This window comes from Mycobacterium sp. 852014-52144_SCH5372336, assembly GCF_001665615.1.
Taxonomy (GTDB): domain Bacteria; phylum Actinomycetota; class Actinomycetes; order Mycobacteriales; family Mycobacteriaceae; genus Mycobacterium; species Mycobacterium neumannii_A.
On the sequence record NZ_LZSW01000047.1, the window covers coordinates 223,204 to 279,312 of the forward strand.

Consider the following 56,109-nt stretch of genomic DNA (forward strand, 5'->3'; position numbering starts at 1 on the left):
GCGTCCCTGGTCGACGCGGGCACGACGCAGCACGTCGCCGATCACCTCGCGCAGCAATGCCGTCATCGTGCTCTCCCTTCGGAGTCAGTGTCTGGGGATCCAATAGGGCAACGCTGAGCGTGGGCCTGTTGGTTCCCGGATGGCGCAGATCACTGTCGAGTGAGGGCCGACCGCAGGTGCACGACGGCCTCCCGGACCGCGGCGCGGCGGATGTCCCAGCGCGATCCGTCCAGCCGCAACTCGACGACGTCGGCCTCGACCGGCCCGGCGATGCCGAGGAACACCGTCCCGACGGGGTGGCCGCCATGGGGCTCGGGTCCGGCGACACCGGTGAGACCCACCCCCCAGGTCGCCTCGCAGCGCTGTCGGGCGCCCGCGGCGAGTGCGCGAGCGGTCGGCGCTGCGACGGGTCCTACCTCGTCGAGCATCTGGCGTGTCACCCCGGCCAGCGAGATCTTGGTGTCCTCTACATAGGTGACCAGGCCGCCGCGTAGCACCGCGCTCGCCCCCGGCACGCCGGCCAGTGTGGCCGCCAGCAGGCCTGCGGTCAGCGATTCGGCGGTCGCGACCGTCTGCCCGCGCACGGTGAGGTCGGCGACAAGCGCGCGGGCGTCGTCACTGACCAGCGGGTCGTCCACGGGAGTCCTTGATGGCCGTCACGACGTAATCGACCCCTGTGACGACCGTCAGGATGACCGCCGCGCACATGACCACCCACGCCGCGGCCAGCCACGCACCCGACAACGGCAGCACGAACAGCCCGATCGCCACCCCTTGGACGAGGGTCTTGAGCTTGCCGCCGCGGCTGGCCGGGATCACGCCGTGACGCAACACCGCGAACCGCAATACCGTGATGCCGATCTCCCGGGTCAGGATCACCACCGTGATCCACCACGGCAGGTCGCCCAATAGCGAAAGCCCGATCAGTGCAGCGCCGATGAGGGCTTTGTCCGCGATGGGGTCGGCCAGTGTCCCGAACTCGGTCACCATGCCGTAGTTGCGCGCCAGTGCCCCGTCGAACCGGTCGGTGATCACCGCGACGGTGAACACGACGAATGCGGCTATCCGCCAGAATGTTTCATGCCCGTCGCCGACGAACAGCACCACCAGGAAAACCGGAACCAACGCCATCCGCACGCCGGTGAGCACATTCGCGATGTTCGCTACACGGGCGCGCGGGACCAGCGGATCAGTATGGGGTTGGCCCGACACCGCAACAGAATATCGGTTGCTCGAACCGATACTCTCCACCTGTGAGCGCAGAATCCGGCGAGGTCGTCGTACGGCGTGCGCGAACCTCGGATGTCCCCGCCATCAAAACCTTGGTCGACATCTACTCCGGCAAGATCCTGCTGGAGAAGAATCTGGTGACGCTCTATGAGGCCGTTCAGGAATTCTGGGTCGCCGAACTGGGCGGCGAGCTGCTCGGCTGCGGCGCGCTACACGTGTTGTGGTCCGACCTCGGAGAGGTGCGCACCGTCGCCGTGCATCCCAAGGTCAGGGGCCAAGGTGTCGGGCACGCGATCGTCGACAGACTGCTCGACGTTGCGCGTGAGTTGCGCCTCGAGCGGATCTTCGTGCTCACCTTCGAAGTCGAGTTCTTCAGCAGGCACGGGTTTCGCGAGATCGACGGCACACCCGTCACCGCCGAGGTCTTCGAAGAGATGTGCCGCTCGTACGACACCGGTGTCGCCGAGTTCCTCGACCTGTCCTACGTCAAGCCGAACATCCTCGGCAACACGCGAATGCTGTTGACCCTTTAGCGATTTGTGCACACTTTGTTGCGCTGAGCGCTCCTAACGGTGCACAAATCACTCGTCGTCTTCTGGGGTGTCGGCGCCGCGGATCGACGCGAGCGTCGCCGCCAATTCGTCGGGTTTGACGAGAACCTCACGGGCCTTGGAACCCTCGCTCGGCCCGACGATGTTGCGGGTCTCCATCAGATCCATCAACCGGCCCGCCTTGGCGAAGCCGACGCGCAGTTTGCGCTGCAACATCGACGTCGACCCGAACTGGCTCGACACCACCAACTCGACCGCCTGCAGGAAGACGTCCATGTCGTCGCCGATGTCGGGGTCGACGTCGGTGCGCTCGCTGTTGGTCTTGGCGTTGGTGACGCCCTCGGTGTACTCCGGTTCGGCCTGCGACTTGGTCGCTTCCACGACGGCGTGGATCTCGTCGTCGGTGATGAACGCGCCCTGCAGACGGATCGGCTTGTTGGCCCCCATCGGCAGGAACAACCCGTCACCCATGCCAATCAGCTTCTCGGCGCCCTGCTGGTCGAGGATGACGCGGCTGTCGGTCAACGACGACGTGGCGAACGCCAACCGTGACGGCACGTTGGTCTTGATCAGGCCGGTGACGACGTCCACCGACGGCCGCTGCGTGGCCAGCACCAGGTGAATGCCTGCCGCGCGAGCCTTCTGGGTGATGCGCACGATCGCATCCTCGACATCGCGCGGGGCGGTCATCATGAGGTCGGCCAACTCGTCGACGATCGCGACGATATACGGGTAGGGCTTGTACTCACGCTGACTGCCGAGCGGCGTGGTGATCTCGCCGGAGCGCACCTTCTTGTTGAAGTCGTCGATATGGCGCACGCGTGAGGCCTGCATGTCCTGATAGCGCTGCTCCATCTCCTCCACCAGCCACGCCAACGCGGCGGCGGCCTTCTTCGGCTGGGTGATGATTGGCGTAACGAGGTGCGGAATGCCCTCGTAGGGAGTCAGTTCCACCATCTTCGGGTCGATCAGGATCATCCTGACCTCTTCCGGCGTGGCCCGCACCAGCAGCGACACCAGCATCGAGTTCACGAAGCTCGACTTACCGGAACCGGTCGAGCCGGCGACCAGCAGATGCGGCATCTTGGCGAGGTTCGCCGAGATGTACTCGCCCTCAATGTCTTTGCCCAAACCGATGACGAGCGGGTGGTGATCACCACGGGTACTCGGATCGGTGAGCACGTCGGCCAGGCGGACCATCTCGCGGTCCACGTTGGGAACCTCGATACCGACCGCACTCTTGCCCGGGATCGGCGCCAGCATCCGGACACTCTCGGTCGCGACCGCATAGGCGATATTGCGTTGCAGCGCAGTGATCTTCTCGACCTTGACGCCCGGACCGAGCTCGACCTCGTACCGGGTGACGGTCGGGCCGCGAGTGCATCCGGTGACCGATGCGTTGACCTTGAACTGGTCGAGCACCTCAGTGATCGCCTCGATCATCCGATCATTGCCCGCGCTCCGCCGTTTCGGAGGATCGCCGGCGATCAGAAGTTCGAGCGACGGTAGCGCGTACGGTCCGTCGACCACGCGGTCCAGCGTCATCGTCGACTGCTTTTGCTTCTTCTTACGCGTCTTGGCGGTCGGTTCGGGAATCGTCGGCGCTTCGTCGGAGAGCGGGTAGTTCTCCATCGGCGTGCCGGTCGGCCAAGCCTGTTCGGCGTCGTAGGCGTTCGGGTCGCCGGGTGGGAATGAATCGTCGTAGTAGCCGTCGGAGAAATCGTCGGACTCGGATATGACGGCGGTGTCCTCGTCGTCGTACTCGTCGTAGTCGTATTCGTCGTAGCCGCGGGCGGAGAACATGGAGCGCACGGTCGAGGGCACTTCGCGAATCGTCGTGCCGGTCACCAGCAATACGCCGAACAACACACCGATGAACAACAGCGGGGCGGCGATCCAGGCGGTCAGCCCATCGGAGAGAGGACCGCCGATCGCGAACCCGAAGAAGCCCGAGGCATGTCGACGTGCCGCCGGATCCTGCGGCGAACCGGCCCACAGATGCCACAACCCGAGCGCGGGCAGCGCGATCATCACCGAACCCAGGATCAGCCTCGGCCTGGCGTCCGGATCCGGTTCAGTGCGCATCAGCGTCACACCGACTGCGGCCAGGGCGATGGGAACGAGTACGACGGCCGCGCCGATCAGCGTCCGCCAGAACGTGTCGAGCCAGTCCCCCACCGGACCGGCGGCGCCGAACCACGAACTCGCCGCGATGATCACCGCCAGGCCCAGCAGCGCCAGGGCGATGCCGTCACGCCGATGACCGGCTTCCAGGTCGCGGGCCCGACCCACCGAACGCGCGGTGGTGCCCGCGCCTTTGGCCACCATCAGCCAACCCGCCCGCACACCGCGGCCCACCGCGGCACCGGCCGACGAAATGGGTGACGACGTCCGACGCGGTGACGTGGTCTTTCGCGGCGCCGGCTTGCGGCGCGGCGCGGCCCGGCCACCGGAGCGCGCACTCTGTTTCGACCTGGTGGAACGGGTTCCAGAGCGCGCGGCGGTCTTACTAGGCATGCCTGTAAGCCTAGTCGCTTCAGCCCCAGAATCACCATCTGCCACACGGGTAACAGGTTCGTATCGATTGACACGCTTTTGCGACTTACCGTGCGGAAATGACCGAAACCAACACGTCGGCGGGCCTGCCGACCACCACCAAAGTGCTGTGCGCTGCGTACGGCAGCATCGCGGTCGTCGCGCTGATCGCCACCTGGAGCCAGAACCTGGCCTACCTCGACCGTGGGGCAGACTTCCTCCGCGTGTTCTGGGAAGAAACCAAGGTCAACCCGGCGTCGCGATCCATCACCGCCGACATCACCCTGTTTCTGCTCGCTGCGGTGATCTTCATGGTGTTCGAGGCACGCAAGCACGGCATCCGCTTCGTCTGGATCTACGTCATCGCCTCGTTCCTCATCGCGATCAGCGTGACGTTCCCGTTGTTCCTCCTGGCGCGGGAGTTGCGCATCCACCGCACCGAGGCCCCGCGGATCGGTATCGGGGACACCGTCGGGCTCGTTCTCGTCGCGGTGCTTGCCGTGGCGTTCACGATCTGGATCGACGTGGTCTGAACGTCGCAGGTGTCGCTGGGTAGGCTGTGCACTCGTCCAGCAGCACTCACCGAGGAGTCACGCCGCAAATGCCTGTCGTAGTCGTCGCCACCATGACCGCCAAACCCGAATCCGTTGACACGGTGCGGGCTGCCTGTAAGAAGGCCATCGAGGCGGTCCACCAGGAGCCCGGCTGCGAGCTCTACGCGCTGCACGAGGCCAACGGCACCTTCGTGTTCGTCGAGCAGTGGGCCGACGAGGATGCCCTCAAGACGCACAGCACCGCTCCGGCCATCGGTGAGCTGTTCGGCGCGGTGGGCGAGCACCTCGACGGGGCGCCGGACATCAAGATGCTGCAGCCGGTTGTCGCCGGCGACCCGAGCAAGGGCGCGCTGCGGTCCTGATGCCCGGGCTCGCAGGCAAAGTCGCGTTCATCACGGGTGCGGCGCGCGGGCAGGGCCGCGCGGAGGCGGTGAAGTTGGCCTCCGAGGGCGCCGACATCATCGCCGTCGACCTCTGCGACCAGATCGCCTCGGTGCCCTACCCATTGGCGACGGCCGACGATCTGGCCGAGACCGTGAAGCTCGTCGAGGACACGGGCGCGCGAATAGTGACGCGGCAGGCCGACGTTCGCGACCAGGATGCTCTGGCGTCGGCGTTGCAGGCCGGTGTCGACGAGTTCGGCCGTCTCGACATCGTCGTCGCCAACGCCGGTATCGCGCCGATGCAATCGGGCGCCGACGGGTGGCGCGATGTGATCGACGTGAACCTCACCGGCGTCCATCACACGGTCGAGGTCTCCAAGGCTGCGCTGATCGCCACCGGCGAGGGCGGCTCGATCGTGCTCACCAGTTCGGTCGTGGGCCTGGTCGGAATGGGCAGCGACGATCCTGGCGCCATTGGCTACGTCGCCGCCAAACACGGCATCGTCGGGTTGATGCGGCTGTATGCCAATCTGCTTGCACCGCACAGTATCCGGGTCAACTCGGTGCATCCTGCCGGCGTGGACACCCCGATGATCAATAACGAAGCGACGCGGCAGTGGCTGGGCAGCATCGCGGAGAAGAGCCCGCAGGACATGGGCAACGCACTTCCGGTGCAGGTGTTGCAACCCGAAGACATCGCCAACGCGGTGGCGTGGCTGGTCTCCGACGCGGCGCGTTACGTCACCGGTGTCGCGCTTCCCGTCGACGCGGGGTCGGTCAACAAGCGTTAGCCTCGCGCCGGTACTTACCCGGCGGATAGGAAATTCTTCCTCACTCGGCGATGGATTCTGGCGGCAGAGCCATTACGGGTCTGCGGTGCATTCGGCAGCCTTTCTTTCAGCAGCACCGCAACTCAGCACCCCCAGCAATCGACCGAAGGAACGAACATGAGATCACTCATCACCACCGCGGCCACGGCCGTCGCGGCCCTTGCCGCGCTCGCTACTGCCACCAATGCGAGCGCGGTGCCCGAATGGGATATCGGCGCATACGACCAGTGCTGGAATTCCGGAATCGGGCAAGGTTTCACTCAAGAGGAGTTCGACGAGCACGTCCACCACTGCTGCGTCAATTCCGGCGGCGTGTGGAACGCCGCCCTGGAGAAGTGCCAGTCTCCGCCCGCGGAGGAGGCCACTATCCGTCCCCAACTTCCGTCGACCGTCTTCACGGCCACATTCGCCCCCGCTCCGCCACCGGTAGTCCGCAATCCCGGGTTGGTCCAAAGCGCTACGCCTGCAATCGTCGGACGGGTGCGCTGAGACGAGTCAGATCTCGATGACCGTCGGCACGATCATCGGCTGGCGCCGGTAGACCTCCCCTACCCATTTACCGACGGCGCGCCGCGACGCTTGGGCGATGCGGTTGATATCGGTGACCCGTTCGGCCACAAGCGCTTCGAGTGCCTCTTCGACTTGGCGGGTGGCCGGCTCGAGAGCCTTCGGGTCCTCGGAGAAGCCGCGGGAGTGCAGGTGCGGCGCCGCCGCGGGCTTACCGGTGCCGCGCTGGACGACGACGGTGATGCCGATGAACCCTGAAGAGAGCGTGAGCCGTTGACCGACCACGGCGTCCCCCACATCGCCGGTGACCAGCCCGTCCACGAACATCTTGCCTGTGGGCACCGCGCCCGCGATCGACGCCCGTCCGGCCACCAGGTCGACGCTCACGCCGTTCTCGGCCAGCACGATGTTGTCCTCGGGAACCCCTGTGCGGGCGGCCAAACCGGCGTTGGCACGCAACATCCGCCAGGTGCCGTGCACGGGCATCACGTTGCGCGGGCGCACGCCGTTGTAGAGAAACAGCAGTTCACCGGCGTAGGCGTGCCCGGTAACATGCACCCGCACTTGCGCATTCGTGACGACACGCGCGCCGATCTTCGCCAGCGCGTCCAGCACCCCGAAGATCGCTTCCTCGTTGCCCGGTATCTGCGACGACGACATGATGATGAGGTCGCCCGCGGTCAAGGTGATGCTGCGGTGTTCACCGCGCGACATCCGCGACAGCGCCGCCATCGGCTCCCCCTGTGTGCCGGTGGTGACGAGTACGACGCGTTCAGGCGCCATCATCTCCGCGGCGCCGATGTCGATGATGTCGTCATCGTTTTCCAGCGTGAGGTATCCGAGTTCCTTGGCGATGCCCATATTGCGGACCATCGACCGGCCGACGAACGCCACCTTGCGGCCAAGCGCCACCGAGGCGTCGATGATCTGCTGTACGCGACCGACATTGGAGGCGAAGCAGGCCACGATGACCCGGCCCTGGGCGCTGCGGATCAGCCGGTGCATGTTCGGGCCGATCTCGCTCTCTGACGGCCCCACCCCGGGAATCTCGGCATTGGTTGAATCGCACAGGAACAGGTCCACCCCGGCATCGCCGAGCCGCGACATACCGGGCAGGTCGGTGGGCTTCCCGTCGGGCGGAGACTGATCGAGCTTGATGTCGCCGGTGTGCAGCACCGTGCCGGCGCCGGTGTGGATCGCGATGGCCAGGCAGCCGGGTATCGAGTGGTTGACCCCGAAGTATTCGCACTCGAACACGCCGTGTCTGGAACTCTGGCCCTCGTCGACTTCGACGAAGACGGGTTTGATCCGGTGTTCGCGGCACTTCTCGGCCACCAGGGCGAGCGTGAACTTCGAACCGACCACCGGGATGTCGCGGCGAAGCTTGAGCAGGAAGGGGATCGCGCCGATGTGGTCCTCGTGCGCGTGGGTCAGTACCAGCGCCTCCACCTCGTCGAGGCGGTTCTCGATAAGGCGCAGGTCGGGCAGGATCAGGTCGACGCCGGGCTCGTCGTGGGTGGGGAACAAGACCCCGCAGTCGACGATCAGCAACCGGCCCAGATGCTCGAATATGGTCATGTTGCGGCCGATTTCGCTGATCCCGCCCAGCGCAGTGACCCGAAGTCCGCCTGGGGCCAGTGGCCCCGGTGGGTTGAGTTCTTCGTTCACTACCGCAGCACCGCGGCCGCCCGCATATCTGCGGCCAGCGCGTCGAGTTGTGCGGGGGTGGCCGGTACTTGCGGCAGCCGGGGGTCACCGGCGTCGAAGCCCTGAAGTCGCAGCCCCGCCTTCGACAGCGTCACGCCACCGAGCCGGGCCTGCGCGTCGACCAGCGGGCCCAGCGTGACGTTGATCTTGCGGGCCGTCGCGATATCGCCGGATTGGAAGGCCGAGAGCATATCTCGCAGCTGGCTGGCGGCCAGGTGGCCCCAGACGCTGACGAATCCGACGGCGCCCATGGCCAACCAGGGCAGGTTGAGCGCGTCGTCCCCGGAGTAGTACGCCAGCCCGGTCTCGGCGATGATCTGCCCGCCGCCGTGCAGATCGCCCTTGGCGTCCTTGACGGCCACGATGTTGGGGTGCTCGGCGAGCATGCGCAGCGTCTCCCACTGGATGGGCACCACCGACCGCGGCGGGATGTCGTAGAGCACCACCGGGAGCGGCGTCGCATCGGCCACCGCGGTGAAGTGGGCCAGCAACCCAGCCTGCGGCGGGCGCGAGTAGTACGGCGTCACCACCAGGAGCCCGTGTGCGCCCTCGGCCGCACACGCTTTGGCCAGATGCACGCTGTGCGCGGTGTCATAAGTGCCCGCACCGGCGATGATGCGCGCCCGGTCACCCACGGCGTCGAGCACCGCCCGCAGCAGTGCGATCTTCTCGGCATCGGTCGTGGTAGGCGACTCGCCGGTGGTGCCGGACAGCACCAGGCCGTCACAGCCGGCGTCGACGAGTCGTGTCGCCAGCTGGGCCGCGGCTTGGGTGTCGAGCATGCCGTCGGGCTTGAATGGAGTCACCATCGCGGTCAGCACGGTGCCCAACCGGGCCCTCACATCGATTCCGCTGGTGCTCACGGGGCTCAGATTACTCGTTGATGGTCACGCTTCCGTGGCCAGAGGGGATGTGGCGACCTCCGTGCCGTCGGACAGCGTGGAGATCTCGAAGTCGCTGAACACCTGGGGTGCGACGTCGACCAGGTGGCGCAGGCACTCGATAGCCAGCCGACGAATCTCGACATCGGCGTGCTCGCTGGCCCGCATCGCGATGAAATGCCGCCACGCGCGGTAGTTGCCGGTCACGACGATGCGGGTCTCGGTGGCGTTGGGCAGCACCGCACGGGCGGCCTGTCGCGCCTGCTTGCGGCGCAGCACCCCGAGCTTCTCGCCGGGCTCGTCGCCCCTGAACTTGGCTTCGAGGCGTTCGAGCAGCTCGGTGTAGGCGGCGCGGCTGGCGTCGGCGGCGGCGGCGAACATCTCGGTCAACTCGGGGTCGTCCTCGATGCCCGGCGGCACCACCACCTGCGCGTCGTGCTCGGGAACGTACCGCTGCGAGAGCTGCGAATACGAGAAGTGGCGGTGACGGATCAGCTCGTGTGTGCACGACCGCGAAATGCCGGTGATGTAGAACGACACGGAGGCGTGCTCGAGCACCGAGAAATGCCCGACGTCGATGATGTGCCGAATGTAGGCCGCGTTGGTGGCGGTGCGCGGATTGGGCTTCGACCAGCTCTGATAGCACGCGCGGCCGGCGAACTCGACGAGCGCGGGTCCGCCGTCGGCGTCGGTTTCCCATGGCACTTCCGGCGGCGCGGTGAACTCCGTCTTGGCGATCAGCTGGACGCGCAGCGGCGAGGTCTCGGCCACGGCTCACCCTAACGCGGGCCGTCGGTGATGCCCGTGAGCGCCGAGATTGCGCCGAGCCGACCACCGAGTGTGCGGTTTCATCCGCGACTCGCCGGTCGCAGCGGATCAGATCGCACATTCGGCGGCGAACCAAGCGAAGAATCCAGGTTTCGACCGCGCGCGGGCCGGGAACAAATCCGTTCTCAATCGGTGTTACCCAAACGCCGATCTAGAGAGGGAGGGTGACCAATGGCCACCGATTACGACGCACCCCGTGTGAAGGAAACCGACGAAGCTGTCGATGAGTCACTCGAGGCGATCGCCGCCCGGCGCGGTCAGGCTGACATCGCAGTTCTCGACGTCGATGACGGCGACGCGGTCGACCCGATCATCCTGCCCGATATGGACCTGTCCGGTGAGGAGCTCACGGTCCGGGTGATCCCGAAGCAGGCCGACGAGTTCACCTGCTCGAGTTGCTTCCTGGTGCAGCACCACAGCCGGCTCGCACTGCAGTCAGGCGACCGCACGATCTGCGCGGACTGCGTCTGAGCGTCGTTTCCGGCCGGGTGTCGGGTTGTGTCAACCCGACTCTCGGCGCAAGTCGTCGACCAGGTCCCCGTTCGCGCCGACCATGATGTCTGACAACCCGAGCCACGACGCCATGGTCCGCAGTTCGTCCGCCAACACCGGAGCTACCCGCGACCGCTCTGCGCCCTCCTCCGCGAACGCACCCACAACGTGCAGGACGCCCGCGGCCCGATCGGCCTTCAAGTCCACCCTTCCGACCAGTTCACCGTCGACCAGAAACGGCCACACGTAGTAGCCGTACTGCCGCTTCGGCGCCGGGGTGTAGATCTCGATGCGGTACCTGAAGCCGCCGAACAAGCGCTCCACCCGCGGCCGGAAGAAGATCAGCGGGTCGAAGGGGCACAGCAGCGCCGTTCCGCGGTCGCGTCGCGGAATGATCTGTCCCGCCCGCAGATACGCCGGTCCCTTCCAACCGTCGACCTCCACCGGTTCCAGCTCGCCGTCGGCGACCAGTTTCGCGATCGCAGGCTTCACCTGCGTCGGCGACAACCGGAAATAGTCGCGGATGTCCTGCTCGGTGCCCACCCCGAGAGCGCCCGACGCCCTCAGCACCAACTCCCTGACGGCGTCCGCCTCATCGACCTCACGGGTGAACACCTCCGGCGGCAGCACCCGCTCCGACAGGTCGTAGTGCCGGGCGAATCCGACCCGAGTGGCCGTCGTCAGCACCCCCGAGGCGAACAACGCCTCGGTCACCCACTTCGTGTCGCTGCGGTCCCACCACGGACCCTTCCGGCCGCGTTGTTCGGCGCCCAGATACGCCTCGATCTCGCCTGCGGTCGACGGGCCCAACTCCGTCACGGCGCTGACCACGTCGTCAACCAGCTTGGCGTTCTTCTTGACGATCTCCTTGCCCCACCGGCCGTGCGTGTACTCGCGCATCCGCCACCGCATCAGCGGCCAGTCGTCGACGGCCATCAGCGCTGCCTCGTGCGCCCAGTACTCGACCAGTATCCGAGGAGCGCGCACCGAATGACTCCACGCCGCCCGATCGAGCACATCGCGGTCGTACGGGCCGAGCCGGCTGAACACCGGCGCGTAGTGGGCGCGCACCGACACCGACACCGAGTCCAGCTGCAGGACCTGGATCCGAGAGATCAGCCTGCGCAGGTGTGCACGCGTGACCGGGCCCCGCGGACGCGGCTCGGCGAAGCCCTGCGCGGCGACGGCGACACGGCGGGCCTGATCGGCCGTGAGTCTGGTCGGCACGACTTCATCGTGCCGGACGCCACCGACAGTGCGTCAGCGCCGCCGGTAGCTGTAGAAGCGGTAGCGCAATCCCGAGGTGCTGGTCAGCCAATCCCCCGCCGCACCGATCCACGACTCGTCGAGCACCGGGGCCATCACGTCGGAGTCCTGACGCGGCAGGTCGATCTCGACCTCGGTCACCTCGCAGCGGGTGGCGACCTGCAGGGCTGCCAGGTAGATCTGCGCGCCGCCGATCACCCAGACCGGGTCATCGGTCAACGCCTCGTCCAGCGACGCCACCACCTCTGCCCCCTCGGCCGCATAGTCGCGCCGGTGGGTGAGCACCACGTTACGACGCCCGGGCAACGGACGGACCCTGGCGGGCAGCGACTCCCACGTCAACCTGCCCATCACGACGGTGTGGCCCATCGTCAGTTCCTTGAATCGGGCCTGGTCCTCGGGCAGGCGCCACGGGATACCACCGCCGCGGCCGATGACACCAGAGCTCGACTGCGCCCAGATGAGCCCGACGTTAGACCGCAACCGGGGCCTTGATCGCCGGATGCGGGTCGTAATTGAGGATGGCCACGTCGTCGTAGGTGTAGTCGAAGATCGAATCGCGCGGCGCGAGAACGAGTTCAGGGTACGGCCGGGGATCGCGGCTGAGCTGCAACTGCACCTGCTCGACGTGATTGTCGTAGATGTGGCAGTCGCCGCCCGTCCAAATGAACTCGCCGACCTCCAACCCGGTCTGCGCCGCCATCATGTGGGTCAGCAGCGCGTAGCTGGCGATGTTGAACGGCACCCCGAGGAACAGATCGGCGCTGCGCTGATACAGCTGGCACGACAGTTTGCCGTCGGCGACGTAGAACTGGAAGAACGCGTGGCACGGCGGCAACGCCATCTGCGGAATCTCCCCGACGTTCCAGGCCGAGACGATGTTGCGGCGCGAGTCGGGATCGGACTTCAGCAGCTCCAGCGCGGCGCTGATCTGGTCGATGTGCTCGCCCGACGGCGTCGGCCACGATCGCCACTGCACCCCGTACACGGGGCCCAGATCCCCTGTCGGAGAGGCCCATTCGTCCCAGATGGTGACGCCGCGCTCCTGCAGCCAGCGTACGTTCGAGTCGCCGCGCAGGAACCACAGCAGCTCGTAGACGATCGACTTGGTGTGCACCTTCTTGGTGGTGATCAGGGGAAAGCCGGCCGCGAGGTCGTAGCGCATCTGGTGGCCGAACACGCTGCGGGTTCCGGTACCGGTGCGGTCCGACTTGGGGGTCCCGCGCTCCATCACCAGCCGCAGAAGATCCTCGTACGGGGTGGCGATCGGCACGTCGGTCAGCTTACTTCCAGACCCGGCGAGTAGAACGGAGGCCATGCCGAGCATCTCCGCGACCGTCACGACTCCTGACGGCACCTGCCCCGTGACCCTGCACACCCCGAACGGCCCCGGACCGTGGACCGGTGTCGTGATGTACGTCGACGCCGGCGGGGTCCGCGACACCTTTCAGGAGATGGCCGCGCGGCTGGCGGGCTTCGGCCACGCCGTGCTGCTCCCCGACGTGTACTACCGCCACGGCGACTGGGAGCCGTTCGACATGCAAACCGCGTTCACCGACCCGAAGCAGCGCAAACGCCTGTTCGGAATGATCTCCTCGATCACCCCGGACATGATGGCCTCCGACGCCGCGGCGTTCTTCGACTTCCTGCAGTCGCGGCCGGAGGTCAAGGGCGACGCATTCGGCGTCTGCGGCTACTGCATGGGCGGGCGGACCTCGGTCATCGTGGCCGGTCGTGTACCCGACCGGGTCGCGGCGGCGGGATCGTTCCACGCCAGTGGCCTGGTCACCGACGAACCCACCAGCCCGCACCTGCTCGCCGACCGGATGAAGGCCACCGTCTATGTCGCAGGCGCAAAGAAGGACCAGGGCTTCACGAACGCGCACGCCGAGACCCTCGACAAGGCTCTGACCGCAGCGAACGTCACCCATACGGTGGAGTTCTATCCAGCCGGCCACGGCTTCGCGGTGCCCGACAACGCCCCGTATGACGAAGAGGCCGCCCAACGGCACTGGATCGCTCTGCAGGAGCTGTTCGAATCCGCTCTGCCCAATTGAGGCGCATTCCACCGGGTCCGATCACAACCTTCCGGGGCGATACGCGACGATAATCCGATGGACGTTCAGGATCACGGCGCTCACGCGGACCACGAGGACGTCGGCTCGCGTATCGACCCGGTGCTGGCCCGCAGTTGGCTGCTGGTGAACGGCGCACAGTACGACCGGTTCGCCCCTGCCGTGCGGTCCCGAGCCGACATCGTCGTGCTGGACATCGAGGACGCGGTCGCGCCGAAGGACAAGACCGTCGCCCGCGACAACGTCATCCGCTGGCTGACCGAGGGCAACACCGACTGGGTGCGCGTCAACGGCTTCGGAACGCCGTGGTGGGCCGACGACCTCGACGCGCTCGCGAGAACGTCGGTCGGTGGGGTGATGCTGGCGATGGTCGAATCCGTCGACCACGTCACCGAAACGGCCACTCGGCTACCGGGGGTGCCGATCGTCGCGCTGGTCGAGACGGCCCGGGGGCTCGAACGCATCACCGCGATCGCCGCGGCCAAGGGCACGTTCCGGCTGGCCTTCGGCATCGGCGACTTCCGGCGCGACACCGGCTTCGGCGAGAGTCCGACCACCCTTGCTTACGCGCGGTCGCGGTTCACGATCGCTGCCAAGGCCGCCCACCTCCCGAGCGCGATCGACGGCCCGACGGTCGGTTCGAGTGCGCTCAAGCTCAGCGAGGCCACGGCGGTGTCGGTCGAATTCGGTATGACGGGCAAGATCTGCCTGACACCCGAGCAGTGCACCACGGTCAACGAGGGGCTTTCCCCGTCGCCCGAGGAAATCGCCTGGGCCAAAGAGTTTTTCGTCGAGTTCGAACGCGACGGCGGTGAGATCCGCAACGGGTCCGATCTGCCCCGTATCGCCAGGGCGAACAAGATCCTCGATCTGGCCCGCGCGTACGGCATCGAGGTCTCGGAGTTCGACGACGTCGACGATCCGGCGCACATCCCGGCTCCGTCGGACACCTACCACTACTGAGGTCTACGACGTCCGCGCAGCACCATCTGCAGCGACCGCAGCAGACCGCGTGCGGCGTAGATCCCGGCGACAATCGTCGCGAGGATCATCACGATGAACATCAGCAGCCAGTTCGTCCGGTCGTGGTCGACGTTCCACTAGACGATGGTGAATAGAATCGCGCAGAGAAACACCACGATGTCGCGCCAGCTGCCGCGATAGGACATCGCCGCCAGCCGCAGGTCGCGGCTGCGCTCAGCGGCGCTGATCATGTCTTCGATGCGATGGTCGATGCTGGCTTTCAGCCGCGCCTTGAGTTCGGGTTGGTCGTCGGGTATGCGCTCGAGCAGGTCCATGTCTTTGGCGATCATTCCGCGGAAGTCAGGTCCGCGCAGGTTGCCCGCGGCGATCCCGAGCAGGGCCCCGCCGGCGAGTGGCGCTGCGCCCAAGGCGAGTTCGGCGATTCCCGGCATGGCTAGTCCTCCATCAACGTCGCGGCCAGTGTGCCACCGAGTTCGTAGGCGCGTTCGCGTACACCGGCGTCGACGCCACCGATGACCTCGAGCGCATCGGCGGCCTTGGTCAGGGCGAGCCCGGCCGCGAGCTTGTCCACCGCGTTGACCGCGCCGACGGTGTCGTTGTTGCCGTGCACCCACACGCCGTACGGCCGGCCGCCGACGTGATCGAGGCTCGGGTAGTAGACGGTGTCGAAGAAGTGCTTGAGCGCCCCGCTCATGTACCCGAAGTTGGCCGTGGTCCCGAACAGGTAGCCGTCCGCGTCGAGCATGTCGGGCAGGGTGGCGGCCAGCGCCGGACGAACCACGGTCTCGACGCCCTCGATGTCGGGATCCCCGGCGCCGGCGAGGACGGCCTCGAGCAGTTCGCGGGTTCCCGGCGACGGGGTGTGGTGCACGACCAACAGAGTCCTACTCATCGGTCCCGCTCCTCCATCTCGACAGCCCTCTTCATCGCTTCGCGCGCCCGGCTGCGGTCACCGGCGTAGTCGTAGGCACGCGCCAGGCGATACCACCGTCGCCAGTTCTGCGGGTCGTTGTCCAGTTCCGCACGCACGGTGACGAACAACGCGTCGGCGGCGTCGCGCTGGATTCGCCCGGACGGCATCCGCGGCAGCGCGCTGACGTCGAGTTCCATCCCCTCGTCATGGCAGATCCGCGCGAGCCGCTGATGGGCCAGGCCGGCGCGCAGCGTGCTGAGCATGGCCCACAGCCCGATCAGCGGAAGCACCATCAGCGCCAGCCCCAACCCGACTGCGGCGGGCTCCCCGGTCGTGACGAATGCCATCGCCAGGCGGCCGAGCAGCACGAAGTACACGACCAGCGCCACACACATGAAGCCGATCAGCAGTTGGATGCGCAGGACGCGCCCGCCTTCGGCCATCAGAGGTCGAGGAGCGGCTCGATACCCACGGTGAGCCCCGGCCGTTCGGCCACCCGCCGCACCGCGAGCAGGACTCCGGGCACAAAGGAGGTCCGGTCCAGACTGTCGTGCCGGATCGTCAGCGTCTCCCCCTGCGTGCCGAACAGCACCTCCTGATGAGCGACCAGCCCCGCCAGGCGCACCGAATGCACCGGAACCCCGTCGACGTCAGCACCCCGCGCACCGTCAAGACCGGTGCTGGTGGCGTCGGGGTTGGGCGGCATGTCTTTTCGCGCCTCGGCGATGAGCCGCGCGGTGCGCGCCGCGGTGCCGGACGGGGCGTCGGCCTTGTACGGATGATGCAGCTCGATGACTTCGACCGATTCGAAGTGCCGCGCGGCCTGCTGCGCGAAATGCATGGACAGCACCGCGCCGATCGCGAAGTTCGGCGCGATCAGGACCGCTGCCTCCGGTTTGGCGCCCAGCCAATCCCGGACGGTGGCCAACCGCTCGTCGGTGAACCCGGTGGTGCCGACGACGGCGTGTATCCCATTGCCGATGAGGAACTCGAGGTTGTCCATCACGACATCGGGGTGGGTGAAGTCGATGACGACCTCGGTCTGGCTGTCGGTCAGCAGGCTCAATGGGTCGCCCGCGTCGACTCCCGCGGTGAAAGTCAGGTCTTCGGCGGCTTGCACGGCCTCCACCATCGTCGCGCCGACCTTGCCCTTTGCCCCCAGCACTCCGACTCGCATGGCGTCACCTTATCCACCCGGGGCCCTGCTTGATCGACGCGACCGGATCGGCGCATTCGGTGGCGGCACCCCCTGAAAGCGGGTAACCATGCATGACGACACCGGAACGACAGCAGATGGAGTTCGAAGTGACGGATATCAGTGGACGGCCCGAGCAGCAGGTGGGCGATCAGCGGCCCGCACGCCAGGTCATCGCGACGTTCGACAACTACCCCGACGCGCAACGGCTGGTGGACCGCATGTCCGACGGCGGCTTCCCCGTCGAGCACGTGCGCATCATCGGCGACGATCTGCGCACGGTCGAACGCGTCACCGGACGTATGACCAAGGGGCGGGCGGCGTTCGCCGGCGCAGCGAGCGGCGCCTGGTTCGGGTTGTTCATCGGGCTGCTGTTCGCGATTTTCACGGTGGGTCCGGTGTGGATCGTGACCATGCTGATCGCGCTGGCGATCGGCGCGTTCTGGGGCGCGGTGTTCGGGTTCGTCGCGCATGTGGCGACCAGAGGCGAGCGGGACTTCTCCAGCGTCGAGACACTCGAAGCCCGGCGCTACGAGGTGTGCGTGCCGCCGCAGTACGCCGCCGACGCGGCGCGTTACATCCAAATGCCCTGAGCGACAATGCCTCCCGCCGCTAGAGCGGCGACGCCCCTCGCAGGTGTTCGAAGATCAGCGACGTCTGCGTACCGGCCACGTCGGCGTCGGCGTTGAGGTTCTCCACCACGAACGACCGTAGGTCGTCGGTGTCACGCGCGGCGACGTGGAGGATGAAGTCGTCGGCACCCGCGAGGAAGTACACGTCCATCACCTGCGGCCTGCGCCGGATCTGCTGGATGAAGCTGTGGATCCGCCCGCGAGCGCTGGACTGCAGGCTCACCGAGATCATCGCCTGTAGCGGCAGACCGATCGCGGCCGGATCGATGTCGGTGTAGAAACCGCGTATCACCCCCGACTCCTGCAGTCGGCGGACCCGGCCGTGGCACGTCGACGGCGCAATCCCGACCGCCTCGGCCAGTGCGTTGTTCGACATTCGCGCGTCACGGTGCAGCGCGGTGAGAATCCGGCGGTCGACGTCGTCGAGGGGAACCGGGCGAACATCCTTCGGGCCGACGCCCCCCGAGACCCGTGAGAATAAAGATATTTCGCTCATACCGCGACCTTACAGAATTTCAAGCGCAGGAATCGCTGATCAAATGAAGCTTCTTCACACTGGAGGCAGAAACCAGCAGAGGAGCGATCATGCGTGTCGGCGTCCCGACCGAGATCACGAACAACGAATACCGGGTTGCGATCACCCCGGCCGGAGTCGCCGAGTTGGTGCACCGCGGCCACGAGGTGATCATCGAAGCCGGTGCCGGCGACGGTTCGGCAATCTCGGACGCCGATTTCAAACGCGCAGGCGCGCAGCTCATCACCAGCGCCGACCAGGTGTGGGCCGAGGCCGAACTCCTGCTCAAGGTCAAGGAGCCGATCGAAGCCGAATACCACCGGATGCGTCGGGGCCAGACGCTGTTCACCTACCTGCACCTCGCCGCGTCGCGGACGTGCACCGAAGCGCTGCTGGCTTCGGGGACGACGTCGATCGCCTACGAAACCGTCCAGACCGCCGACGGCGCCCTTCCGCTGCTGGCCCCGATGAGCGAGGTTGCCGGACGGTTGGCGGCCCAGGTCGGGGCCTACCACTTGATGCGCAGCCACGGTGGCCGCGGCGTCCTGATGGGCGGCGTGCCGGGCGTGGCTCCCGCCGACGTCGTCGTGATCGGCGGCGGCGCCGCCGGCCGCAATGCCGCGCGGGTGGCCGCGGGCATGGGCGCGCACGTCACCGTGTTCGACGTCAGCCTCGACAAGCTGCGCGACGTGGATGCGGAGTTCGGCGGGCGCGTCGGAACCCGGTACTCGTCGGTCCTGGAGCTCGAGGACGCGGTGAAGGACGCCGACCTCGTCGTCGGCGCGGTCCTGGTGCCGGGCGCCAAAGCGCCGAAATTGGTGACGAATTCGACTGTCGCCCACATGAGGCCGGGCGCGGTGCTGGTCGACATCGCCATCGACCAGGGCGGGTGCTTCGGGGATTCGCATCCGACCACGCACGACGACCCGACGTATGCCGTGCACGACACGCTCTTCTACTGCGTCGCCAATATGCCCGGCGCGGTGCCCCGCAGCTCGACCTTCGCCCTGACCAACGCGACCATGCCGTACGTGCTCAAGCTGGCCGAGGCGGGCTGGCGGGCGGCGTGCCGGGCCGATGCCTCGCTCGCGAGGGGTCTGTCCTCCCACGACGGCGCCCTGCTGTCCGCACGGGTCGCCGCCGACCTCGACCTGCCGTACACGGATCCGTCGATGCTGCTCTGAGCCCACGCTCACCGTGTTTGCCGGGCACCCTTAAACGTGCCGGTGCAAAAAGATAGGGATTCGCCCGATTCCTCCGTCGCGCTCCATGCCATACCGTTTAGTCCAGCGGCTGGCGCTCGGTGCAGGGGGGCGAAGAGCGTGGGGGGACAGCCGCTGACAAGCCAGCTTGACCCGGTCCCGAGGGGTGACCGGGCAAAGCTGGCGCCTTCGTCCGATATCAGGTCAGAAGGCCGGCGACCAGCACAGACGCCACTTCACCGACCAGCTGCCGGTCGTTCGGGACGTCGGGGTCGTTTGCCGCGGTCCTGGTCATGATCGCCAGCAGCAATCGCTCACCGGCCGGGCCGAACGCGATACCGACGTCGTTGGTGCTCGCGAAGTCACCGCTGCCGGTCTTGTCGGCCGTCGCCCAGCCCGGCGGCAGCACCGGTCGCACGCTCGATGTCTGATTGGCCCGCATCCAGTCCTCGAGGTGCCGGCGTTGCGGCTCGGCGAGCGCGTTGCCGGTGAGTATCGCCCGGTAACCGTTTCCGATGGCCTCGGGTGTGGTGGTGTCGCGCGGATCTCCGGGGACCGCCGCGTTCAGCTCGATCTCCCAGCGGTCGAGTCGGGACCGTTCGTCGCCGATGCTGCGGGCGAAGTCGGTCACGCCGGACGGACCACCGATCACCCGTAGCAGCCAGTTGCCCGCGGCGTTGTCGCTTCGCTGCAGGGCGGCCTGACACAGCTGCGCCAGCGTCATCGTCTGCCCGACGTGCGCCTCGGTCACCGGCGAGTTGGGCACGATATCGCCCGGCTCGATGGTGATGCGATCGGTGAGCGCGAGCTCACCGCGCTCGGCCTTCTGCAGCACCCGCGCGGCGGCGTAGGTCTTGAACGTCGAGCACATCGCGAACGGGTCCTGCGCGCGATGCGCGATGGTGCGCCCGGTGCCGAGATTGGTTGCGAACACCCCGATCAACGCGTTCTGCCGACGCTCCATCTCGCCGAGCCGGTCCTCGATCGGCTGTAAGGGACGGCTGGGGTCGGCCATGACGGCCTTGTGCGGTGATGCGGCGAGCGCCGCGAGTGTCAATCCACCGATCAGAACGTGACGACGCGGTAACCCAGTCATGGGGCTCCAGCGTAGGTGATCAGCCGGCGATGGCCCGAAGCGGCTGAGGCAGTGACCGTTTCGATTGAAGCGGACCCAACACGGCGCCACCGTAGGGCCGCCGCAGAAGCCGGCGCGCGACGGCGTTGACCTCGTCGAGCGTGACCGCGTCGATCTTCGCCAACGTCTCGTCGATGGTGCGGTGTTCACCGAAATGCAGTTCGCTGCGGCCGATGCGGTTCATTCGCGAGCCCGAATCCTCCAGGCCGAGCACCAGTCCGCCGCGCAGTGAACCCTTCGCGATCCGGCACTCGTCTTCGGTGATCCCGTCGCTTGCGACAGCCTCGAGCACATCGGTGGTCACACGGGCAACCTCGTCGAAGCGGTCCGGCAGGCAACCCGCGTACACCGACAGCGCGCCGCTGTCGGAGAAGGTGTCGATCGTCGAGTACACCGAGTACGCCAACCCGCGGGCCTCCCGAATCTCCTGGAACAGCCGCGAACTCAGGCCCCCGCCGAGCGCGGTGTTCAGCACCGACAGCGCCCAGCGGTGCTCCCAGTGCCGTCCCGGGGTGCGCACACCGAGCGAAAGGTGCGTCTGTTCGGAGTCCCGGTTGACCAGTTCCAGGCTCGGGCGTCCACCCACCCGGCCGGCGCCCTTGCGGGGCGGCACCGGTGTGCGGCCACGCATCAGACGCGCGCCGAAGTACTCGCGCGCCAGCGACACCACGTCGTCGTGATCGACGTTGCCCGCCACCGCGAGCACCATCCGCTCGGGGGTGTAGCGGCGGACGTGGAAGGAGTGCAGTTGGGCGCGTGTCATCGAGGAGATCGAGTCCACGCTGCCGATCACCGGGCGTCCAACCGGATGCGAGCCGAACATCGCGGCGAGGAACTCGTCGCCGAGGGTGTCCTCGGGATCGTCGTCGCGCATCGCGATCTCCTCGAGCACCACGTCGCGTTCGACCTCGACGTCCTCGGCCGCGCACTGTCCGCGCAAGACGACGTCGGCGACGAGGTCGACGGCCAACTCCAGATCGGAGTCGAGCACGTGCGCGTAGTAGCAGGTGTGCTCGCGGGCGGTGAAGGCGTTCAGCTCACCGCCGACCGCGTCGACGGCCTGCGCGATGCTCACCGCCGACCGGGTCGGCGTCGACTTGAACAGCAAGTGCTCGAGGAAGTGGGCCGCGCCCGCGACACTCGGGCCCTCGTCGCGCGAACCGACGTTGACCCATAGCCCGACCGACGCCGAATGCACCGACGGGAGGTACTCGGTGACCACACGCAGGCCACCGGGTAACACCGTGCGACGCACTGCCTCCGCTGATCTGTCGCCACGTTCGGTGTGGCGCAACGCCCTAACTGCTGGCCGCTGCGGCATCTGCCGGCGCGGCGTCGGAATTGGACGCGGCTCCATCTTCCTGTTCGTCGACCAGGATCAGCGAGATCTTCCCGCGGTTGTCGATGTCGGCGATCTCCACACGCAACTTGTCGCCGACCTTGACAACGTCCTCGACCTTGGCGATCCGCTTGCCACGTCCCAGCTTCGAGATGTGGACAAGCCCGTCGCGACCCGGAAGCAGCGACACGAAGGCGCCGAAATCCGTTGTCTTGACGACGGTTCCGAGGAACCGCTCGCCGACCTTGGGCAGCTGCGGATTGGCGATCGCGTTGATCTTGTCGATCGCCGCCTGCGCCGAGGGTCCGTCGGTCGCGCCGACGAACACCGTGCCGTCGTCCTCGATGGAGATCGACGCGCCGGTCTCTTCGGTGATCTGGTTGATGATCTTGCCTTTGGGCCCGATCACCTCGCCGATCTTGTCGACGGGCACCTTGATGGTGGTGATCCGCGGGGCGTACGGGCTCATCTCGTCGGGCCCGTCGATGGCCTCGGCCATCACCTCGAGGATCGTCAGCCGGGCGTCCTTGGCCTGCGACAGCGCACCGGCCAGCACCTGCGACGGAATGCCGTCGAGCTTCGTGTCCAACTGCAGCGCGGTGACGAACTCCTTGGTGCCCGCGACCTTGAAGTCCATGTCGCCGAACGCATCCTCGGCACCGAGGATGTCGGTGAGCGCGACGAACCGGCGCTCGGTCTTGCCATCAACCTCGATGTCGTCGGACACCAGGCCCATCGCGATGCCCGCGACCGGAGCCTTGAGCGGCACACCGGCGTTGAGCAGCGCGAGCGTCGATGCGCACACCGAGCCCATCGACGTCGAACCGTTGGAGCTCAACGCCTCCGACACCTGGCGGATCGCGTACGGGAACTCCTCGACGCTGGGCAGCACGGGCACCAGCGCCCGCTCCGCCAGCGCACCGTGGCCAATCTCGCGGCGCTTCGGCGAACCGACACGGCCGGTCTCACCGGTCGAGTAGGGCGGGAAGTTGTAGTGGTGCATGTAGCGCTTGGAGGTTTCGGGCCCCAGCGAGTCGATCTGTTGGGCCAGCTTCATCATGTCCAGCGTGGTGACGCCCAGGATCTGGGTCTCGCCGCGCTCGAACAGCGCGCTGCCGTGCGCCCGCGGGACGACGGCGACCTCGGCGCTCAGCGCGCGGATGTCGGTGATGCCGCGCCCGTCGATGCGGAAGTGGTCAGTCAGGATGCGTTGGCGCACAAGCTTTTTGGTCAGCGAGCGGAACGCGGCGCCGACCTCCTTCTCGCGGCCCGCGTACTGCTCGGCCAGCCGTTCGAGCACCTCGGCCTTGATCTCGTCGGTGCGGCCGTTGCGCTCGGCCTTACCGGCGATGGTCAACGCCTCCGACAACGCGTCGGTGGCCACCGAGGCGACAGCGTAGTAGACGTCTTCGCCGTACTCGGGGAACACCGGGTAGTCGGCGGTCGGCTTGGCGGCGCGCTGCGCCAGCTCCTGCTGGGCTGCGCACAGGCTCGCGATGAACGGTTTGGCGGCCTCCAGGCCCTCGGCCACGACGCTCTCGGTGGGCGCCTGCGCACCGCCGGCGATCAACTCGACGACGTTGTCGGTGGCCTCGGCCTCGACCATCATGATCGCCACGTCGCCGCCCTCGATGGCACGACCGGCGACGACCATGTCGAACACCGCCCGCTCGAGCTGCTCGACGGTCGGGAAGGCGACCCAGGTCCCGTCGATCAGCGCGACACGCACGCCGCCGACCGGCCCGGAGAACGGCAGGCCCGCGATCTGCGTGGACGCTGACGCGGCGTTGATCGCGACCACGTCGTACAAATCCTTGGGATCCAGACTCATCACGGTGACCACGACCTGGATCTCGTTGCGCAGGCCGGCGACGAACGTCGGCCGCAGCGGGCGGTCGATCAGCCGGCAGGTCAGGATCGCGTCGGTCGATGGGCGGCCCTCGCGGCGGAAGAACGAACCGGGGATGCGACCCGCGGCATACATGCGCTCTTCGACGTCGATGGTCAACGGGAAGAAGTCGAAATGGTCTTTAGGGGTCTTGCTGGCCGACGTCGCCGAGAGCAACATCGTCTCGTCGTCGAGGTAGGCGACGACGGCGCCGGCGGCCTGCTGGGCCAGCCGGCCGGTCTCGAAACGGATGGTGCGGGTGCCGAAGCTCCCGTTGTCGATCACGGCGGTCGCTTCGTACACGCCGTCTTCAATTTCAACTACAGACATAGGTGTCCGTATGGCCTCTCTGGTTCAGTGTCTCCACTGTTTAGCTGTTTTCGCGTCGTCACAGCGCTTGAACCACCGGCCTCGATGCGGCTACGGCCATCGATCGAAGCTGCCGGCAGTTCTTCCGGCAGCCACTACCGAAGACCGCGCGATCGAGCAGGTCCTGGTTATGACACGCGGGAACGGTGCTCGCGGAGCTGCGAAAACCGCACCCAGGTCGTTCGCGCCTCAATGGCAGTCGAACGAGGCCATCGTACTCTGCGAGGAGTACCCGGCCGAATCCCGTCGCGCGTTCGGGCGCCGGTACAAGGTCAGCGACGCAGGCCGAGTCGTTCGATCAGCGTGCGGTACCGCTGGACGTCGACCTGGGCCACGTACTTGAGTAGCCGGCGCCTGCGGCCGACGAGCAGCAGCAGACCACGCCGAGAGTGGTGATCGTGCTTGTGCACCTTCAGGTGCTCGGTGAGGTCGATGATTCGCTTGGTCAGCAGCGCGACCTGAGCCTCCGGCGAGCCGGTATCGGTGTCATGCAGGCCGTAGTCGCTCAGGATCGACTTTTTCTCTTCGGCGGTAAGCGCCACGAAACAACTCCATCTTTTTCAGTCCGCGGGAAGGGAGGGGTGGGCCCCGGGAAGGCGCGGCCGCCGCGAACTGCAGCGCACGCCCGGTCGGCAGGCAGTCTAGCAGCGGCCGAGGTGAGCGGCGAAATCGCAGCTCACCGGTGCCGGTGTCACCGAGCCAGGACTGTGCGGGCGTGTTCGGTGTCGCGGCCCATCTGCTCGACCAGGTCGTCGACGTTGGCGAACTTCTCCTGGCCGCGCAACCGGGCCACGAAATCGACGGCGACGTGCTGACCGTACAGGTCGGCGGTGGTGTCGAGCACGAATGCCTCGACGGTGCGGGTGCGTCCGGAGAACGTCGGATTGGTCCCCACCGAGACCGCGGCCTGGTACCGCTCGCCGGGGATGACGCTGCCCGCGACCGGACCGTGGCCGAGCACGGTGAACCACGCCGCGTAGACGCCGTCGGCGGGAATCGCCGAGTACATGGGCGGCGCCACGTTGGCGGTCGGAAAGCCCAGCACCTTGCCCCGTCCGTCGCCGCGCACCACGACCCCCTCGACGCGGTGCGGGCGCCCCAACGCCTCGGCCGCGGCGACGACGTCGCCCGCGTCGACGCAGGACCGGATGTAGGTCGAGGAGAACGTGACGGCCCGGTCGGTGTCGGCCACCTCGGAGACCAGGGTCATACTCTCCACGGCGAAGCCGAACCGCTCGCCGGCCTGGCGCAGCAACTCGACGTTGCCCGCCGCCTTCTTGCCGAACGTGAAGTTCTCCCCCACAACGACCTCGACCACGTGCAGGCGTTCGACCAGGAGTTCGTGGATGTAGCGGTCCGGGGTCAGCTTCATGAAGTCGGCGGTGAACGGCATGACCAGGAAGACGTCGACGCCGAGTTCCTCGACCAGTTCGGCGCGCCGGGTCAGCGTGGTCAGCTGGGCGGGATGACTGCCCGGGAAGACAACCTCCATCGGGTGCGGGTCGAAGGTCATCAGCACCGTGGGCACGCCGCGGGACCGGCCGGCCTTGACAGCGTGGTTGATCAGCTCCTGGTGTCCGCGATGCACACCGTCGAAAACCCCGATGGTGACCACACATCGGCCCCAGTCCGTCGGGATCTCGTCTTGTCCCCGCCAGCGCTGCACGAGGGCAAGCCTACGGCGCGACAGGGGCCCTCCGCGTCGCCGGATCCCCCAGATGAGGTGAGTATTGCCTAAACTTTGTCATTGTGAATCCTGCCGGCGATGCGCGTGACCTGACGACGGTTGCCCAGGACTACCTGAAAGTCATCTGGACCGTCCAGGAGTGGTCGCAGGAGAAGGTGAGCACCAAGTTGCTGGCCGAGCGTCTCGGCGTGTCGGCCAGCACCGCCTCGGAGTCGATCCGCAAGCTCGCCGACCAGGGCCTGGTCGACCACGAGAAGTACGGCGCGGTGACGCTGACCGAGGCCGGCCGGGCCGCCGCCCTGGCGATGGTGCGCAGGCACCGGCTGATGGAGACGTTCCTCGTGCGCGAGCTGGGCTACAGCTGGGACGAGGTGCACGACGAAGCCGAGGTCCTCGAGCACGCGGTGTCGGACCGGATGCTCGACCGCATCGACGCCAAGCTCGGGCACCCGACGCGCGATCCACACGGCGATCCGATTCCGGCCGCCGACGGACGCGTGCCCGCCCCGGACGCGCGCCAGTTGTCCGCCTGCAACGACGGCGACCGCGGCACGATAGCGCGCATCTCGGACGCCGATCCGGAGATGCTGCGGTACTTCGACAGTGTCGGCATCAGCCTGGACTCGCGCCTTCGCGTGGTGGCCCGGCGCGACTTCGCCGGCATGATCTCGGTGGCCATCGAGTCGACAGACGGCGACGACACCACCGTCGAGCTGGGAAGCCCTGCCGCAGAAGCGATCTGGGTGGTCGCGAGCTAGCGCGATGGCGGTTACGGCGGGCTGCCGACCACTGCGACGAGTGCCCGCCCAGAGCGAGTTATTCGCTGCCAGCGAATTTTTCGCTGCAAGGCGGGCGCCTTCCCGAATGGTCGGTTGCGATAACCGGCCACCGGATTTTCGCCAGGGCTCCACATTCGCGGGGTGTCCCCTCAGCTTCGTTCGACGGCGGCCGGCTGTTCCTCGGACATCGTGAGGCCGGAAGCCCGCACGAGCACCGCCAGCACGATCGCGACCAACAGCAGTGCGGGCACATCGCCCACCAGATGCCCGGTCTGGTGCTCACCGCGCACCGACTGCACCGCCATGATGACGGCGTGCACGACGCTGGACCACACCGCGAACCAGATCAGGCTCAGATGAGCGCGCGGATTACGCGCCGCCCACACCAGAAAGACCCCGAGGGTCGCATACAGCCCGACGATCATCATGAAGTAGTCGGAGTGATGCGGCGGTCCCGGATGCCACGCCCAACCTGACGGCCACACCGCGGCAAGCGGATACAGGCAGAGGGCGACCACGCCGAACACGCCCAATGCGATCTGAAGTGCCTTGTACGGAGACGCCATTTTCGGCTCCTATCTCTAGGACGGCGTCAGTATGCGCCCGGATGCGCCGGGCTACAAGGTCGCCGGACGCAGCACGACGACCGACTTCGTACGATCCGACCGGTCTTCCAGCAGCGCGATGACCTGGCCGTCCTGAGCCGTTGCGGCGTAAATCCCTTTGAGGCCCCCCGGTTTGAGCGGCCGGCCGTGCCGCACGTCCTCGGCCTCGTTCGCGGTCAGGTCCCGCCGCGGGAAGGCCAAAAGACATGCGGTGTCGAGGCTGTACGACAGTCGTGGGGTTTCGGCGAGCTCGTCGAGCGTGCGCGCGTCGCTCAACCCGAAACCGCCGACTCTGGTGCGACGCAACGCGGTGAGATGTCCACCGACTCCCAGCGCGGCGCCGACGTCGCGGGCCAGTGCACGAATGTAGGTGCCGCTGGAGCACTCCACCTCGACGTCGAGGTCGACGACGCCGGGTTCGCGGCGGACGTCTAGCACCGTGAACCGCTCGATACGCACCCGGCGTGGTGCCAACTCGACGGCCTGCCCTTCGCGCGCGAGTTTGTAGGCGCGCTGTCCGCCGATTTTGATCGCGCTCACCGCCGACGGGACCTGGTCGATCTCGCCGCGAAGGTCCGCGACCGCGCGCTCGATGCACTCGTCGGTAACGGCGTCGGCCGAAACCTGCTGCAGCATCGCGCCTTCGGCGTCGTCGGTCGAGGTGGTTTGCCCGAGCCGGATGGTCGCGGAGTACGCCTTGTCCGTCGCCGTCAGCAGTCCAAGTATCTTGGTGGCGCGCTCGATCCCGACGACGAGAACGCCGGTGGCCATCGGGTCAAGGGTCCCGGCGTGGCCGACCTTGCGGGTGCCGAAGAAGCGACGGCAGCGGCCGACGACGTCATGGCTCGTCATGCCCACGGGTTTGTCGACGATGACCAGACCCGCCTGTGTCATAGCACGATCGCGGTCAGCGCCAGACCGTCGCGGACCGACCACTGGCCGGCCAGGGTTTCCAGCGGGGTGCCGTGCATCGCCGCCGGGTCGATCAGGATTCGCGAGACGAAACTGCCGGAGGTGCCGCTGTCGTCGACGTCGAAGACGATGTGCGCGTCCTCGAAGCCCAGCCACCGGCGGGTCACCGGGAACCACGCCTTGTAGGTCGCTTCTTTGGCGCAGAACAGGATTCGGTCCCAGTGCAGTTCGCCCGGCAGCTGTTTCAGTTCGATTCGCTCGGCGGGCAGGCTGATCGCGTCGAGCACACCGTCGGGCAGCACACCGTGCGGTTCTGCGTCGATGCCCACCGACCGCACCTCGGCCTGCCGGCCGACCACAGCCCCGCGATAGCCCTCACAGTGCGTCAGCGAGCCGACGATGCCGTCGGGCCACCGGGGTTCACCCTTCTCCCCCTTCAGAATCGGGACCGGTCCGACACCGATCTCGGAGAGTGCCTGTCGCGCGCAATACCGCACCGTGACGAACTCGTTGCGCCGCTTGGCGACCGACCGCGCGACCAGAGGCTCCTCCTCGGGCAGCGGCGCCAGGCCCGGCGGGTCCCGGTAGACCTCGGCGGCTGCCAAGCCCGGCGTCGTTGCCGGCAGCACACCGGACAGCAGCGACGCGGCGACCGTCATCGCGAAACCTGCCTGTCGCGGATCCGCTGCTGCACCTTCTGCGCGTTCTCCCGCATCTCCTGGGTGATCTGGAAGTGGCCGCCGAACTCGTTGAGGTACCCGGGCGGATACTGCGGGTCAGGCAGGATCTGGCGCATCCAACGATATGGCTTGCGGCGGCGCCACTCTCGCGGATATCCGACGGACACCTCCTCGAACCGCACACCGTCATACCACGTCGTGCGCGGAATGTGCAGGTGCCCGTAGACCGAGCACACTGCGTTGTAGCGGGTGTGCCAGTCGGCGGTGGCGGTGGTGCCGCACCACAGCGAGAACTCGGGGTAGAACATCGCGTCGCAGGGTTCGCGAACCATTGGGAAGTGGTTGACGAGCACCGTCGGCGTCATCCAGTCGAGGTCTTCGAGTCGCTTGCGGGTGTAGGACACCCGGTCGCGGCACCACGCGTCGCGGGTGGCGTAGGGCTCGGCCGACAGCAGGAACTCGTCGGTGCCGACGACGTTGCGCTCGCGCGCAATGGCCAGTCCCTCGGCCTTGGTGGCGGCGCCTTCGGGCAGGAAGGTGTAGTCGTATAGCAGGAACATCGGCACGATCGTGGCCGGACCGCCCTCCTCGGTCCACACCGGGAAGGGGTGCTCGGGGGTGATGATGCCCATCTCGTCGCACATGTTGACCAGGTAGTCGTAGCGGGCCTTGCCGAAGATCTGCATCGGGTCGCGGTTGGTGGTCCACAGCTCGTGGTTGCCCGGAATCCAGATCACCTTGGCGAACCGTTTGCGCAACAGGTCCAGGGCCCAGCGGATCTCGTCGGTGCGTTCGGCGACGTCGCCGGCGACGATGAGCCAGTCGTCGGGCGAGGCCGGATGCAGCGACTCGGTCACGGGTTTGTTGCCTGTGTGACCCGTGTGCAAGTCGCTGATCGCCCAGAGGGTGGGTCGTCGGCCGTCGCGTGTCACAACTGACCAGGGTACTTAACCGGAAGTGCGTGACTCGTCCGGCAACTAGAACAGGTTCTTGTTTCCTCTTCGGGTGCTGGCAGCGGCCCGCTAGACTCCCCGCAGGGTCGGACCGACGAACAAAGGGGTGACATGCTCGCCAAGCTGCGCTTGGTCTCGGCACTGTGCGCACTGATCGCTGCGGTGATGGTGGTGTGGCAGGCCAACCCGGCGGGCGCCCCGCGGGTGGACGCCGTCGACATTCCGATGACGAATGTCACGACGTCGATCAAGTGGCCCGTCATCGAGACCACCGACCCGTCGCCGTTCAACCCGTGCAAGCAGATTCCGCTCGAGGCGGTGCAGGCGATCGGTCTGGCGTTCACCCCGCCGACACCGGAGGATCAGCTGCGGTGCAGGTACGACGCGGGCAACTATCAAATGGCCGTGGAGGCCATCGTCTGGCGCAGCTACGAGCAGACGTTGCCCGCCGATGCGGTCCAACTCGACATCGACGGACACCGCGCGGCGCAGTACTGGGTCATGAAACCGACGGACTGGAACAACCGCTGGTGGATCACCTGCATGATCGCCTTCGACACCAGCTACGGCGTGCTGCAGCAGTCGCTGTTCTACTCGCCGATCTACTCCGAGCCCGACCCCGACTGCATGCAGACCAACCTGCAGCGCGCGCACGAGCTGATTCCGCATTACGTGTTCTGAGTCTTCTGATCGGCCCGCCCGTTCAGCTGTCGTGTTCGATGCGGTCCATCGGGCTGGACCGCTCCAACATCCCGATCGTCTCCTCGCCGTCCCAGCGGTAGCGCACACCGGCCTGCTGCAGGGCCGGGAACGTCCAATTGGCCATCTTCTCCAGTTGTTCGGCGGGAAGGTCGGCGGGATCGGTGATGTCGTGGGTGGACAGCACCGTCTCCCCCTCGATGTGCACGGTTCCGCGGGCCGTTTCGAGCACCAGTGACACATCCTCGCCGCCCGGCCGCAGCCGGCGCAGCCACGGGGCCTCGACGACGCGGGCGGGGATCAGGCCGGCCGGGTCTCCGAGGTACAGGTAACCCTCGTTGTAGTTCGGCTGCCCGTCGGGCCGCGGCGGGTAGGCGATGTAGCCGAACGCCCGTCCGCTTCCGAACAGCGCGGACTGCCAGCAGTGCCCCCAGAACCCCTCCAGTCGGCGCACGCCTTGGCGACGGATGCGCAGCCCGCTTCCCGACAACGGGTGCCGGCGTCCGGCCACCTCCACGATCCCGTCGGCGCGGAACAACTGTTCGTAACGGGCGCCGCCCATCAACTCCCCGACCACCGTCGTCTTCAGTTGGTCGGCGGCATCATCGCCCATCGCCCCCTGAATCCACGGTGGCACCGCCATTCTCGCCTCGACCTCGAATCGCACGTCGACAAGCGGGCCGCTCTTGTCGCCGGTGGTGAGCGCCTCCGAGGACGTCTGGACGGCCTGACCGTCGAACGTCACCGTCCACGTGTCGAACGGCGCCACGCACTCGAACGCCAGCGGCCCCGCTCCGAGCACTGTCGGCTCGCCGTTGCGGCCCTCGACCGGCGCGCTCTGCCCGTCCGCGCGCAAGCGGTAGACGCGTCCGTCGGCGAACGCCAGGTTGACCTGCAGTGCGTGAGCGTCCCAGTTGGACGCGACCGCCTCGATGCCGATCCTGGGCAGGCCGACCTCGCCGCGGTCGTCGAACACCCAGAAGCTCACCGAATCCCGCATCTCGGGGTCCTGCGGCCGCTCGGCGAACATGTGCTCGCGGGCCGGGTCGATGCCGCCCGTTATGTCGACGGTCATGGGGTGCTTTCCTCCTGCCGGTCGTAACGCCCAGAGCCGCCGGCGTAGGCGTCCACGTAGGCCGCGAACAACGGCCGAATTACGTTGTCGTCCAATCCGAATGCCACCGGGTCCGCCTTGGGGTGCGGCTCGCGCTTCTCGGCGTTCTCGGTCCACCACGCCCGCATACCGGCCTCGAACCGTTCGGTCACCGTCTCGCCGAGCCAGCTGTACAACCGCTTGATTTCGCCGATCGGATCGTTCTGCATGACCCGAAAGTCGATGTCGTAGAACCGCTCTGCAGCCTTAGCGCGGAACGCCATCGCCCGCGTGATCCCCGTCGACCACTGGGTGACGTTCAGTTCACCGAGATAGCGCCGGTCGAGGTGATCGGTGAAGCCGCCGACGATGTCGGCGTAGACGTCGACGACCGACAGCAGCACGTCGGTCGGATCGCGGTGCGTCATGACGAAGCGGGCATCGGGGAACACGCGGTCGAGGTAGTCCAGCGAAAGCACATGTGCCGGCGACTTGAGCCGCCATGGGCGCGTCGGTTCCCCCCACTGCAGCAATCTGAGGACCCGTCGTTCATAGCGGTACGTCGACGTGAAATCGGCTCGGTCGCAGAGCCATTGCGAGTAGGTCGGAATCTGTGCGTAGGCCTGGAAGATCTGGGACTTGAAGTCGAGCGCCATCAGGTCCAGGCATTCCATCGGTCCGCGGATGTCGGTGGGCACGTGGTGGCGGGTGCCCACGAGGACGGGCCGCTGATCCGGCGGGATGCGCGGGTCGTCGCCGCGCACGGTCGACGGTGGCGGGCACGGCTGCGCGGACTCCCAGCTGCGCACGTAACGAACGTCGGGATCCTGCGCGAGCAGGAAGGACAGCGCGGTCGACCCCGTCCGCGGCAGGCCCAACCCGAACAGCGGCGCGGCGATCTGCTCGTCGTCGATGTCGGGGTGGCGGCGGTACCAATCCTCTACCTGGAGCCGCTGCGACAGGTGCAGCCCGATGCGGTTGTAGACGAAGTCCGCGCCGCGCGCGTTGAGCCGGGCTTCTTCGCTCAGCGCACGGACGAGGATCTCGAGGCCCTCGCGGAACGAGTCCTCGCCGAAGTCCTCGAGTCCGGTGCGCTCGACGGCCGCGGCCATCAAATCCTCGACGGATGCCACACTGCACCTCCCACCGAATTGGTGACAGTACACTGCCACTACTATGGCCGGCTCGTCAACGCGCTCGTACGACAACAGCGTCCGCAGGCGCAAGGCAGCACACACCCGCGAGCGCATCGTCGCCGCGGGCAGTGCGCTGGTGCATGAGTTCGAGACGTGGGACTGGCGCGAGCTGACGTTCAAGGCCGTCGCCGCGCGGGCCGGGGTCGGCGAGCGGACGGCGTACCGGTATTTCCCGACCGAACGCCATCTGCACGACGCGGTGATGCAACGGCTTGAGAACGAAGCCGGGGTGTCCTATGAGGACGTCACGCTGGCGAACCTGAGTGAGGTGACGGGGCGGGTTTTCGCGTCGCTGCAACGCTTCTCGGTCAAACACAGCACACCGTCGCCGGTTGATTCCGCGTTCGTCAGCTCCGACGTCCGCCGCCGCGATGCACTGTTGCGCGCAGTGAACGAGGCCTCACCGCAGCTCCCCGACGAACAGCGGCGCGCGATCGCGGGCCTGCTCGACGTGCTGTGGAGCCCGCCCACCTACGAGCGCCTGGTCGCGGTGTGGGGCCTGGACGGCGACGCGGCCACCGGTGCGATCGAATGGTTGATGGCCCAGGTGACACAGGCGATCGAACGCGGCGGCATCGAGTCTGCGTAGCCTCGTGACGTGACCGCATCCTCCGTCGCCGCACCGCCGGCATCCCGTTCGAAGGTCAAGCAGCTCACCGGACGCACCGTGTCACGCCTGCTGCGGCTGCCGCCGCACACCACCGACTTCACGGTCCACAAGGTCCGTGTACCGATGCGCGACGGTGTCGAGCTGCGCGCCGACCACTATGCGCCCAGCACATTGGACCCGGCCGGCACGCTGCTGGTCCGCTGCCCCTATGGCCGCGACTTCCCCTTCGCCGCCATCTACGGACGCGTCTACGCCGCACGCGGCTATCACGTCGTCCTGCAGAGCGTGCGCGGAACCTACGGCTCTGGCGGCGACTTCGACCCGATGGTCAACGAGATCGCCGACGGCGCCGACACCGTCGAGTGGCTGCGCAACCAGGAGTGGTTCACCGGCTCGTTCGCCACGATCGGGCTGTCGTATCTCGGTTTCACCCAGTGGGCGCTGCTCACCGACCCGCCACCGGAGATGAGGGCCGCGGTGATCACCGTCGGTCCGCACGACGTCAGCGGGCCGCGGTGGGGTCCCGGTTCGTTCGCGCTGAGCGACTTCCTCGGCTGGAGCCACCTGGTGGCCCATCAGGAGGATCCGAACCGGGCGCGGGCGCTGGTGCGACAGTTGCGGTCGCGGCGCCGGCTGGCCCGTGCGGTGAGCAGGCTGCCCGCCGGCGAGGCGGGCCGCGCGCTGCTGGGCGAGGGTGCGCCGTGGTGGGAGTCCTGGCTCGATCATCCCGATGCCGACGATCCCTTCTGGACCGCGCTGAACCTGCGTCAGGCCTTGGACACCGCCGACGTGCCGGTGCTGCTGATCACCGGCTGGCAGGACCTGTTCCTGGAGCAGACGATGGCCCAGTATCGGCGGTTGCGTGAGCGCGGAGTCGAGGTCGGACTGACCGTCGGCCCGTGGATCCACACCCAGCTGATGACCAAGGCCGCGCCGACCGCCATCCGCGAGACGCTGGACTGGTTGGGCGCCCACCTCACCGGCGCGGAGAGCAAGCGGCGCCAGCCGGTGCGGATCTTCGTCAACGGGAGCGGCTGGATCGACCTGCCCGAGTGGCCGCCGGCCATGCCCGAAGTGGTGCGCTACCTGCAGCCGGGCGGTCGCCTCGGCGATGCCGTCCCGCCGGAGACCGCGGCTCCGTCGACGTTCACCTACAACCCGGCGAATCCGACGCCGACGGTGGGCGGCCGGCTGCTGTCGCCGGAGGGCGGATATCGCAAGGACACCCGCCTGGCGCAGCGTGCCGACGTGTTGAGCTTCACCGGCGACCGCCTGCCCGCCGACAAGTACGTGGTGGGGGTGCCGGCCGTGGAGCTCTCGCATTCGTGCGACAACCCGTACAACGATGTGTTCGTGCGCCTGAGCGAGGTCGACGCCAAGGGACGCTCACACAACGTGAGCGACGGCTACGTGAGCGCCGCACCGGATTCCGGACCGGTACGCATCGAACTCGACCCGATCGCGCATCGCTTCCGTGCGGGTTCACGGATCCGGGTGCTCGTGGCGGGCGGGTCACACCCCAGGTTTGCCCGCAACCTCGGTACCGGCGAACCGCTCGGGACGGGTAAGAGCCTCGCGCCGGCCACCCACACCGTGCATCTCGGCGATGGCGCGTCGCGGCTGGTGCTGCCAGCCGCGCCGCAGCCGCCCGCCGGCTGAGGCGCGGGTCAGCCCACCGAACGGCGTACCCGCTCGGCGATCTCGTGCAGCGCGGCGTCGTCGTGCACTGGGGCCGCCCACTCGGGGTCGATCGGCAGCTGCACCCAGCTGATGCAGCCGGCGTACTCGGGTGTGCGTTCGAGTCGCAGCGGGGCCAAGAGCGGGCAGGCCTGGACGACGAGCGCGGTGAGCCGATGCTTGGGCCGAAAATCGAGCCGGTCGGCGCGCACCGATGCGTCGGTCCAAATATGCAGGGGCGCAATCTCTTCGAGGGCTTCGGGGCGGTTCACCTCCACTGCGGCGACGATGCGGGCGCCGGCGCGGACCACCACCGCGTCCTCTGTGCTGTCGGCGGTCGCCACATCGAGCAGATCGCGGTGCTCGGGGCGCACCCGCTCGGCGTGGCCGTGCGCGACCGTCGGAAACAGCAGAAAGTGCGACGCGGCGACCGCGAACCGCTTCTCGTGAATACCGCCCTTGCGCAGCAGAACGGTCTGCCTGCCGTCCAGCAGCGCGTGGATCGCAGCACTCCACTCCTTGAGCGCGGGCCGGGTCAGCGTCGTCGTCATCGTGCTACGTCGCGGCCGCAGCTTTGCTGTTCATGCGGGCCCGAACCTCGGGCCGGCGCAACGGCGGCACCGTCTTCGGCGGCTGGCGCCGGGCCGGCAGAGACTCCAGCAGCCGGTGGGTGGTGGCGGTGACCTCCGCGACGGCGGCCTCAAAGGCGTCGGCGTTGGCCGCGGTCGGCCGGGTGATTCCGCTGACCTTGCGAATGTACTGCCGCGCGGCGGCCTCGATCTCCTCGTCGGTCGCCGCCGGTTCGAGTCCGCGTAGCTCGGTGATGTTTCGGCACATGGCTCCACGATAGGTTCGTCGGGTGACTGACGACATCCTGCTCATCGACACCCGCGATCGGGTGCGCACCCTGACCCTCAACCGGCCGCAGGCGCGCAACGCGCTGTCGTCCGAGCTGCGCAGGCGGTTCTACCGGGCCCTCGGTGAGGCTCAGGCCGATGACGACGTCGACGTCGTGATCGTCACCGGCGCCGATCCGGTGTTCTGCGCGGGTCTGGACCTCAAGGAGCTGGGCGACACCACCGAACTGCCCGACATCTCGCCGAAGTGGCCGCCGATGACCAAGCCGGTGATCGGCGCGATCAACGGCGCGGCCGTCACCGGTGGCCTCGAGATCGCCCTGTACTGCGATGTGCTGATCGCGTCCGAACAGGCGCGCTTCGCCGATACGCACGCCCGGGTGGGGCTGTTGCCGACGTGGGGGCTGTCGGTGCGGTTGCCGCAGAAGGTCGGCGTCGGGATGGCCCGCCGGATGAGCCTGACCGGCGACTACCTGTCGGCCGAGGAGGCCCTGCGGACGGGGTTGGTCACTCAGGTGGTGCCGCACGCAGAGCTCATGTCGACCGCCCGGCAGGTCGCGGCGTCGATCGTCGGCAACAACCAGCAGGCCGTACGCGCGTTGCTGGCGTCGTATCACCGCATCGACGAGGCGCAGACCAACGAGGGGTTGTGGATCGAGGCGGCGTCGGCGCGCGAGTGGATGCGCACGACCAGCGGTGACGACATCGCCGCCAACCGCGACGCCGTCCTGCAGCGGGGCCGCTCCCAGGTCCGCTGATTCCCAGCTTGTCCGAGCCGCCAGCGCGCCACCTAGCGCGAGCGCGCCACCTTGCGCGAGCGACCGCGTCTGATCACGACACGCCGCGGATTTACAGCAGTTAGCGGTCGCTCGTACGCTGCGAGCGTGAACGAAGCGCATGAGTACTGCGGCAGCGAGGAATGGCGACAGCTGATCCGCGAGGTGATTCTTCCGTGGGCGTTGGGTGAGGTCGACCTCGGCGACGACGTGCTCGAGGTCGGCCCAGGCTACGGCGCCACCACCGACGTGCTGAGCGAGTCGGTGGGCCGGCTGACGTCAGTCGAGATCGACGACGAACTCGCGGCGATGCTGACGGCTCGCTTCGCCGAAGTTCCGACCGTCGAGATCGTGCGCGGCGACGCGACCGCACTGACCTATGACGACGACCGCTTCTCCGGCGCGGCGTGTTTCACGATGCTGCATCACGTCCCCACCGCCGAACTTCAGGACCGGCTCTTCGCCGAGGTCGCCCGGGTGCTGCGGCCCGGGGCCGCGCTGGTGGCCAGCGACAGCCTCGGCAGCGACGAGTTGGCCGTCGCGCACGAAGGCGACACTTACAACCCCGTCGACCCCGCGACACTGCCGGATCGGTTGGCGGCAGCGGGATTCGGCGATGTCCGGGTCAAGACGACAGAGTTCGGTTGGGCCGCAGTAGCCCGGACCCGCGCATAGCGCGGCCGCTGGCGGTCCGCGAGCGTCCACATTTGGTCTAGTTTCAGTGGCGTGTCGTGCGCAAACGCGGTCACTCGCGCCGATTACAGATCAACCCGTGCCCGGCACCAGCCAACGGCCAGAGAACGCGCGCCAGCCGACGAACAGCAACCGCAGCACCATGAACGTCGACAACCCCGCCCAGATACCCAGCAGCCCCCAGCCGAACGCCAACGACAGCCAGATCAACGGCAGGAAGCCCACCAGCGCGCTGGCCAGCGTCGCGTTGCGCATGAACTTCGCGTCACCGGCGCCCAACAGGACCCCGTCGAGCGCGAAAACGATTCCGGCGACCGGCAATTGGGCCACCATGAACCACCACGGCACCCCGATCGCGTCGAGCACCGAGCGGTCGTCGGTGAACACGCTCGGAAACACCGACGCACCGGCCGCGAACACCACGGCAAGCACCGCCGAGGCCAACGCCGAGAAGATCGTCACCCGCCACGCCACCGATTTGGCGTGCGTGAGCTGACCCGCGCCCAGCGCCGCACCGACCAGCGACTGCGCGGCGATCGCCAGCGAATCCAACACCAGCGCAAGGAAATTCCACAGCTGCAACACGACCTGGTGCGCGGCGACGGCGGCCGCGCCGAACCGGGCCGCGACAGCTCCCGCCGACACGAAACACGCTTGGAACGCCAGCGTGCGCAACACCAGGTCGCGGCCCATCACCACCTGCGCGCGCAACACCCCGGGGTGCAGCCGCAGCGGCACCCGTTCGATCAGCAGTGCACGACAGAACAACGCGGCGGCCACCCACTGCCCCACCGCGTTCGCGACGGCCGAGCCGGGTAACCCGAGCCGGGGCATACCGAGCAAGCCGTAGACCAGCAGCGGGCACAGCACCGCTGAGACCCCGAACCCGAACACCACGAACTTGAGCGGCCGCACGATGTCCTGCACCCCGCGCATCCACCCGTTGCCCGCCGCCGACACCAGGATCGCGGGTACGCCGATGATCGCGATGCGCACCCACGACAGCGCTTCGTCGGCGATCTCTCCCCCGTCGGACGACCCCGCCAGCGCCGACACCAACGGAACCGCGAACACCTGCACCGCGGCGACGATGACCGCACCCAACCCCAACGCCAGCCAGGTGGCCTGCACGCCTTCCCCGACGGCGGCCGCCCGATTGCCTGCGCCGTAGAAGCGGGCCGACCGGGCGGTGGTCCCGTACGCCAGAAACGTCATCTGCGAGCTCAGCGTGGTCAGTATCAGCCCGCCGATCGCCAGACCCGCCAGTGCCAGTGCGCCCAACCGGCCCACGACCGCGAGATCGAACAACAGGTAGATGGGTTCGGCCGCCAGCACTCCGAGTGCCGGAACTGCCAGCCCGGCGATCCGGCGGCCGGTCACCGGAGCGTTCGGCGGCTCCAGCTCGGGCTCAGCCAAGGGCCGCGTACAACGCCTCTACCACGTCCTCGGCGGACCCGGTGGCCGAATATCCCGCGGCCAGGCGGTGACCGCCGCCGCCGAACCCGCTCGCGACAGGCGACAGGTCGTAGGACTTGGCCCGCATCGACACCGACCAGTGCCCCGGCTCGATCTCCTTGAACACCGCGGCCACCTCGGCCTCGTCGGTGGTCCGCACGATGTCGACGATGCTTTCGACTTCCTCAGGTCGGGCGTCGACCCACTCGTCGTGTGACACCACCGCGTACACCAGGCCCCGGCCACCGGCGGCATCTTTCAGCAGCTGCGCCGAGGACAGCACCCGAGACAGCATCGGCAGCCAGGCGTAGGGATGGGTGTCGAGCAGGGTCCGGCTGATGCCGGCGTTGTCGACGCCGAGATCGACGAGGCGCGCCGCCAGCCGGTGCGCGCGCGGGCTGGCCCACCGGAACGAACCGGTGTCGGTGGTCAGGCCCGCGTACAGGCAGTGTGCGACGCCGATGTCGATCGGCTTGTCCCACGCGTCGAGCAGGTCGGCCACCAACATCGTGGTGGAGTCCGCCGAGGCGTCGACGTAGTTGGCGGTGCCGAACAGCTGGTTGGAGGCGTGGTGGTCGATGACCAGGACCTCGCGACCGTCGTCGACGACGCCGCGCAGCGCACCGAGGCGGTTGATGCTGGGGATGTCGACGGTGACGATCAGGTCGGGGTCGCGGCGCATCGCGTCGGGGCGGACGAGCAGATGCCCGCCGGGCAGCGACTGCAGCGATTCGGGCAGCTTCTCGGGCGCCGCGAAACTCACCTCGACGCTCTTGCCGACCTGGTCGAGCACCAGCGCCAGCGCCAGACCGGCGCCGATGGTGTCGGCGTCGGGATAGACGTGGCAGACCACTCCGACCGAGGCGGCCGCTGACAACCGTTCGGCTGCGCCGTGGGCGTCAACCCGATCGCCCACTTCCAGGGCGTCAGTCGTCTTGTCGATCGCGGTCACCGCTGTCCTCGGAGTCGTCGGGCCCCCCGGCTACTGCCTCGCCCTCCACCTCACTGACACGGTACGGGTCCGCATCGCCGGCGTGCTTGGCACCTTGCCGAACTCTCGCCAAATCCTCATCTGCGGCGCGAGCGCGGGCCAGCAGTTCCTCCATCTTGACCGCGGCGTCGGGAACGGTGTCGCGCTCGAACGCGAGCGTGGGCGTGAAACGCACACCCAGGCTCGCGCCCACCTTGGACCGCAGCACACCTTTGGCCTTCTCGAGCGCCGCCGCTGCCCCGCCGTAATCCGGCTCCTCGGACAGCGACGCGCCGAGCACCGTGTAGTACAGCGTCGCGTCGTGCAGATCGTTGGTGACCTTGGCGTCGGTGATCGTCACACCCGACAGCCGCGGATCCTTGATCTCGTACTCGATCGCCGAGGCGACGATGGTGGAAATGCGTTTGGCCAGTCGCTTCGCCCGTGCGGGGTCAGCCATCTACACCCGTTCCTTCTCGACCAACTCGTAGGTCTCGATGACGTCGCCTTCCTTGATGTCGGAGTAGGTCAGCGTCAGACCGCATTCGTAACCCTCGCGGACCTCGGTGACGTCGTCCTTCTCGCGGCGCAGCGACGACACGGTGAGGTTCTCGGCCACCACGACGTTGTCGCGCAGTAGCCGGGCCTTGGCGTTGCGTCGCATGATCCCCGACTGCACGAGGCAGCCGGCGATGTTGCCGACCTTCGACGACCGGAAGATCGCGCGGATCTCGGCGCGGCCGAGTTCGCGCTCCTCGTAGATCGGCTTGAGCATGCCCTTGAGCGCCGCTTCGATCTCGTCGATCGCCTGGTAGATGATCGAGTAGTAGCGGATCTCGACACCCTCGCGGTTGGCCAGCTCGGTGGCCTTGCCCTCCGCGCGGACGTTGAAGCCGATGATGATCGCGTCCGAGGCCGACGCCAGGTTGACGTTGGTCTCGGTGACACCACCGACGCCGCGGTCGATGACGCGCAGTTCGACTTCGTCGTCGATCTGGATGCCCAGCAGGGCCTCCTCGAGCGCCTCGACCGTACCGGCGTTGTCGCCCTTGAGGATCAGGTTCAGCTGGCTGGTTTCCTTCAGCGCCGAATCCAGGTCCTCGAGGCTGATCCGCTTGCGGCTGCGCGCGGCCAGGGCGTTGCGCTTGCGGGCGCTGCGCCGGTCGGCGATCTGACGCGCGATGCGGTCCTCGTCGACGACGAGCAGGTTGTCACCTGCACCCGGCACCGACGTGAAACCGATGACCTGCACGGGCCGCGACGGCAACGCCTCCTCGACATCCTCGCCGTGCTCGTCGACCATGCGGCGGACGCGACCGTAGGCGTCGCCCGACACGATGGAGTCGCCGACCCGCAGCGTGCCGCGCTGCACCAGCACCGTGGCCACCGGGCCGCGGCCGCGGTCCAGGTGCGCCTCGATCGCCACACCCTGGGCCTCCATGTCCGGGTTGGCCCGCAGGTCCAGGGCCGCATCGGCGGTCAGCACGACCGCTTCCAGCAGCGCGTCGATGTTGGTGCCCTGTTTGGCGGAGATGTCGACGAACATCGTGTCGCCGCCGTAGTCCTCGGGAATCAGCCCGTATTCGGTGAGCTGGCCGCGGATCTTGGCCGGATCGGCGCCTTCCTTGTCGATCTTGTTGACCGCCACCACGATCGGCACCTCGGCCGCCTGCGCATGGTTGATGGCCTCGACCGTCTGCGGCATCACGCCGTCGTCGGCGGCGACCACCAGGATCGCGATGTCGGTGGCCTTCGCGCCGCGGGCACGCATGGCGGTGAACGCCTCGTGACCCGGGGTGTCGATGAACGTGATCGGGCGGACGTTGCCGTCGAGGTCGACCTCGACCTGGTAAGCGCCGATGTGCTGGGTGATGCCGCCGGCCTCGCCCTCGCGGACGTTGGCCTGACGGATGGTGTCCAGCAGTCGGGTCTTGCCGTGGTCGACGTGACCCATGACGGTGACGACCGGCGGACGCTGTTCGAGGTCCTCCTCGCCGCCTTCGTCCTCGCCGTAGGTGAGGTCGAACGACTGGAGCAGTTCGCGGTCCTCGTCCTCCGGGGAGACGACCTGAACCTTGTAGTTCATCTCGCTGCCGAGCAGTTCGAGGGTGTCGTCGCCGACGGACTGCGTCGCGGTGACCATCTCGCCGAGGTTGAACAGTGCCTGCACCAGCGCGGCCGGGTTGGCGTCGATCTTCTCGGCGAAGTCGCTCAGCGAAGCGCCGCGGGCCAACCGGATCGTTTCACCGTTGCCGTGCGGCAGGCGGACGCCACCGACGACCGGCGCCTGCATGTTCTCGTATTCGGCGCGTTTCGCCCTCTTCGACTTCCGTCCGCGCTTGGGCGCGCCGCCGGGACGACCGAACGCACCGGCCGCACCCCCGCGCTGGCCGGGGCGGCCGCCACCACCGGGACGGCCCCGGAAACCTCCGCCGGCGGGTGCGCCGCCGCCACCGCCGCGGTAGTTACCGCCACCGCCACCACCGCCGGGACCACCGGGACGACCACCGCCGCCACCGGGTCCGCGGCCACCGGGGCCGGGACGCGGACCACCGGGGCGACCCATCGCACCGGGCCGCGCGCCGGGAGGACGCGGCGGCATGTTGCCGGGCGTCGCACCGCCTGGACGTGGGGCACCGGGACGCGGACCACCCGGTCCGGGCCGGGGCCCTTGGGGGCGGGGCATCGGCCGGTCGACCGGCTGTTGAGAGGAGAACGGGTTGTTGCCGACGCGGGGAACGCGGGGCGCCGGCTTCGGCGCGCCCGGCGTGGGACCCGGCCGGGGGCCGGGTGTGGGCCCCGGGCGGGTGGGCGGCGCAGCCGGTGTGGCCGGCGGGGCGGCGGCCGCCGCGGGCGGCGCGGCGGACGGAGCCTCGGCGGCAGGTGCCGCAGGCTTGGGCGCGGGCGCCTTCGCGGGCTCCGCCGGAGCGGCGCTCTTGGCAGGCGCAGCGGTCGACGAGGCGGCCGCCGAACCATTGCCCTCGGATTTGGCCTTCTCGGCGGCCTTCTTGCCGCCGCCGAAGGATTCGCGCAACCGGCGCGCGACCGGGGCCTCCACGGTGGAGGACGCGGATTTGACGAATTCGCCCTGTTCGCTCAGACGAGCAAGAACTTCCTTACTGGTGACACCGAGTTCCTTGGCCAACTCGTGTACACGGGCCTTACCTGCCACTACATCTCCATCTCTAGAGGCGTCAGCGGTGGTAGGCGCCGCGCCTCGGGTTAGCTATGACGCATGGTCATCGGGACTTCACGGTGTGCTCATGTTCTTCGCTACCTGTTCTGTTGCCGAGGGCTCGGGCGGGTCTTCACTGCTGGCAGTGCCGACATACTCGATCACCGCGGATAGGTCCGGTGAACCGGTGATGCGCAACGCTCGACCGAACGCTCGCCGCCGAATCGCTGCCTCGAGGCACTGTGGAGTGGAATGCAGCCACGCACCCCGCCCCGGCAGCTTTCTCGCCGGGTCAACAGTGACGGTGCTGAGAGAATTCCCAGCCCCATCGACGTTGCCGACAGCGACCACCCGAAGCAGTTCGACGGCCAGCTCTCGTTTTCGGCAACCAACGCAGGTCCGCACCGGTCCGACAGGATCGTCGGGGCTGCGTCGTTGCGCCGAAGCCGAAGTCTCGCGCTGGATCACCGGTGAGTCTACCGTCACGTCCGCTGGTATTTGAAATGGCTGCGCTGCCCGGCGTGGACGCGTGCGCCGGCCGGCGCTTACCGGTCCCCCACGGCACCGCGTGCGGCGTCCTGGTCGGACTCGCCGGCGCCCGCAGGAGGCGCGTCGCTGCGGATGTCGATGCGCCACCCGGTGAGCCGGGCCGCCAGCCGGGCGTTCTGCCCCTCCTTGCCGATGGCCAGCGACAGCTGGAAGTCCGGTACGACGACGCGGGCCGCGCGGGCGACCTCGTCGATGACCGTCACCGAGACGACCTTGGCCGGTGAGAGCGCGTTGGCGACGAACTTCGCCGGGTCGGGGTCGTAGTCGATGATGTCGATCTTCTCGCCCGACAGTTCGCTCATCACGTTGCGCACCCGCTGACCCATCGGCCCGATGCAGGCGCCTTTGGCGTTCAGTCCCGGTACCCGCGAGGCCACCGCGATCTTCGAGCGATGACCGGCCTCCCTGGCGACCGCCACGATCTCGACCGAGCCCTCGGCGATCTCGGGCACCTCCAGCGAGAACAGTTTGCGAACCAGGTTCGGGTGCGTGCGCGACAGTGTGATCAGCGGTTCCCGCGCGCCGCGGCTGACGCCCACGACGTAACAGCGCAACCGGTCGCCGTGTTCGTAGCGCTCACCGGGCACCTGCTCGGCGGCGGGTATGACGCCTTCGGAACCCTTGGTCTCGCTGCCCATCCGGACGACGACGAGGCCGCGGGCGTTGGCCCGCGCATCGCGCTGGATCACCCCGCCGACGATGTCGCCCTCGCGGGCGGAGAATTCGCCGTACGTCTTCTCGTTCTCGGCGTCGCGGAACCGCTGCAGCATCACCTGGCGCGCCGTCGTCGCCGCGACGCGACCGAATCCCTCTGGGGTGTCTTCCCATTCGGTGATCGTGTTGCCGTCCTCGTCGACCTCGGACGCGATGACCTTGACCTCGCCGGTCTTGCGGTCGATCTCGATGCGCGCCTCGGCGGCGTGGCCCTCGGTGTGTCGATAGGCGGTCATCAGTGCGGATTTGATGGTTTCGACGAGCTCGCCCACCGGAATTCCGCGGTCGACCTCGATGGCGTGTAGCGCGGCCATGTCGATGTTCACGCCGACGCCTCCTTCCCAGATTGGCCGACCAGCTCCAGCTCTCGCGGATTGGGGGGCGAGAATTCAACTTGCACAACAGCTTTCGCGATACCGTCGAGCGGCAACTCGCGGACGGAGAAGGTGGCCTGCCGGCCGGTCCGCACCACCAAACGCACCACGCCGTCGCGGATTTCGCCGAGCCTGCCGGTGAGCTGCGAGCCGTCGGACAGTGTCAGCTCGACCTTGCGGCCGCGGGCCCGGCGGTAGTGCTTCTCGGCGGTCAGCGGCCGGTCCACACCCGGTGAGGTGACCTCGAGAACATAGGGGGCGGACCACGCGTCGACCTCGTCGAGCAGCGCAGAAGCAGTACGGGACAGTTGGGCGATCGAAGCGAGGTCGAGGCCGTCGTCCCCGTCGGCCACCACCGTGATGCGCGGCGGACGCGCGGCCGGGTCGACGATCACGTCCTCGATTTCGTAACCCGCACGCGCGAACTCGCCGTCGAGTAGCTCGATCACCTCGTTCTGCGACGGCAATCCCGCAGAATGCTCCGTCACGGCGAGCTCCTCGTCTTGAGTTGTCCGGACTCGATCCTTCGGCGACACACCTTGGAACCGACACTCCACGATACGCCAGCCTCGCCGCGGTAAACGCCAAACGAACACCGATGCGAACGAAGCGCAATGGCAAGATGTTGTCCGTGCCGAGCCCCCCGCCGACCGTCAGCAGAAGACGCGTGTTGGCCTCGGCGGCGGCATTGGCGCTGCTGGGGGCGACCGCGGCGGCCTGCGGCACACCGCCGCCGCCGCCCGAGGTCGATGAACTCGCTGCTCAACTCGACCGGGCCCGCGCCGACAGTCAGCTGGCCACCGATGCGGCGGCCAATGAGCGCGGACCCGTCGTGGAGGCGTTGACGGCGGTGGCCGCCGAACGCGCCGCCCATGCCCAGGCGCTGTCCGACGAGTTGGTCCGGCTGCGCGGCGAGCAGGCACCCACGTCCACTCCGACCAGCACGACCGCGGAGCCGGCCAAGCCGCGCACCGCCAAGGACGCCGCCAACGCCTTGCGGGTCTCGGCGTCGAGTGCCGCCGAACTCGCGGCCAAGCTCTCCGGCTACCGCGCCGGACTGCTCGCATCGATCGCCGCGGCGTGCACGGCCGCGTACACGGTCGCCCTCGCCGAACCGGAGAAGCCGCGATGACATCGGCGGAGCCCACCCCGACGCGGCCGTCGGAGCCCGCGGACGGCGCGCTCTACGACGCGATCGCCACCGAACACGCGACCATCTACGGATACGGCATCGTGTCTGCGCGCTCGGCGACCGAGGACAACTGGCTGGTGTCGAAGGCCATGGGCGAGCACCGCGAACGCCGCGAGGCCGGGCTGCAGATGCTGGAGGACCGGTCGGTCGCCGGCCCGCTGCCCGCCGCGGGTTACCAGCTGCCGATGGAGGTCAAGACGCCCGCCGACGCCGCCAAACTCGCGGTGCGGATGGAAGAGGACGCGGCCGCCGCGTGGCGCGCGGTCGTCGAGCAGGCCGGCACCGAACAGGAGCGAGCCTTCGGCGTCGAGGCGCTGACGCAGTGCGCGGTGATGGCGGCGCGATGGAGTCAACTGCTCGGCACGACGCCGGTCACGGTCGCCTTCCCCGGCGGAAACGAGTAAACGCCGCAGCGCCGAGAGTGGGCTCGCGTCACGCTCCACCCGCTGTTGGCGTGCGGGTAACCCACGTTCGGCCTACGGCGAGGTGAGCGCGCCCGCGATCTCCGCCGCCGCACCGCCGTCCCGGCCGCTCACCCAGATCTCGCGCGTCTCGCCGGTGAACCGGTTGCGCAGCTCGACCACGCCGTCGGCCCAACCACGGCCGACCACGACGAGCCACGGCACGCCGAGCAGTTCCGCGTCCTTGAACTTCACCCCTGGCGAGGCGGTGCGGTCGTCGAGCAGCACGTCGATCCCGCGCCGATCCAGCTCGCTCGCCAGTTCCTCGGCCCCTTCGCGCGCGGCGGCGTCCTTGTTGGCGATGACGAGGTGGACGTCGAACGGCGACACCTCCGCCGGCCAGCGCAGGCCGAGCTCGTCGTGGTGTTGTTCGGCGATGACGGCGACCAGTCGCGACACCCCGATGCCATAGGAGCCCATGGTCAACCGGACCGGCTTGCCGTTCTCGCCGAGCACGTCGACCTCGAACGCGTCGGTGTACTTACGGCCCAGCTGGAAGATATGGCCGATCTCGATACCGCGCGCGCTCACCAGCGGCCCCGCCCCGTCCGGCGACGGATCGCCGTCGCGCACCTCGGCGGCCTCGATCGTGCCGTCGGCGACGAAGTCGCGGCCCGCCACCAGGCCCACGACGTGCTTACCGGGTTCGTCGGCGCCGGTGATCCACGACGTGCCCTCGACCACACGCGGATCGACGAGGTAACGAATCCCGTTGGCCAGCAAGGCTTTCGGACCGATATACCCTTTTGCGAGGAACGGATACCTGGCGAAGTCGGCGTCGTCGAGCAGCGCGTACTCGGCCGGTTCTAGCGCAGCGCCCAGGCGTTTGTCGTCGACCTCGCGGTCGCCGGGCACGCCGATGCCCAGCAGCTCCCACTCGCCGCCGGGCACGCGGGTCTTGAGCATCACGTTCTTCAGGGTGTCGGCGGCGGTGACGGTGCGATCGAGCGCCGCGTTGGCCCAGTCGACCAGCGTCGCGATCGTCGGGGTGTCGAGGGTGTCGTGGACCTTGGCCTCAGGCTGGCCGTCGACGGGCAGCGGCGCCGGGGCGGCCGTGGTCACCGCTTCGACGTTGGCGGCATAACCGGACTCCAGGCACCGCACGAACGTGTCCTCGCCGATCTCGCTTTCGGCCAGGAACTCCTCGGATGCGCTGCCGCCCATCGCCCCGGAGACGGCCGAGACGATCACGTAGCGCACGCCCAGTCGATCGAAGATGCGCCGGTAGGCGTCGCGGTGGGCCAGGTACTGCGCGCGCAGCCCGTCGTCGTCGACGTCGAACGAGTACGAGTCCTTCATGACGAACTCGCGGCCGCGCAAGATTCCCGCCCGCGGGCGTGCCTCGTCGCGGTACTTGGTCTGGATCTGGAACAGCAGCAGCGGAAAGTCCTTGTAGCTGCTGTACTCCCCCTTCACCGTCATGGTGAAGAACTCTTCGTGCGTCGGGCCGAGCATGTAGTCGTTGCGCCTGCGGTCCTGCAGCCGGAACACGCCGTCGCCGTACTCGGTCCAGCGGTTGGTGGTCTCGTAGGGCGCGCGGGGCAGGAGCGCCGGGAACAGGATCTCCTGGCCGCCGATCGCCGTCATCTCGTCGCGGACGACCCGTTCGATGTTGCGCAGCACCCGCAGCCCCAGCGGCAGCCAGCTGTAGAGCCCGGGCCCGATCGGTCGGATGTAGCCGGCGCGGATCAGCAGTTTGTGGCTGGGCACTTCGGCGTCGGCTGGGTCGTCGCGCAGGGTGCGCAGGAACAGCTCCGACATGCGGGTAATCACAGCCGACAACCTTACTGACTGTGTTGATCCCCCGATCGCCACGCTCTGACCCCGCCGGAGCCCGAGCTACAGCTCGCCGGCCTCCACGGCCTCCTTGGTGTGCTGCGCCGAGGCGATCTGGCGCGATGAGAAACCGATGAAGAATGCGGCGATACCGACCATCACCGCGACACCGGCGACCCACAGCAGCGAGTACGTGTAGCCGTAGCCGAGCGCGTCGAGCTGGGCAGGCGTCATGTCCTTGACCGGTCCGGTGGTACCGCCCAGGTACAGCGTGCGCGACGTCTGCACCGCCTGGATGACGACGAGCACCACCGGGCCGCCGAGGTTCTGCACCATCAGCGTGATCGACGAGACCGGGCCGATCTCGCCGGGGCCCACTCCCGCGATCGCGCACAGCGGCAGGATCACCGCGATGGCTCCGATGCCGAAGCCGCCGATCACGATTGGCGCGAACAGGTCCGGGAAGTAGGGGATGCTGCGGTCCAGCGTCGACCCGTACAGCATCGCGCCGAGGACGAAGATGCCGCCGCCGAGGATCAGCCAGCGCGGGGCGACGTGCGGCGCGAGCCGGGCGGCCACCGCGGTGCCCACCCCGAAGGCCAGCGCGAACGGGATGAAGCAGATGCCCGCCTCCAGGGCCGAGTAGCCCAGGACGTCCTGCACCAGCAGACCGATCATCACCGTCAGCGTCAGCAGCACGCCGCCGGCCAGGAACAGCGCGATGAACGTCATGACCCGGTTGCGGTTGTCGAACACCGAGAACGGCACGATCGGGTGCTGCGCGGTGCGTTCGACGAGCAGGAAGCTGATGAAGAAGACCGCCGACGCGACCGCGGCGCCGATGACCAGCGGGTCGATCCAGCCGCGCGGCGGGCCCTGGGTGAAGACGAGCACCGCCGACGAGCAGCCCAGCGTCGCCAGCAGCGCACCGGTGATGTCGAGTTTGAGTCGCTCGTGGTGTGTTTCGGCGAGCTTGAGGACCGCGATGGTGATGATCGCGATGCCGATCGGCACGTTGATCAGAAACGCCAGCCGCCAGGAGATCACCGTCAACGCGCCGCCGAGCACCAGGCCGAGCACCGAGCCGATGCCCTGCATGGCCGCCGATATGGCCAATGCCCGGTTGCGCGCCTGGCCGACCGCGTACGTCGTCGCGATCAGGGCCAGCCCGGTGGGCGCTGCCACCGCCGCCCCGGTGCCCTGTACCGCGCGCGCGACGATCAGCGTGGCGGGGTCGGTGGCCAGGCCGCAGACCAGCGAGGCGATGGTGAACACCCCGACGCCGGACAGGAATGCGCGCTTGTGGCCGATCGCGTCGCCGACGCGCCCGCCGAGCAGCAGCAGACCGCCGAACGCCAAGACGTAGGCGGTGATCACCCAGCTCTTGCTGGCGTCGGTGAGGCCGAGGTCGGCCTGCATCCTGGGCAGCGCGACGATCACGATCGTGCCGTCGAGGGTCGACATCAGCTGCATGCCGGTGATCGCGATGATCGCCGGGCCCAGAACGGACTTCGCGAGCGGCAACGCCGCCGGCGGCACGGGACGGTCCGTCGACTCGGAGGAACCACCGACGGCAGACATGGTCAGCCACCCTACCGAGTGCGATTTCGGTGTATTCGGTCGCGCCGGGCGCGACGGACTACACCGAAGTCAGAGCTAAAGCTCTCCGGAGTCGATCGCGTCCTTGACTTCCTGCGCATGCGCAACCTGCGACGCGCTGTAGCCGATGAACAGCGAGGCGAGCCCGACCATCACGGCGACCGCGGCCACCCACAGCAGGCCGTAGGTGTAGCCCTGGTCGAGGGCGTTCAGCTGCGCGGCGCTCATGTCGTTGACGGGGCCGGTGGTGCCGCCCAGATACAGCGTGCGCGACGTGATCACGGCCTGAATGATGGCCAGCACGACGGGCCCGCCGAGGTTCTGCAGCATCAGCGCGATGGCCGACACCGGGCCGATCTGGTCGAAGCCGACGCCGGCGATCGCCGACAGCATCAGCGGCACGACGATCATTCCGATGCCCAGTCCGCCGACCGTGATCGGCAGCACCAGGTTCGGGAAGTACGGGATGTTCGCGTCGAGCGTCGAGCCGTAGATCATGGCACCCAGCACCAGCACGCCGCCGGCGATGACCAGCAGTCGCGGCGGGAACATCTGCACCAGCTGCGACGAGAGCCCGAGCCCGATCCCGAGCGCGATCACGAACGGAATGAACCCGATGCCTGCGCGCAGCGGGCTGTAGCCCATGATGTCCTGCACGTACAGGCCGATCAGCACGGTCAGCGTGAACATCACGCCGCCGGCCAGGAACACCGCGGCGAAGGTCGCGACACGGTTGCGGTCCTTGAACAGGTCGAACGGCAGGACCGGATTGGCCGCGGTGCGCTCGACGTAGAGGAACGCCAGGAAAGCAGCGCACGCAGTGAGACCGGAACCCAGCGTGATCGGCGACAGCCAGCCCTGTTCGGGCCCCATCGAGAACCCGAACACCGCTGCGGTACAGGCGAGCGTGGCCAGGAGGGCGCCCGCAGCGTCCAGCTTGAGCCGCTCGCGGTTGGTCTCCCGCAGGGTCTTGCGGGCCAGGTGGATCATCACCAGGCCGATCGGCACGTTGATCAGGAACGCCCAGCGCCACGACACCTCGGTCAGCGCACCACCGACGATCAGGCCCATCACGGAGCCGATACCGGTCATCGCGGCGAAGATCGCGGTGGCCGCGTTACGGGCCGGGCCCTTCGGGAACGTCGTCGCGATCAGCGCCAGCGCGGTCGGTGAGGCGATCGCAGCGCCGACGCCCTGCAGCAGCCGGGCGACCACAAGCGTCGCCTCGTTCCACGCGAGACCACACAGGATCGAAGCGATGGTGAACAGCGCCACGCCGACGATGAAGGTGCGCTTGCGGCCGATCGTGTCGCCGAGTCGCCCGCCCAGCAGCATCAAGCCGCCGAAGGTCAGCACGTAGGCGGTGATCACCCAGCTACGGCCGGCGTCGGAGAGGCTCAGCTCGTCCTGGATCTTAGGAAGCGCGACGATCGCGATCGTGCTGTCCATGGTCGCGAGCAGCTGCATACCGCCGATCGCGATGACCGCAGCGATGAACCTCGGTGATGGCAGCCACGCCGAGGACCTGCCGGTTTGCCCGCGCGCAGACCCGATAGCGGTCTTCTGGGAGTGCGGTGGGAATGCTCGATTTGCCCCACCCTCGGCGTCACGGCGCATGGCAGCACGCTCTGCGTCATTGAGAGCCGTCATGGGGGTTACCTTACAGTAATCTTAAGATCCCTTTAACCGGCGAAGGCGGCCACGGGCCCGATAACGATGATCGCAGGAGGCCGAATTCCGTCCTCCCGGATGCGTTCTGCGACATCGGCGAGCGTCGCGCGCAAAGTGCGCTGTGCGGCGGTGGTGCCGTGCTGAACCACCAGAACCGGCGTATCCGCAGGTCGTCCGCCTTCCAGCAGAGCCTCGGCGAACAGTTCGATGCGTTCGACCGCCATCAGCAACACGATGGTGCCCGAGAGCGCGGCCAAGGCATTCCAATTCACTAACGATTCGGGATGCCCGGGCGCGACATGCCCGCTGACCACCACGAATTCGTGCGTGACGTGGCGGTGGGTGACGGGCACACCCGCGAGCGCGGGAACCCCTATGGCACTGGTCACACCGGGTACGACGGTGACGGGGATACCGGCCTCGGCGCACGCCAGCACCTCTTCGTATCCGCGCGCGAACACGAACGGGTCGCCGCCCTTGAGCCGCACAACGAACTTGCCCTCTTTCGCGCGGTCGATCAGCAGGCCGTTGATCGCGTCCTGTGCCATGGCCCGGCCGTACGGAATCTTCGACGCGTCGATGACCTCGACATGTGGCGGCATCTCGGCCAACAGTTCCTGCGGTGCGAGCCGATCGGCGACGACGACGTCGGCGTGCGCCAACAGCCGACGCCCGCGAACGGTGATCAACTCGGGGTCACCCGGTCCCCCGCCCACGAGCGCCACGCCGCCGTGTACGACGTCGGCGGTCGCCGAACTGTCCGGTGCGATGAGCCCGCGCTGCATGGCCTCGTGGATCGCCGACCTGATCGCCGCCGACCGGCGGTGCTCACCGCCGGCGAGCACACCGACCGAGAGCCCTTCGTACTCGAACGATGCCGGTGTGACGGCCGTGCCCTCGACGGCCACGTCCGCGCGCACACAGAAGATGTGGCGATCCTCGGCCTCGGCGACGACGGCCGCGTTGACGGCCGGGTCGTCGGTGGCCGCGATCGCGTACCAGGCGCCCTCGAGGTCGCCCGGTTCAAACTCGCGCAGCTGCAGCGCGATTCCACTCATCGCCTCGACCGCGGGCGTGGCCTCGCGCGCGATCACGACCACGTCGGCGCCGTTGGCCACCAGAAGCGGCAAGCGGCGCTGCGCCACACTGCCGCCGCCGACGACGACGACCTTCCTGCCGGTCAGGCGCAGACCGACCAGATAGGCGTTCTCGGTCACTGATCCGGATCCTGTTCGCGCGAGCTCATCGGCGCGAGCTTAGAGGTTGCGGCCACCGCCACGAAGCGGCTGATCGCCCGCGGGTGCGCGGCGGGGTGGGTGTGCAGGTAGCCGGCATGCACGGCCCCGTCCACCACGCCGTCCCTCCTGCGGCCGACGGCGTGGCCGGTGAAGATCCAGGCGGGGGCGTAGTCGTTTTTGAAAGTGACTGCGGTGCGGTGAAACTCGTGTCCCATCATCCGGGCACCGATCGAGTGCAACGGCGAGTCGGTCACCACGACGGCTTCGCGGTAGCCGAGCGTGAGGCGGTCGGTGAACGTCGCCGAACCGGAGATCACCCCACACATCGGGTGACCGTCGAGGTCGTCGACGAGATAGGTCAGGCCCGCGCATTCGGCGTGCACGGGGGCTCCCGACGCCGCCAGTTGTCTGATCTGCGTGCGGGCGACGTCGTTGGCGGAGAGTTCGGCGACGAACTCCTCGGGGAAACCGCCGGGCACGACGAGGGCATCGGCACCCGACGGCAGCGCGTCGGTCAGCGGGTCGAACTCGACGACCTCGGCGCCTGCGGCGGTGAGCACTTCGCGGTGTTCGGCGTAGCCGAAGCTGAACGCCCTGCCCGATGCCAGCGCCACCGTGGCGTTTCCGCCGACGGGGGTTACCTCCTCGGCGTCCCAGGGGTCGTCGAGGACCCTGCTGTCGGCCAGCGCGGCGATCCCCACCAGGTCGACGTGGCGACCGACGAGCGCCGTCATCGCCTCCACCGCCTCGCGCGCCCTGTTCCCGTGTTCGACCGCGGTGACCAGGCCCAGATGCCGTGAGGGGACAGACATTTCGTCGCAGCGGGGAATCGCACCCAAGACCGGGATGCCGGCGTGTTCGCAGGCTTGGCGCAGTACCTCCTCGTGGCGCGGCGAGCCGACGCGGTTGAGGATCACCCCGGCAACGCGAACCGAGGAGTCGAACGTCGAAAAGCCGTGCAGCAGTGCGGCGATGCTGTGACTCTGTCCGCGGGCATCGACGACCATGACGACCGGCGCGCCCAGCAGAGCGGCGACATGTGCGGTGGATCCGAACGCATTGCCGCGCGACTCCTCGGTGATGCGGCCGTCGAACAGGCCCATCACGCCTTCGATCACCGCGATGTCGGCTCGGGCGCTGCCGTGCCGGTAGAGCGGCCCGATCAGGTGCTCCCCCGTCAGGACGGGGTCGAGGTTGCGGCCGGGCCGTAGCGAGGCCAGCGCGTGATAGCCGGGGTCGATGTAGTCGGGGCCGACCTTGAACGGCGCGACCGCGCGCCCTGCCCGCCGCAGCGCCCCCATCAAACCCGTTGCCACGGTGGTCTTTCCGCTACCCGAGGTGGGCGCGGCGATCACCACCGCAGGCGTCGCCCTGCTCACCCCACCTCCCGCCTGGACCCACCCACCAGTGGCGAGCGACCGTGTTTGCACGCCGACACACCGCAAATGGTGTCATTTCGCGGTCGCTCGCGCCGATCGAGCGTCACCACTCGATGCCCTTCTGACCCTTGCGCCCGACATCCATCGGGTGCTTGACCTTGGTCATCTCGGTGACCAGATCCGCGGCATCGAGCAACTGCTGCGGGGCGTCGCGACCGGTGATGACGACGTGCTGCATCCCGGGTCGCGAGCGGAGAGTCTCGACGACCTCGTCCGCGTCGATCCAGCCCCACTTCAGCGGATAGGTGAACTCGTCGAGCACATAGAAATCGTGGCATTCGTCGGCGATCCGCCGCGCGATCTCGGCCCAGCCGTCGGCCGCCGCCGCGGCGTGGTCGACCTCGTCGCCGTGTTTGCGCGACCAGGACCACCCCGAACCCATCTTGTGCCACTGCACCGGTCCCCCGACGCCGTGCTCGTCGTGCAGTTTTCCGAGTTCGCGGAAGGCCGCTTCCTCCCCCACCTTCCACTTGGCGCTCTTGACGAACTGGAACACCGCGATGTCAAAGCCCTGATTCCATGCGCGCAGCGCCATGCCGAACGCGGCGGTCGACTTGCCCTTACCCGCACCGGTGTGCACGGCGAACAGCGGGGCGTTGCGGCGTGCGCGGGTGGTCAACCCGTCGTCGGGAACCGTCAGCGGCTGACCCTGAGGCATACCTACCTCTCCCTACTCCTTGTGGCCTATTCCTTGTGGCCCGTATCAGGCGGCGGTGCGGATCACGTCGGTGAGGCTGTCCGCCCGCAGCTGGGCCAACCGCACCGCGGGGGCGCCCAGTTGTTCGGCGAGCTCTGCGGCCAGACCCAACCGCACATACGACGTTTCGCAGTCGACAACGACCGCGGCGGCGCCCTCGGCCACCAACCGCGCGGCGGCCGAGCGCGTGCGCCCCAACGGGTCGGCACCGCCGGTGGCGCGGCCGTCGGTCAGCACCACCACGAGGCTGCGCCGGGCGCGGTCGCGGGCCTTCTCCCTCACGACCAGGTCGCGCGCCGCCAACAAGCCTTCCGCCAGAGGCGTCTTGCCGCCGGTGTCGAAGCGGGCCAGACGCCGGCTGGCGATATGCACCGACGACGTCGGAGGCAGCAGGACTCTCGCGTCGCTTTGGCGGAAGGTGATCACGGCGACCTTGTCCCGGCGCTGGTAGGCGTCGCGCAACAGCGACAGCGCCGCACCCCCGACCGCGGACATCCGGTCGCGCGCGGCCATCGAACCCGACGCGTCGACCACGAAGATCACCAGATTCCCCTCGCGGCCCTCCCGGATCGCGCGCCGCACATCGCCCGGTTGGGGCCGGGGCGCTCCGGGCCTGCGTTGACTCTCCACGGCGGCCAGCAGGGTGCCGAACACGTGCACACCGTGACCGGTCCGGCCGTCGGGCGTGGCCGAGATCGTCTTGCCGGTGCGGTTACGCGCCCGCGACCGGCGGCCCGGCGCTCCCTCCCCCACACCGGGCACCACCAGCGAGCGGGTGCGAAACACCGCCGAGGGTGCGGCGCTGGGACGCGAAGTACTCCCCGAATTCCGTTGTGACGATTGCCCATCGCGGCCGTCACCCTCCGGCGACGACGACGCGCCACCGCCTGGTGGCTCGGGATCTGGTTCGGGGTCGGGATTCTCGTCGGTGGCCTCGTCGGCCTGCGCCATCGCGTCGTCGAGTTGGCCGGGATCCAGGCCCGGGTCGTCGAACGGGTCGCGGCGTCGGCGGTGCGGTAGCGCGAGTTCAGCGGCCACCCGGATGTCCTCTTCGGACACCACCTCGGCTCCGCGCCACGCGGCGTGTGCGACAGCGGTCCTGGCGACGACCAGGTCGGCACGCATGCCGTCGACGTCGAACGCCGCGCACAGCGCCGCGATCCGACGTAATTCGCTGTCGGGCAACGAAACCGAGTCGACCGAAGCGCGGGCCGCCGCCACACGGCGCGCGAGCTCGTCGTCCTCTTCGGCGTAGCGTTGGGCGAATCCGGCGGGATCGGCCTCATACGCCATGCGTTGTCGGATCACCTCGACGCGCACGTCGACGTCGCGCGACGCCCGCACGTCGACGGTGAGCCCGAACCGGTCGAGCAGCTGCGGACGCAGTTCGCCCTCTTCGGGATTCATCGTGCCGATCAGCACGAAGCGTGCCTCATGGCTGTGCGACACCCCGTCGCGCTCCACGTGCACCCGGCCCATCGCCGCGGCGTCGAGCAGCACGTCGACCAGATGGTCGTGCAGCAGGTTCACCTCGTCGACGTAGAGCACACCGCCGTGCGCGCGGGCGAGCAG

Annotated in this window: 59 protein-coding genes and 1 pseudogene (2 of these 60 cut by a window edge); 18 read left to right on the forward strand and 42 right to left on the reverse strand. The window is 68.1% G+C overall.

Features of this window, described 5'->3' with window-relative positions; all coding sequences use genetic code 11:
* The 3 genes from clgR to pgsA form a co-directional block, all read right to left on the reverse strand.
* Positions 1 to 66 carry the beginning of a transcriptional regulator ClgR gene (clgR, locus tag A5759_RS11755; protein ID WP_064395243.1) on the reverse strand. The gene continues 255 nt to the left of window position 1, outside the view, so the window shows 66 of its 321 coding nt (coding positions 1-66); its start codon is at positions 64 to 66; its stop codon lies beyond the left edge, outside the window.
* An 83-nt stretch (positions 67 to 149) separates the two neighbouring features.
* Positions 150 to 638, reverse strand: a complete 489-nt coding sequence (locus A5759_RS11760) for a CinA family protein (RefSeq protein WP_068197626.1) — start codon at positions 636 to 638, stop codon at positions 150 to 152.
* The gene (pgsA, locus tag A5759_RS11765) at positions 616 to 1,212 is read right to left on the reverse strand and encodes a CDP-diacylglycerol--glycerol-3-phosphate 3-phosphatidyltransferase (protein ID WP_064426048.1); all 597 of its coding nucleotides are present in this window, start codon (positions 1,210 to 1,212) and stop codon (positions 616 to 618) included. Before pgsA ends, A5759_RS11760 begins: the two co-directional genes overlap by 23 nt.
* A gap of 41 nt (positions 1,213 to 1,253) precedes the next feature.
* Between pgsA and A5759_RS11770 the strand changes: the two genes are divergently transcribed.
* Positions 1,254 to 1,763, forward strand: a complete 510-nt coding sequence (locus A5759_RS11770; RefSeq protein WP_068197628.1) for an amino-acid N-acetyltransferase — start codon at positions 1,254 to 1,256, stop codon at positions 1,761 to 1,763.
* Positions 1,764 to 1,811: 48 nt separating this feature from the next.
* Here the strand turns inward: A5759_RS11770 and A5759_RS11775 are convergent, their stop codons facing one another.
* Entirely contained in the window at positions 1,812 to 4,298 is a 2,487-nt protein-coding gene (locus A5759_RS11775) for a DNA translocase FtsK (RefSeq protein ID WP_082962086.1), read from the reverse strand.
* Between the two features lie 98 nt (positions 4,299 to 4,396).
* Between A5759_RS11775 and A5759_RS11780 the strand changes: the two genes are divergently transcribed.
* The 4 genes from A5759_RS11780 (at position 4,397) to A5759_RS11795 (ending at position 6,572) form a co-directional block, all read left to right on the forward strand.
* On the forward strand, positions 4,397 to 4,849 hold the full coding sequence (locus tag A5759_RS11780; protein WP_068197631.1) for a DUF2834 domain-containing protein: 453 nt from the start codon (positions 4,397 to 4,399) through the stop codon (positions 4,847 to 4,849).
* A 68-nt stretch (positions 4,850 to 4,917) separates the two neighbouring features.
* Entirely contained in the window at positions 4,918 to 5,232 is a 315-nt protein-coding gene (locus A5759_RS11785) for a putative quinol monooxygenase (protein ID WP_068197634.1), read from the forward strand.
* Positions 5,232 to 6,044, forward strand: coding sequence for a mycofactocin-coupled SDR family oxidoreductase (locus A5759_RS11790; RefSeq protein WP_068197637.1), 813 nt, complete (start codon positions 5,232 to 5,234; stop codon positions 6,042 to 6,044). Before A5759_RS11785 ends, A5759_RS11790 begins: the two co-directional genes overlap by 1 nt.
* Before the next feature lie 156 nt (positions 6,045 to 6,200).
* The gene (locus A5759_RS11795; protein ID WP_068197640.1) at positions 6,201 to 6,572 is read left to right on the forward strand and encodes a hypothetical protein; all 372 of its coding nucleotides are present in this window, start codon (positions 6,201 to 6,203) and stop codon (positions 6,570 to 6,572) included.
* Positions 6,573 to 6,578: 6 nt separating this feature from the next.
* On the opposite strand, the gene A5759_RS11800 is transcribed toward A5759_RS11795, so the two are convergent.
* The 3 genes from A5759_RS11800 to thyX are packed head-to-tail and all read right to left on the reverse strand — an operon-like array spanning position 6,579 to position 9,949.
* Complete coding sequence (locus tag A5759_RS11800) at positions 6,579 to 8,258, reverse strand: ribonuclease J (RefSeq protein WP_068197643.1); 1,680 nt, start codon at positions 8,256 to 8,258, stop codon at positions 6,579 to 6,581.
* Positions 8,258 to 9,160, reverse strand: a complete 903-nt coding sequence (gene dapA, locus A5759_RS11805) for a 4-hydroxy-tetrahydrodipicolinate synthase (protein WP_068197646.1) — start codon at positions 9,158 to 9,160, stop codon at positions 8,258 to 8,260. Before dapA ends, A5759_RS11800 begins: the two co-directional genes overlap by 1 nt.
* Before the next feature lie 24 nt (positions 9,161 to 9,184).
* Entirely contained in the window at positions 9,185 to 9,949 is a 765-nt protein-coding gene (gene thyX, locus A5759_RS11810; protein WP_068197650.1) for an FAD-dependent thymidylate synthase, read from the reverse strand.
* A 228-nt stretch (positions 9,950 to 10,177) separates the two neighbouring features.
* Between thyX and A5759_RS11815 the strand changes: the two genes are divergently transcribed.
* Entirely contained in the window at positions 10,178 to 10,477 is a 300-nt protein-coding gene (locus tag A5759_RS11815) for a DUF4193 domain-containing protein (protein WP_066841475.1), read from the forward strand.
* 30 nt (positions 10,478 to 10,507) lie between these two features.
* On the opposite strand, the gene A5759_RS11820 is transcribed toward A5759_RS11815, so the two are convergent.
* The 3 genes from A5759_RS11820 to A5759_RS11830 are packed head-to-tail and all read right to left on the reverse strand — an operon-like array spanning position 10,508 to position 13,037.
* A complete protein-coding gene (locus A5759_RS11820; protein ID WP_068197654.1) occupies positions 10,508 to 11,725 on the reverse strand; it encodes a winged helix-turn-helix domain-containing protein in 1,218 nt (405 codons plus the stop codon).
* Between the two features lie 33 nt (positions 11,726 to 11,758).
* On the reverse strand, positions 11,759 to 12,247 hold the full coding sequence (locus A5759_RS11825) for a dihydrofolate reductase (protein WP_068197657.1): 489 nt from the start codon (positions 12,245 to 12,247) through the stop codon (positions 11,759 to 11,761).
* Positions 12,237 to 13,037: a thymidylate synthase gene (locus tag A5759_RS11830; protein ID WP_068198288.1), complete on the reverse strand. Its 801-nt coding sequence runs from the start codon at positions 13,035 to 13,037 to the stop codon at positions 12,237 to 12,239. Before A5759_RS11830 ends, A5759_RS11825 begins: the two co-directional genes overlap by 11 nt.
* Positions 13,038 to 13,080: 43 nt before the next feature.
* Between A5759_RS11830 and A5759_RS11835 the strand changes: the two genes are divergently transcribed.
* The gene (locus A5759_RS11835) at positions 13,081 to 13,821 is read left to right on the forward strand and encodes a dienelactone hydrolase family protein (protein ID WP_068197660.1); all 741 of its coding nucleotides are present in this window, start codon (positions 13,081 to 13,083) and stop codon (positions 13,819 to 13,821) included.
* Positions 13,822 to 13,878: 57 nt separating this feature from the next.
* Positions 13,879 to 14,802 (forward strand): CoA ester lyase, encoded by a 924-nt coding sequence (locus A5759_RS11840; RefSeq protein ID WP_068197663.1) that lies wholly within the window; start codon positions 13,879 to 13,881, stop codon positions 14,800 to 14,802.
* Here the strand turns inward: A5759_RS11840 and A5759_RS11845 are convergent.
* The 4 genes and pseudogenes from A5759_RS11845 to dapB all read right to left on the reverse strand — a co-directional run bounded on the left by A5759_RS11845 (position 14,796) and on the right by dapB (position 16,913).
* A pseudogene (locus A5759_RS11845) lies at positions 14,796 to 15,254 on the reverse strand (hypothetical protein). The gene A5759_RS11840 and the pseudogene A5759_RS11845 sit on opposite strands and share 7 nt — an antisense overlap.
* 2 nt (positions 15,255 to 15,256) lie before the next feature.
* Complete coding sequence (locus A5759_RS11850) at positions 15,257 to 15,715, reverse strand: flavodoxin family protein (RefSeq protein ID WP_068197665.1); 459 nt, start codon at positions 15,713 to 15,715, stop codon at positions 15,257 to 15,259.
* On the reverse strand, positions 15,712 to 16,179 hold the full coding sequence (locus A5759_RS11855; RefSeq protein ID WP_066841482.1) for a hypothetical protein: 468 nt from the start codon (positions 16,177 to 16,179) through the stop codon (positions 15,712 to 15,714). Before A5759_RS11855 ends, A5759_RS11850 begins: the two co-directional genes overlap by 4 nt.
* The gene (gene dapB, locus A5759_RS11860; protein WP_068197671.1) at positions 16,179 to 16,913 is read right to left on the reverse strand and encodes a 4-hydroxy-tetrahydrodipicolinate reductase; all 735 of its coding nucleotides are present in this window, start codon (positions 16,911 to 16,913) and stop codon (positions 16,179 to 16,181) included. Before dapB ends, A5759_RS11855 begins: the two co-directional genes overlap by 1 nt.
* Positions 16,914 to 17,005: 92 nt before the next feature.
* Here dapB and A5759_RS11865 point away from each other — a divergent pair, with 92 nt between their 5' ends.
* Positions 17,006 to 17,524, forward strand: coding sequence for a general stress protein (locus A5759_RS11865; protein ID WP_231984615.1), 519 nt, complete (start codon positions 17,006 to 17,008; stop codon positions 17,522 to 17,524).
* Between the two features lie 19 nt (positions 17,525 to 17,543).
* Here the strand turns inward: A5759_RS11865 and A5759_RS11870 are convergent, their stop codons facing one another.
* Positions 17,544 to 18,059: an Lrp/AsnC family transcriptional regulator gene (locus A5759_RS11870; RefSeq protein ID WP_068197674.1), complete on the reverse strand. Its 516-nt coding sequence runs from the start codon at positions 18,057 to 18,059 to the stop codon at positions 17,544 to 17,546.
* An 89-nt stretch (positions 18,060 to 18,148) separates the two neighbouring features.
* On the opposite strand from A5759_RS11870, the gene ald reads away from it, so the two are divergent.
* A complete protein-coding gene (gene ald / locus A5759_RS11875) occupies positions 18,149 to 19,261 on the forward strand; it encodes an alanine dehydrogenase (protein ID WP_068197677.1) in 1,113 nt (370 codons plus the stop codon).
* A gap of 217 nt (positions 19,262 to 19,478) precedes the next feature.
* Here the strand turns inward: ald and bla are convergent, their stop codons facing one another.
* From bla to A5759_RS11900, 5 genes are all read right to left on the reverse strand, one after another.
* Positions 19,479 to 20,375, reverse strand: coding sequence for a class A beta-lactamase (bla, locus tag A5759_RS11880; RefSeq protein WP_068197680.1), 897 nt, complete (start codon positions 20,373 to 20,375; stop codon positions 19,479 to 19,481).
* 19 nt (positions 20,376 to 20,394) lie between these two features.
* On the reverse strand, positions 20,395 to 21,735 hold the full coding sequence (locus A5759_RS11885; RefSeq protein WP_066841542.1) for a pitrilysin family protein: 1,341 nt from the start codon (positions 21,733 to 21,735) through the stop codon (positions 20,395 to 20,397).
* Entirely contained in the window at positions 21,713 to 23,971 is a 2,259-nt protein-coding gene (locus A5759_RS11890; protein WP_068197683.1) for a polyribonucleotide nucleotidyltransferase, read from the reverse strand. The genes A5759_RS11885 and A5759_RS11890 overlap by 23 nt, the downstream gene beginning before the upstream one ends.
* Positions 23,972 to 24,282: 311 nt before the next feature.
* Complete coding sequence (gene rpsO / locus A5759_RS11895) at positions 24,283 to 24,552, reverse strand: 30S ribosomal protein S15 (protein WP_064394493.1); 270 nt, start codon at positions 24,550 to 24,552, stop codon at positions 24,283 to 24,285.
* Between the two features lie 149 nt (positions 24,553 to 24,701).
* Positions 24,702 to 25,676 (reverse strand): bifunctional riboflavin kinase/FAD synthetase, encoded by a 975-nt coding sequence (locus A5759_RS11900; RefSeq protein WP_197506019.1) that lies wholly within the window; start codon positions 25,674 to 25,676, stop codon positions 24,702 to 24,704.
* An 83-nt stretch (positions 25,677 to 25,759) separates the two neighbouring features.
* Here A5759_RS11900 and mntR point away from each other — a divergent pair, with 83 nt between their 5' ends.
* Positions 25,760 to 26,455 carry a manganese-binding transcriptional regulator MntR gene (mntR, locus tag A5759_RS11905; RefSeq protein WP_064394496.1) on the forward strand — a complete coding sequence of 232 codons (696 nt, stop codon included), beginning with the start codon at positions 25,760 to 25,762 and terminating at the stop codon, positions 26,453 to 26,455.
* 170 nt (positions 26,456 to 26,625) lie between these two features.
* Here the strand turns inward: mntR and A5759_RS11910 are convergent, their stop codons facing one another.
* The 4 genes from A5759_RS11910 to A5759_RS11925 are packed head-to-tail and all read right to left on the reverse strand — an operon-like array spanning position 26,626 to position 29,605.
* Entirely contained in the window at positions 26,626 to 27,042 is a 417-nt protein-coding gene (locus tag A5759_RS11910) for a DUF6632 domain-containing protein (RefSeq protein ID WP_064428298.1), read from the reverse strand.
* A 51-nt stretch (positions 27,043 to 27,093) separates the two neighbouring features.
* Positions 27,094 to 27,975, reverse strand: coding sequence for a tRNA pseudouridine(55) synthase TruB (gene truB / locus A5759_RS11915; RefSeq protein ID WP_068197686.1), 882 nt, complete (start codon positions 27,973 to 27,975; stop codon positions 27,094 to 27,096).
* On the reverse strand, positions 27,972 to 28,652 hold the full coding sequence (locus A5759_RS11920) for a 4'-phosphopantetheinyl transferase (RefSeq protein ID WP_068197689.1): 681 nt from the start codon (positions 28,650 to 28,652) through the stop codon (positions 27,972 to 27,974). The genes truB and A5759_RS11920 overlap by 4 nt, the downstream gene beginning before the upstream one ends.
* On the reverse strand, positions 28,649 to 29,605 hold the full coding sequence (locus A5759_RS11925; RefSeq protein WP_064394502.1) for a metallophosphoesterase: 957 nt from the start codon (positions 29,603 to 29,605) through the stop codon (positions 28,649 to 28,651). The genes A5759_RS11920 and A5759_RS11925 overlap by 4 nt, the downstream gene beginning before the upstream one ends.
* A 132-nt stretch (positions 29,606 to 29,737) precedes the next feature.
* On the opposite strand from A5759_RS11925, the gene A5759_RS11930 reads away from it, so the two are divergent.
* A complete protein-coding gene (locus A5759_RS11930) occupies positions 29,738 to 30,307 on the forward strand; it encodes a DUF3558 domain-containing protein (RefSeq protein WP_068197692.1) in 570 nt (189 codons plus the stop codon).
* 22 nt (positions 30,308 to 30,329) lie between these two features.
* On the opposite strand, the gene A5759_RS11935 is transcribed toward A5759_RS11930, so the two are convergent.
* Both A5759_RS11935 and A5759_RS11940 read right to left on the reverse strand, forming a co-directional pair.
* Positions 30,330 to 31,400 carry a hypothetical protein gene (locus tag A5759_RS11935; RefSeq protein ID WP_068197694.1) on the reverse strand — a complete coding sequence of 357 codons (1,071 nt, stop codon included), beginning with the start codon at positions 31,398 to 31,400 and terminating at the stop codon, positions 30,330 to 30,332.
* Positions 31,397 to 32,551, reverse strand: a complete 1,155-nt coding sequence (locus A5759_RS11940) for a sulfotransferase (RefSeq protein ID WP_068197696.1) — start codon at positions 32,549 to 32,551, stop codon at positions 31,397 to 31,399. The genes A5759_RS11935 and A5759_RS11940 overlap by 4 nt, the downstream gene beginning before the upstream one ends.
* Positions 32,552 to 32,594: 43 nt before the next feature.
* Here A5759_RS11940 and A5759_RS11945 point away from each other — a divergent pair, with 43 nt between their 5' ends.
* A complete protein-coding gene (locus A5759_RS11945) occupies positions 32,595 to 33,203 on the forward strand; it encodes a TetR/AcrR family transcriptional regulator (RefSeq protein WP_068197697.1) in 609 nt (202 codons plus the stop codon).
* A 9-nt stretch (positions 33,204 to 33,212) separates the two neighbouring features.
* A complete protein-coding gene (locus A5759_RS11950; protein WP_068197703.1) occupies positions 33,213 to 34,883 on the forward strand; it encodes a CocE/NonD family hydrolase in 1,671 nt (556 codons plus the stop codon).
* A gap of 8 nt (positions 34,884 to 34,891) precedes the next feature.
* Here A5759_RS11950 and A5759_RS11955 read toward each other — a convergent pair whose 3' ends face one another.
* Together A5759_RS11955 and A5759_RS11960 are read right to left on the reverse strand one after the other, a co-directional pair.
* Positions 34,892 to 35,452, reverse strand: coding sequence for a DUF1802 family protein (locus tag A5759_RS11955; RefSeq protein ID WP_068197704.1), 561 nt, complete (start codon positions 35,450 to 35,452; stop codon positions 34,892 to 34,894).
* A 4-nt stretch (positions 35,453 to 35,456) separates the two neighbouring features.
* Positions 35,457 to 35,738, reverse strand: a complete 282-nt coding sequence (locus A5759_RS11960; protein WP_064416963.1) for a DUF2277 domain-containing protein — start codon at positions 35,736 to 35,738, stop codon at positions 35,457 to 35,459.
* 22 nt (positions 35,739 to 35,760) lie between these two features.
* Between A5759_RS11960 and A5759_RS11965 the strand changes: the two genes are divergently transcribed.
* Both A5759_RS11965 and A5759_RS11970 read left to right on the forward strand, forming a co-directional pair.
* Positions 35,761 to 36,516, forward strand: coding sequence for an enoyl-CoA hydratase (locus A5759_RS11965; RefSeq protein ID WP_064416962.1), 756 nt, complete (start codon positions 35,761 to 35,763; stop codon positions 36,514 to 36,516).
* Positions 36,517 to 36,642: 126 nt separating this feature from the next.
* Entirely contained in the window at positions 36,643 to 37,209 is a 567-nt protein-coding gene (locus A5759_RS11970) for a class I SAM-dependent methyltransferase (RefSeq protein ID WP_068197705.1), read from the forward strand.
* A 90-nt stretch (positions 37,210 to 37,299) separates the two neighbouring features.
* Here A5759_RS11970 and A5759_RS11975 read toward each other — a convergent pair whose 3' ends face one another.
* The 7 genes from A5759_RS11975 to rimP form a co-directional block, all read right to left on the reverse strand.
* Entirely contained in the window at positions 37,300 to 38,628 is a 1,329-nt protein-coding gene (locus tag A5759_RS11975) for an MATE family efflux transporter (RefSeq protein WP_156616904.1), read from the reverse strand.
* Between the two features lie 7 nt (positions 38,629 to 38,635).
* A complete protein-coding gene (locus tag A5759_RS11980) occupies positions 38,636 to 39,634 on the reverse strand; it encodes a bifunctional oligoribonuclease/PAP phosphatase NrnA (protein WP_068197710.1) in 999 nt (332 codons plus the stop codon).
* Positions 39,609 to 40,112, reverse strand: coding sequence for a 30S ribosome-binding factor RbfA (gene rbfA / locus A5759_RS11985; protein ID WP_064349765.1), 504 nt, complete (start codon positions 40,110 to 40,112; stop codon positions 39,609 to 39,611). Before rbfA ends, A5759_RS11980 begins: the two co-directional genes overlap by 26 nt.
* The gene (infB, locus tag A5759_RS11990) at positions 40,113 to 42,824 is read right to left on the reverse strand and encodes a translation initiation factor IF-2 (RefSeq protein WP_068197712.1); all 2,712 of its coding nucleotides are present in this window, start codon (positions 42,822 to 42,824) and stop codon (positions 40,113 to 40,115) included.
* 78 nt (positions 42,825 to 42,902) lie between these two features.
* Positions 42,903 to 43,463 (reverse strand): YlxR family protein, encoded by a 561-nt coding sequence (locus A5759_RS25650; protein ID WP_369816188.1) that lies wholly within the window; start codon positions 43,461 to 43,463, stop codon positions 42,903 to 42,905.
* Positions 43,373 to 44,416 (reverse strand): transcription termination factor NusA, encoded by a 1,044-nt coding sequence (nusA, locus tag A5759_RS11995; RefSeq protein WP_068197715.1) that lies wholly within the window; start codon positions 44,414 to 44,416, stop codon positions 43,373 to 43,375. The genes A5759_RS25650 and nusA overlap by 91 nt, the downstream gene beginning before the upstream one ends.
* Complete coding sequence (gene rimP, locus A5759_RS12000) at positions 44,413 to 44,952, reverse strand: ribosome maturation factor RimP (protein ID WP_066841543.1); 540 nt, start codon at positions 44,950 to 44,952, stop codon at positions 44,413 to 44,415. The genes nusA and rimP overlap by 4 nt, the downstream gene beginning before the upstream one ends.
* Positions 44,953 to 45,086: 134 nt before the next feature.
* Here rimP and A5759_RS12005 point away from each other — a divergent pair, with 134 nt between their 5' ends.
* Positions 45,087 to 45,596, forward strand: a complete 510-nt coding sequence (locus A5759_RS12005; RefSeq protein ID WP_064417147.1) for a hypothetical protein — start codon at positions 45,087 to 45,089, stop codon at positions 45,594 to 45,596.
* Positions 45,593 to 46,060: a ferritin-like domain-containing protein gene (locus A5759_RS12010; RefSeq protein WP_068197718.1), complete on the forward strand. Its 468-nt coding sequence runs from the start codon at positions 45,593 to 45,595 to the stop codon at positions 46,058 to 46,060. The genes A5759_RS12005 and A5759_RS12010 overlap by 4 nt, the downstream gene beginning before the upstream one ends.
* A 72-nt stretch (positions 46,061 to 46,132) precedes the next feature.
* Here A5759_RS12010 and A5759_RS12015 read toward each other — a convergent pair whose 3' ends face one another.
* The 7 genes from A5759_RS12015 to A5759_RS12045 form a co-directional block, all read right to left on the reverse strand.
* Positions 46,133 to 47,890 (reverse strand): proline--tRNA ligase, encoded by a 1,758-nt coding sequence (locus A5759_RS12015; RefSeq protein ID WP_068197721.1) that lies wholly within the window; start codon positions 47,888 to 47,890, stop codon positions 46,133 to 46,135.
* Between the two features lie 66 nt (positions 47,891 to 47,956).
* Positions 47,957 to 49,474: an MFS transporter gene (locus tag A5759_RS12020; protein ID WP_064416956.1), complete on the reverse strand. Its 1,518-nt coding sequence runs from the start codon at positions 49,472 to 49,474 to the stop codon at positions 47,957 to 47,959.
* Between the two features lie 75 nt (positions 49,475 to 49,549).
* Positions 49,550 to 51,142 carry an MFS transporter gene (locus tag A5759_RS12025; protein WP_066841509.1) on the reverse strand — a complete coding sequence of 531 codons (1,593 nt, stop codon included), beginning with the start codon at positions 51,140 to 51,142 and terminating at the stop codon, positions 49,550 to 49,552.
* Positions 51,143 to 51,174: 32 nt separating this feature from the next.
* Positions 51,175 to 52,380, reverse strand: a complete 1,206-nt coding sequence (gene cobA, locus A5759_RS12030) for a uroporphyrinogen-III C-methyltransferase (protein ID WP_066841510.1) — start codon at positions 52,378 to 52,380, stop codon at positions 51,175 to 51,177.
* On the reverse strand, positions 52,377 to 53,780 hold the full coding sequence (locus A5759_RS12035; RefSeq protein ID WP_068197724.1) for a cobyrinate a,c-diamide synthase: 1,404 nt from the start codon (positions 53,778 to 53,780) through the stop codon (positions 52,377 to 52,379). Before A5759_RS12035 ends, cobA begins: the two co-directional genes overlap by 4 nt.
* Before the next feature lie 103 nt (positions 53,781 to 53,883).
* The gene (gene cobO / locus A5759_RS12040; RefSeq protein ID WP_068197726.1) at positions 53,884 to 54,498 is read right to left on the reverse strand and encodes a cob(I)yrinic acid a,c-diamide adenosyltransferase; all 615 of its coding nucleotides are present in this window, start codon (positions 54,496 to 54,498) and stop codon (positions 53,884 to 53,886) included.
* 45 nt (positions 54,499 to 54,543) lie between these two features.
* Positions 54,544 to 56,109, reverse strand: partial view of a magnesium chelatase subunit D family protein gene (locus A5759_RS12045; RefSeq protein WP_068197729.1) — the 3' portion only. Its footprint extends 297 nt past the window's final position; only the last 1,566 of its 1,863 coding nucleotides appear in the window; its start codon lies beyond the right edge, outside the window; the stop codon is at positions 54,544 to 54,546.

Coding starts and splice junctions, on each gene's coding strand:
- A5759_RS11775 (WP_082962086.1), bottom strand. CDS start 4,298: ATGCCTAGTAAGACCGCCGCGCGCTCTGGAACCCGTTCCACCAGGTCG.
- A5759_RS11780 (WP_068197631.1), top strand. CDS start 4,397: ATGACCGAAACCAACACGTCGGCGGGCCTGCCGACCACCACCAAAGTG.
- A5759_RS11785 (WP_068197634.1), top strand. CDS start 4,918: ATGCCTGTCGTAGTCGTCGCCACCATGACCGCCAAACCCGAATCCGTT.
- A5759_RS11790 (WP_068197637.1), top strand. CDS start 5,232: ATGCCCGGGCTCGCAGGCAAAGTCGCGTTCATCACGGGTGCGGCGCGC.
- A5759_RS11795 (WP_068197640.1), top strand. CDS start 6,201: ATGAGATCACTCATCACCACCGCGGCCACGGCCGTCGCGGCCCTTGCC.
- A5759_RS11815 (WP_066841475.1), top strand. CDS start 10,178: ATGGCCACCGATTACGACGCACCCCGTGTGAAGGAAACCGACGAAGCT.
- A5759_RS11835 (WP_068197660.1), top strand. CDS start 13,081: ATGCCGAGCATCTCCGCGACCGTCACGACTCCTGACGGCACCTGCCCC.
- A5759_RS11840 (WP_068197663.1), top strand. CDS start 13,879: ATGGACGTTCAGGATCACGGCGCTCACGCGGACCACGAGGACGTCGGC.
- A5759_RS11850 (WP_068197665.1), bottom strand. CDS start 15,715: ATGAGTAGGACTCTGTTGGTCGTGCACCACACCCCGTCGCCGGGAACC.
- A5759_RS11855 (WP_066841482.1), bottom strand. CDS start 16,179: ATGGCCGAAGGCGGGCGCGTCCTGCGCATCCAACTGCTGATCGGCTTC.
- dapB (WP_068197671.1), bottom strand. CDS start 16,913: ATGCGAGTCGGAGTGCTGGGGGCAAAGGGCAAGGTCGGCGCGACGATG.
- A5759_RS11865 (WP_231984615.1), top strand. CDS start 17,006: ATGACGACACCGGAACGACAGCAGATGGAGTTCGAAGTGACGGATATC.
- A5759_RS11870 (WP_068197674.1), bottom strand. CDS start 18,059: ATGAGCGAAATATCTTTATTCTCACGGGTCTCGGGGGGCGTCGGCCCG.
- ald (WP_068197677.1), top strand. CDS start 18,149: ATGCGTGTCGGCGTCCCGACCGAGATCACGAACAACGAATACCGGGTT.
- bla (WP_068197680.1), bottom strand. CDS start 20,375: ATGACTGGGTTACCGCGTCGTCACGTTCTGATCGGTGGATTGACACTC.
- A5759_RS11885 (WP_066841542.1), bottom strand. CDS start 21,735: ATGCCGCAGCGGCCAGCAGTTAGGGCGTTGCGCCACACCGAACGTGGC.
- A5759_RS11890 (WP_068197683.1), bottom strand. CDS start 23,971: ATGTCTGTAGTTGAAATTGAAGACGGCGTGTACGAAGCGACCGCCGTG.
- A5759_RS11910 (WP_064428298.1), bottom strand. CDS start 27,042: ATGGCGTCTCCGTACAAGGCACTTCAGATCGCATTGGGCGTGTTCGGC.
- truB (WP_068197686.1), bottom strand. CDS start 27,975: ATGACACAGGCGGGTCTGGTCATCGTCGACAAACCCGTGGGCATGACG.
- A5759_RS11920 (WP_068197689.1), bottom strand. CDS start 28,652: ATGACGGTCGCCGCGTCGCTGCTGTCCGGTGTGCTGCCGGCAACGACG.
- A5759_RS11930 (WP_068197692.1), top strand. CDS start 29,738: ATGCTCGCCAAGCTGCGCTTGGTCTCGGCACTGTGCGCACTGATCGCT.
- A5759_RS11935 (WP_068197694.1), bottom strand. CDS start 31,400: ATGACCGTCGACATAACGGGCGGCATCGACCCGGCCCGCGAGCACATG.
- A5759_RS11945 (WP_068197697.1), top strand. CDS start 32,595: ATGGCCGGCTCGTCAACGCGCTCGTACGACAACAGCGTCCGCAGGCGC.
- A5759_RS11955 (WP_068197704.1), bottom strand. CDS start 35,452: ATGACGACGACGCTGACCCGGCCCGCGCTCAAGGAGTGGAGTGCTGCG.
- A5759_RS11960 (WP_064416963.1), bottom strand. CDS start 35,738: ATGTGCCGAAACATCACCGAGCTACGCGGACTCGAACCGGCGGCGACC.
- rbfA (WP_064349765.1), bottom strand. CDS start 40,112: ATGGCTGACCCCGCACGGGCGAAGCGACTGGCCAAACGCATTTCCACC.
- A5759_RS12005 (WP_064417147.1), top strand. CDS start 45,087: ATGTTGTCCGTGCCGAGCCCCCCGCCGACCGTCAGCAGAAGACGCGTG.
- A5759_RS12010 (WP_068197718.1), top strand. CDS start 45,593: ATGACATCGGCGGAGCCCACCCCGACGCGGCCGTCGGAGCCCGCGGAC.
- A5759_RS12020 (WP_064416956.1), bottom strand. CDS start 49,474: ATGTCTGCCGTCGGTGGTTCCTCCGAGTCGACGGACCGTCCCGTGCCG.
- A5759_RS12025 (WP_066841509.1), bottom strand. CDS start 51,142: ATGACGGCTCTCAATGACGCAGAGCGTGCTGCCATGCGCCGTGACGCC.
- cobO (WP_068197726.1), bottom strand. CDS start 54,498: ATGCCTCAGGGTCAGCCGCTGACGGTTCCCGACGACGGGTTGACCACC.